The following is a 57,671-nucleotide window of genomic DNA, read 5'->3' as shown; positions in this document are numbered from 1 at the left end:
TCTCGCGGTGGGTGTCGCACGGCACAGCGCCGACGCGTGGGCGCTGGGCGACGTGCTCGCCTCCGGGGCGACCGTGGGAGCGCCGCCCGACGGCTTCAACCAGCAGGGACAGGACTGGGACCAGCCGCCGTGGCATCCCCGGCGCCTCGCCGAGGCGGAGTACGAGCCGTACCGCGACATGATCCGCACCGTCCTGCGACATGCGGGAGGTGTGCGCGTCGACCACATCCTCGGACTGTTCCGGCTCTGGTGGATTCCCGACGGGAGCAGTCCGGCTCACGGGACCTACGTGCACTACGACAGCGAAGCACTGATCGGCATCCTGGCGCTCGAGGCGCAACGCGCCGACGCGGTCGTCGTCGGCGAGGATCTCGGGGTCTTCGAGCCGTCGGTGCAGGACTCGCTCCGCGAGCGCGGAATCCTCGGCACCTCGATCCTCTGGTTCGAACAGGGACCCGACGCGGCGATCCCGCCCGAGGACTACCGCGAGCTGTGCCTGACCTCGGTGACGACGCACGACCTGCCGCCGACCGTGGGATATCTGGCGGGCGACCACATCACGCTGCGATCGCGGCTGGGCCTGCTCGCCTCCGGCGAGGACGCCGAGCGGGCCCGGGACGCGCGCGAACGCGACGCGGTACTCGAACTGGCCTACGAGCGCGGACTGCTCTCCCGGGACACCCCGCTGACAGATCCCAAGGTCGTCGACGCCCTGTACGCGGTGATCGCACGGACCCCGTCGGTGCTGCTGAGCGTCGCTCTGGTGGACGCGGTGGGGGAGCGGCGGATTCAGAACCAGCCGGGCACCGACAGCAGCCAGTATCCGAACTGGTGTGTCCCGCTGGCCAATACCGAGGGCGACGTCGTCCTCGTCGAGGATCTCGTCAGCAGCGTGCGGTTCCGCAGGCTGGTGTCGGTGCTCAACGAGTCGGGCGTGCCAGGTTCCTGACGGACACGATGGTCAGCACGAGCGCGACGAGGGCCAGCACGGCGACACCGATGTTGAAGGCGATCCCGGCGGGCCGGAGACCCCAGTACTGCGCGGTGATCCCCTGGCCGACGATCGGGATGGAGATCGCCACGTAGGCGACGACGAAGTAGGTCGAGGTGACCTCGGCCTTGCGTCCGGCCGGCGTCGCGGCGACCACCGACGCCAGGCCCTTGCTGAACGACATGCCCTGCCCCACACCGCAGATCACCGCACCGCCGAGCAGCGCCGGGGTCGACGCGGCGACCAGCCCCAGGATCGACAGGCCCGTTCCGAGGATGAGGAGGGCGCAGCCGGCGATCAGCGCCGGCTCGGTGGGCATCCGACCTATGACGATCTGGGTGAGCGCCGAGGACGCGAACAGCACGAACACCAGGAATCCGGTGAACGCGTGGTCGTCGATGCCGAGGATGTTCGTGACGAAGGAGGGCATCACGCCGGTGAACGTGCCCATCACCGCGAACCCGGCGAAGGCCGCGATCGACGCCCGGACGAACACGCCGCGGATGTCGGCGGGCACCGACAGTCTCTGCACGCTCAGCCGGGCGCCCGGGACGACGTCGACGGTCTCGGGGAGTCGCCAGATGCCGACGAAGACGAGGACCAGCAAGGCGAGATCGAGCACGAACGGGGTGTGCAGCGGGGACGGTGCGTACTCGGCGAGGAGGCCGGCGATCAGCGGACCCAGGCCCAGGCCGCCGATGTTGGCGGCGGTTGCCACCGCCGGCGCGCGTCCCCGCCAGGACGCCGGGGCGAGTTCGATGACCGCGGTGGTGGCGGCGCCGGCATAGATGCCGGCGGACAGCCCGGACAGCACGCGGCCCAGCAGCAACTGCCAGACGGGGCCCGCGGTCAGGAACACCACGGCGCTGACCGTCGACAGGATCGCACCGGCGATGAGCATCTTGCGCCGACCGATGACGTCGGACCAGCGTCCGAAACCGATCAGCGCGGCGATGACCCCGGCCGCGTACACGGCGAAGATCACGGTCGTGGTGGTGACGCCGAAGCCGAGTTCCTCGCCGTAGATCGCGTAGAGCGGCGTGGGCAGCGTGGTGCCCAGCATGATCACCGTGAAGGCGTAGACGGCCGCGGCGAACGATGCACCGGAAGGGGCGGAGGAGGAGGCGGGGACACTCGAACGGTCAGACATGGCAGCCGACACGCTACCGCCGCGGCCCTGGTCCAGCGCTGTGTGCTGAGTTACAGTAACTGGTGGTAACAGTTAACTTCCGCAGTGCAGCAAGTTGGGGGTGTGTCGGATGCAACCAGAACTCGACGTCGTGATCGTCGGTGCAGGCTTCGGCGGGATGGGCGCCGCGATCGAACTCAAGCGTCAGGGGTTGGACAACATCGCGATCCTCGAGCGCGAAGACGATCTGGGCGGCACGTGGCACGTGAACCACTACCCCGGACTGGCCGTCGACATCGCCTCGGTCACCTACTCCTATTCGTTCGAACCCAATCCGTACTGGTCCCGACTGTTCGCGCCGGGCGCCGAGCTCAAGCGCTACGCCCACCACGTCGCGGACAAATACGATCTCAAGCGGCACATGGAGTTCGGCACCCTCGTCGAGTCCGCGTCATGGGACCCCGAGGATCAGCTGTGGCGTGTCCGGACAGGTGACGGCGGTGAGCGGACCGCCCGCTACCTGGTGACCGCGACGGGATTCCTGTCACAGCCGCACGTCCCCGACTTCCCCGGGATCGAGAACTTCGCGGGCACCATCCTGCACACCGCCGCCTGGGACGACGGATTCGACTTCGCGGGCAAGAAGGTCGCCGTGATCGGCACCGGCGCCACCGCCGTCCAGCTCATCCCGGAGATCGCCGCCCGTGCCGACGCCCTGACCGTCTTCCAGCGCACCGCCATCTGGGTGGTCCCCAAGATCGACTTCGCGATCCCCGCGGTCGTGCAGCGGCTGTTCCGCCGGATCCCGCTCACCCAACGCGCTGCGCGACTGGTCAATTCGTCGCTGCTGGAACTGTTGATGGTGTTCGGCGTCCTGCACTACAAGCAGGTCAAGCCGGGCAACAAGCTGGCCGCCCGACTGGCCAAGGCCCACCTGCGCGCGCAGATCGACGACCCGGAGCTGCGGCGGAAGCTCACTCCGGACTACGACTTCGGATGCAAACGCCCGACCTTCTCCAACACCTACTTCGCCAGCTTCGCCAAGCCGAACGTGACGCTGGAGACCAGCGGCATCGCCGGCCTCGAAGCCGATGCCATCCTGGCCGCCGACGGCACACGCACCGAGATCGACACCCTCGTCCTCGCCACCGGGTTCAACCTCTGGGACGTCAACTTCCCGGCATTCGACATCATCGGCCGGGACGGGCGCAACCTCGGGAAGTTCTGGCGCGAGAACCGTTTCCAGGCCTACGAGGGCGTGACGGTCCCCAAGTTCCCGAACCTGCTGTCCCTCAACAGTCCGTACTCCTACAGCGGGTTGTCGTACTTCACGACCATCGAGGGCCAGATGAAGCACATCGCGCGACTGTTCGGTGAGCTCCGTCGCCGCGGGCAACGCACCTTCGAGGTCACCGAGGCGGCCAACGATGCCTTCCTCGACGAGGTGACCGACCGCCTGCAGTCGTCGGTGTTCTACAACGGGGACTGCGCGACGTCACGCAGTTACTACTTCAACCAGCACGGCGAGGCGACGCTCCTGCGGCCGGCATCGACGTTGCGCACCCTGCGCGAGATGAACTCGTTCCCGTTGCGCGACTACGAGTTCAGCTGAGCGAACCGGGGCGCGCCGGCGGGAGGGCTTGTCTCACAACAGCTCCCTGAGGAGCGAGCTTGCGAGCGTCACGAAGGGTTGAGCAACTCCGGTCCGTTGTTCGCGACCCGGTTGACCAGTGGGGCGACCTCGCGGATCGCGATGGCGTCGACCAGTGACCGGGCGGGTGGGGCGAACAGTTCGTCGGGCGCCCGGCCATCCGGATCGAGCCAGGCATCCCAGCTGTCGTACGGCATGATCAGCGGCATCCGGTCGTGGACGTCGCGCAGCTCGCCGACCGCATCGGTGGTGAGGATGGAGCAGCTGAGCAGCGGCGGGGCCGGTTCGGCCGTGTCGGCGTCGGTCTTGGGATGCCAGACCGACCACAGGCCCGCCATGAAGAGCCGGGTCCCGTCCTGCGGGGACATGAAGAACGGGATCTTGGTGGGTTTGCCCTTGCTGTCGACCGGACCCTTCTTCCACTCGTACCACCCGTCCATCGGTACGAGGCAGCGCCGCGACTTGACCGACGAACGGAACGAACTCTTCTCCGCCGCACTCTCGGCGCGGGCGTTGAACAGCAGCGGCCCCTTGCCGACCTCTTTGGCCCACGGCGGCACCAGTCCCCAGCGCATCGCCCGCACCCGCAACAACGGATCGTCGTCGGGATCGTCGGGCGAGTGGCGCTTGACGACGGTCATCACCGTCGTCGTCGGTGCCACGTTGTAGTTCACGCCGGGCGGGCGGGGAGTGGCATCGAGATCGGTGGAGTCCTCACCCGCCGGTTCGGGTACCTCGTTGACGGCCTCGATCTCCGCCGCGAGCTTCGCCGGGTCGGTGGTCACCGCATAGCGTCCGCACATGGTGTCCATGCTGCCCTAGTGGGGGCGACTAGGCGGCGGCGATGTCGGCGACCACGGCCTCGGTGACCGACACCAGATCCGCCGGGGCCAGTTCGATCTCGAGCCCGCGCTTGCCTGCGCTGCACAGCACGCGGTCGAACCCCGTGGCCGAGGAGTCGATCACCGTGGGCAGCAGGGTGCGCTGACCGACGGGCGAGACACCGCCGAGGACATAACCGGTGGTCCGGGTGACCGCCTTGGCCTCGGCCATCGTCGCCTTCGACGCACCGAGCGCGGCCGCCGCCGACTTGAGTGACAGCTTGCCGGGCACCGGGACCACCGCGACGGCCAGACCGGATCGCCCGCCGCCGGAGAGTTCGATGACCAAGGTCTTGAAGATCTGCTCGGGCCGCACGCCGAGGGTGTCGGCGAGTGCGGCGACGGCCTCCGCGCCGTAGGCCTCCGAACGCGGGTCGTGCGCGTACCGGTGTACGGAGTGGGCGATCCGAGCACGTTCGAGTGCGGCGATCGCCGGGGTGGATGCCATCGTCGGTTACCTCCTGGTGGTGAGCGGGGTCGCGGGGGTGGCGCGAGAGGCCTCCGCCGGGATCGGCCCGCCGCGATCGCAACGGCGACCCGGGAACAAACCGCCCGTCGCGCTCTGTTGGGACTGTTCGGACAGCGGACGTAGGGAAACGGACACGAAGGAGGTCGGGAGGCATATGAGCACAGCGGCCGTGATGGAGCTCCCGCAGCGCACCGAGCCGAGGTCACTCTCGGTGGGGGACGGGTCGGTAAGCTTGATCGACAACATCTCCGTGATGCCTCCCATCGAAGGGATCGTAGTGTCCGACACAGAAGCATCCGACACAGAGTCGTCCGGCCCGGGGTCGTCCGGCCCGGCACAGTCGGCGACCGGCCGGTCCGGTACCGCCAAGGCACCCCGCCGGGCCGATCCGAGCGAATCGCCGGAGCAGCTGACCGAGCGGTTCGAGCGCGACGCGCTGCCGCTGCTCGACCAGATGTACGGTGCCGCGCTGCGGATGACCCGCAATCCCGCCGACGCCGAGGATCTGGTCCAGGAGACCTACATCAAGGCGTTCACCGCGTTCGCGTCGTTCCGGGAGGGCACCAACCTCAAGGCCTGGCTCTACCGGATTCTCACCAACACCTACATCAACGGCTACCGCAAGAAGCAGCGTCAGCCCGCGCAGTACCCGACCGACGAGATCACCGACTGGCAGATCGCGGCGACCGCCGAGCACACCTCGCAGGGGCTGCGGTCGGCGGAGATCGAGGCGCTCGACGCCCTCCCCGACGACGAGATCAAGGCCGCGCTGCAGGAATTGCCGGAAGACTTCCGGATGGCCGTCTACTACGCCGATGTGGAAGGCCTGCCGTACAAGGAGATCGCCGAGATCATGGACACCCCGATCGGTACCGTCATGTCCCGACTGCACCGCGGTCGCCGTCAGCTGCGCGAGCTGCTGGCCGACGTCGCGCGTGAGCGCGGGTTCAATCGTTCCGCACGTGCGGCGGCGGATGCGGAGGTGGCGCGATGAGCGACGTCGATCCGGAGCTGACCCAGCTCGACTGCTCGGCCGTCATCGCCGATGTCTGGCTCCTGCTGGACAACGAGTGTGACCAGAACGCCCGGGAACGACTCCAGGGCCATCTCGACTCCTGCCCGTCGTGCCTGGCGCACTACGGCATCGAACAGCAGCTCAAGGCGCTCGTCAACCGGAAGTGCGGCGGCGACCAGGCGCCGCAGAGCCTGCGCGACCGTCTGCGCATCGAGATCCGCAAGACCGTGATCGTGCATGAGGTCTCCGAATCCGATCGCTGATCGCGTCGAGCTCGAGCACAACAACCACAACCCACGAAAAAGCCCGGGCGGCCTGTGAAGGCCGTACCCGGGCTTTTTGGCTTGCTCGCTCGCCGAGACCGCGTGGTGCGGTGATCAGGCGTTGGGGCGCTTGCCGTGGTTGGCAGCGTTCTTCTTACGAGCACGCTTCTTGCGTCCGCGCTTTCCCATGACGCATCTCCTTCATTGCGGGGCGGGCGCCGTGGGACCGGGCCCGCCGTGTACTGGTTCAGCTGTGCTGAGACAACCCTGGCATCGGCCGGGGAGGACATCCCTGGTGTCATCCGGGGAAGACATCCCTGGTGATCGGGACATCACAGTGTCTCAGGGATTCTCCCACGTACCAAAAACACCTCTGCTGACGCCCCCGGCACCGGGACCTCCGGGTACGACGCCGTGGGCTAATTTGGGTGCATGGCAGAAGACGTTGTGGCAGAGATCGTCGCGAGTGTCCTCGAGGTGCGCGTCGCCGCAGGGGAGCAGATCGAGGTCGGCGACACCCTGGTCCTGCTGGAGTCGATGAAGATGGAGATCCCCGTGCTGGCCGAGGAGCCGGGCACGCTCGCCGAGGTCAAGGTCGAGGTCGGCGACGTCATCCAGGCCGGCGATGTGATCGCCGTCTACGAGTAGTGAACCGGCCCCGGCCCGTCGTCGCCCCCGTGTCCTGAGATGTCCACCCTCTCCGACCTGCTCGCCGAACACACCACGCTGTCCGACTCGGCAGCCGCGCATCTGCAGCGCCTCGTCGCCGAATGGCAACTGCTTGCCGACCTCTCGTTCGCCGACCTCCTGTTGTCGGTGCGCACGGAGGCGGGCGCGGTCGTCACGGTCGCGCAATGCCGTCCCAACACGGCCTCGACGGTCTTCCCGACCGACGAGGTCGGCCGCGTCATCGACACCGAAGCCCATCCACAGGTGTTGCGCGCCTTCACCTCCGCCCGCATCCTGCGCGACGAGGACCCCACCTGGTTCGGCGCGACGGCCATGCGGCAGGAAGCGGTTCCGGTCGGCTTCGACGGCGAGGTGATCGCCGTGGCGACCCGAGCTGTCGACCTCACCCACCCGCGCCTGCCGTCGCCGCTCGAACTCGCCTATCAGGACTCGGCCGACGATCTGTGCCAGATGGTCGCCGACGGCACGTTTCCGCACGAGGAGGGGAATCCGCGCGGCTTGTCGACGCCCCGCGCCGGCGACGGCTTCGTTCGTCTCGACGGACAGGGCCTCGTCACCTACACCAGCCCGAACGCGCTGTCGGCCTTCCACCGGATGGGGTGGACCGCCGAACTCAATCACACCCGCTTGTCCGACGTCGTCAAGCAACTCATCACCGAACCGTTCGAGGCCGACGACGTCGCACTGATGCTCGACATCGCGGCCGGCGTCGCCGAGATCCCGACCGGCCCCTACCGCGACATCGGGATGCGCGTGGAGGCAGACGCCCGCCGCGCGACGGCCCTGATCCGCGCCGTGCCGCTCCGTCCGCGCGGCGAGACGACCGGAAGCGTCGTCCTGATCCGGGACGTCACCGAGGTCAAGCGACGCGACCGCGCACTCATCAGCAAAGACGCCACCATCCGCGAGATCCACCACCGGGTGAAGAACAACCTGCAGTCGGTCTCGGCGCTGTTGCGACTACAGGCGCGGCGCACGTCGAACTCCGATGCCCGCGAGGCGCTCAACGAGGCGGTGCGCCGAGTGGCCTCCATCGCGCTCGTCCACGAGTTGTTGTCGGGCAGCGTGGACGAGGAGGTCGACCTCGACGAGGTCGTCGATCGTCTGGTCCCGATCCTGGTCGATGTCGCGTCGGGGGAGGCGCGGGTGGCTGTGCGCCATCGCGATCGGCTCGGCGTGCTGACCGCCGAACTCGCGATGCCGCTGGTGATGGTCCTCACCGAACTCATCCAGAACGCGATCGAACACGGCTTCGACGGCGCGCCGCACGATGACGCCGAGATCGCGGTCGTCGCCGAACGGGATGTGCGCGGCCTTCGAATAGCGGTCCGCGACAACGGTTCCGGTCTCCCGGAGCATTTCGATCTGGCCACGTCCGACCATCTCGGCCTGCAGATCGTCAAGACCTTGGTGTCCATCGAACTGGGCGGTGAGCTCGACATCCGGTCCAATCCGGGTGGCCCGGGAACCGAAGTGGGTGTCTACATTCCGCTGCGCTCGTGAGCCGTGGTCGCGTACCGCATTGTCTGACCGCGGTTTCCGCCGGACGGTGGGGACGAGAGCACGAAAAAACCCGGCCGCGGCCGGGTTTCTTCGAGTCCGGGACGATGCCGGCCGTCGAGGCCTAGACGCTGCTCCGGGTACGCGTACGTGCGGTACGGCGCTTGAGTGCGCGTCGCTCGTCCTCGCTCATGCCGCCCCACACTCCGGCATCCTGGCCGGACTCGAGGGCCCACGACAGGCAGTCGGCGGTGACGGGGCACCGCGCGCAGACGAGCTTCGCGTCGGCGACCTGTGCGATGGCCGGGCCGCTGGTCCCCACGGGGAAGAACAGTTCCGGATCCTCGTCGCGACAGATGGCCTTGTGACGCCAGTCCATTCCACTACTCCTTCGGGCGCGTTCGCACCACTCGATCGTCTTGCTGGTGATTGTCGGCTGTAACTCTCAGTTCACGCGGCGCACCAAATGTTTCCGCGTTGTTGCTTGTGAATACTTTCACGAATCGGGCCGAAGTCAATGGGTTTGCTTCACACGTGGGCAACATCACGTCACCCGCCTAGCACTCCGGTCGCGGACTCCCGAAGGGGGGTCCGGGCACTTTGTCTCACGGCCTTGTTGTAGCCTACGCGTCTCGCGGCGGTACTGTCGACGACTTTCTGCAGGTCGCGACCCCGTCGCCGGTGAAAAACGCTCGTGACGTGGCCGGACGCCGAGGGTATTGTTCACCACATGCGCCGACGATGTTGATCCACACCGCCCCGGCGGCCCCACCGCAGGCTGACAGCCGCGGCGGTGGGCTCCGCCCTCCTCGAAGACCTCATCCCGCTCTACCCGCTGTACGCCGTCCTCTTCGCCGACCCCGGGATTCCGGGCGCCGGGCTCGGGCCCGCCGAGATCTCGGCGCTGTTCGTGATCTGGTCGGTGTCGTCGGTGATCGTCGAGGTCCCCACCGGTGTGCTGGCCGACCGCGTGTCCCGACGGAAGCTGCTGGTCGCCGGTCCGCTGATCACCGCGTCGGGTTTCGCGCTGTGGACGGTGGCGCCGTCGTTCGTTGCCTTCGCCGCCGGATTCGTCCTGTGGGCCCTCGGTGGAGCGTTGCGGTCCGGCACGACACAGGCGCTGGTCTACGACGAGCTGAACCGGCTGAGGCGCTCGCAGGACTACGCCCGACTGACCGGGCTCATGCGGGCGGCCGGGGCCATCGGAGTGATCGGCGGCACCGCGGCGGCCGCACCGTTGTTCGCGTGGGGCGGCTACGACGCCGCAGGCGCCGCCAGCGTCGTCGCCTGCGTGTTGTGTTCGGTGATGTCGGCGATGCTGCCCGAGGGTCGAGAGGCCGCCGCCGATCCACCGGAACCCGAGGACGCGGACCCCGACCTCGGTTGGCGGGAGATCGTCCGCCACGGCTGGGGCTCGGTGCGGACGCAGCCGGTCGCACGGCGCATGTTGCTGCTGGGTGTGGCGCTGACCTGGGTCGCGGCGCTCGACGAGTATCTCCCGTTGCTGATCGCGTCGTTCGTGGTCGACGCCGCCGCCGAGCCCGATCCGGCGGCGGTCGCGCTGCTGATGATCGTGGTGTCGGCCGGTGACATCGGCGGCGCGCTCGCGGCGGGGCGGTTCCGGTCGGTCGACGCGATCGGGCCGGCGGTGGGGGTGGGCGCGGTCGTGCTCATCGGGTCGGCGCTGTGGGGGCACCCGGTGGGCGCCGCGGGCGTCGCGACGGCGTTCGGGATCCTGGGGTGGGCGCGGGTCGTGGCCGACGCCGAACTGCAGGACCATCTGAGATCGGCATCGCGGGCCACCGTCACCTCGCTGGCCGGGATGGGCGAGGAGGTGGTCGCGATCCTGGCCTTCGCCGGCTGGGCGCTGGGGTCGACATGGCTGGGTCCGGCCGGGCTCTTCGCGGCGGCGGCGCTGCCCTACGTCGTGATGTCGGCGGTGCTGATCGGCGGTGCGATGACCGTGAGGGCGTCGCGGCGATGACGAAAACGTATGTCGCGGAACGCCCCGATGTAATCGCCGTCCATCTGTACGTCGATCGGGGCCTCCGCGCGGAAGCACACCTCGTCGACGTCGTCATCCCGAAAGAGGTGGCGTGCCTTGGGATCTGCCTGTGACAGGAGTCGCGTCGCCAGCGGGAGGTTACGGAACACACCGGTGGAGGTCGCCACGAACACCCCGAGGCCGGTGTGGAAACCGGTGCCGGGGTTGGTGCGGATCTCGCGCGGTCCGAGATAGGTCCACGGGCTGGTGTTGGACACGAAACCGTAACGCGCGCCGACGATCCGGTTCCGGCCCGGGATCTCGACGTCGAACGTGGCCGACGAACCGGACTGCTTCAGGAAGCTGGTGATCGTGGTCCACAGGTATCGGGCCGGCGTCGCGGTCTTGCCCGCGTGCCGCTTGTCCTCCATCGCGTGGATGACGACCGCGTCCATGCCCATGCCCGTGTTGAACAGGAACCAGCGGTCATCGGTGTGGCCGAGTCCGATCCGGCGACTGCGTCCCGCGTCGAGGAGGGTGATGATCTGCTGTGTCGCGAGCAACGGGTCGGGATCAATCCCCAGCGTGCGGGCGAAGACGTTGGCGCTACCGCCGGGGATCACGGCCAGGGCGGGCCGCCGCCGGTCGGGATCGCTGCTCGACGGCGGGTCGAGCAGTCCGTTGGCGGCCTCGTTCACCGATCCGTCGCCGCCGTGCACGATGACGGTGTCGAAGTCCTGGGCCGCGGCGCGCGCGGCGAGCTCGAACGCATGCCCGCGGTGCGTGGTGAGTTCGACGTCGAGGTGGAAATGCGCGCTCAGGGTGTGCGCCAGCGCGTCGCGGCCGGCCGGACTGGTCGCGGTGGCGAACGGGTTGACGATGAGCATGACACGCACGACACCCGAGGATATGGGGTCGTCGCCGCCCGCGCGTAATCGCGCGGATGTGTACGGCGCCATCGCTCCGGTACGCACACCCGCGGAGGTCCGCGCGGGGGGACCAAATATCCTGGGACGGTGAGCACCGAGAACGGCCGTCCGGAGTCCGATACCGATCCGTCGGTGACCCCGCGCCAGATCAAGATCGCCGGTGCGGTGACCACGCTGCAGGGGCTGGCCGGTGTTGCGGTCGCGGTGATCTTGGTCGTGCGCGGCCTGGCCGGGCACGAGGAGACCACCATCAGCGGTTACGGCACCGCGGCCTGGTTCGGCATCATCGGCGGGGGAGTGCTGGTCGGCGGTCTGGCGCTGCTCTCGGGGCGGCGGTGGGGACGTTCGATCGCCATGGTGGCGCAGATCCTGCTGCTGCCGGTGGCGTATTACCTGTTCACGAGCGGATGGCCGGTGTTCGGCGTGCCGCTGGCACTCGCGGCGCTCGCGGTCCTGGTGATGCTGTTCAGTCCGGCGTCCATGAGATGGCTCGCCGACGAACTCGAACCCGAGCGCTGACATCCTCCTCCGGCCGGTTCTCCTCCGTCCGGGTACGCCGCGCGGCCGAGGTGGACTCTCATCCGACGATCCACGCCCGGGCGGTCGTACAGTAGGGCGCATGACGCGCATCCTCGCGATTGCCAATCAGAAGGGTGGGGTCGCCAAGACCACCACGGTGGAGTCCCTCGGTGCCGCCCTCGCCGATCTCGACGTCTCCGTCCTCGTCGTCGATCTCGACCCGCAAGGGTGTCTCACCTTCTCGCTCGGGCACGATCCCGATCAGCTCACCTCCTCGGTCCACGACGTGTTGCTCGGTGACGAGGAGATCGCCGATGTCCTGCTCGACACCGAGGACAAGGTCACCCTGCTGCCGGCGACCATCGACCTGGCCGGCGCCGAGGCGCTGCTGTTGATGCGCCCCGGGCGGGAGTATGCCCTCAAGCGTGCACTCGCGGAGGTGAGCGAGGACTTCGACGTCGTGATCGTGGACTGCCCGCCGTCGCTCGGTGTCCTCACGCTGAACGGTCTCACCGCGGCCGACGAGGTGATCGTGCCGCTGCAATGTGAGACGCTCGCCCATCGCGGCGTCGGACAGTTGTTGCGCACGGTCCGGGAGGTCCAGCAGATCACCAACCCGAACCTCACGATGTTGGGTGCGGTGGCCACCCTCTTCGACGCCCGGACCACGCACAGCCGCGACGTTCTCGCCGACGTCGCCGATCGGTACGACCTGCCGGTGCTCGACCCGCCCATCCCGCGCACAGTGCGTTTCGCCGAGGCCTCCGCATCCGGGACGTCGGTCATGCGGGGGCGAAAGAACAAGGGCGCGACGGCATATCGCGCGCTCGCCGAGAATCTGTGGAAGCACTGGGAGGCGGGCGCCGAGGTCGGCACCTTCGAGGTCTGAGTCGGGTCTGAGGTCCGGGGGGCCGTGGGGGTCAGCCCGGACCGAAGGCCTCGATCCGGGGTCCGTGCTGTTCGACGACGATGTCGCCGAGGACACGCAGACTCACCACGGGCGCGGCCGGTTCGCTCCGGGCGAGCGGGATGGACCGGATCTCCCGGCCGGTCGCGACGTCGCGGACGCTGATCCCGGTGGTACTCGGCAGCAGGAGTTGTCCCGCCATCATCTGGCCGGGTCCCAATGTGCCGGGGACCTGGTAGATCGGATTCAGTGTCTGGGCATTCAGGACGACGGTCGCCTTCCCGGTCCAGTAGGTGACGATCCCGTCGGAGGAGATCGGGGCGCTGCCGGCGGGTGGCGTCGAGTCGCCTGCGACGGTGTTGGTCCCCGCCGCGTTCGCGTCGGTGTCGAACCGGCGGATCGCCGGCCCGCTCTCGGCGTCGAACGTGGGCGGTTCGGCCGGTGCGGCGCCACCGTCGTACACGGCGATCCCCGACGACGACATCGCGATGACCACGGGCGGCGGTCCGCTCACGTCGCCGGTGATGAGGGTCGACCCGTACTGTTCGACCTTCTCGTCGTCGCCGAGTACCGCGCCGAGGACCGTGAGCCGATACCCGGGGTCGTCGGCGCAGCGTTCGACGACGGCCACGCGGTCTCCCGACACCACCGACGAGAACAGCTCGCAGTCGACGCGATCGGGCGCGTCCTCCGGTCGGACCGGCGCCTCGACCCGGCCGTATTCGATTCCGCGAACGAGATTGGAACCCCAGGTCTCCATCCGGCGGGGGCCCTGCGCGACGACGTACCCCGAGTCGGTCGCGAGCCGGACCTCCGGGTCGGCGTCGCTGGTGCGGGCGCCCTTCCGGCTGCCGGTGCCCGCATCGAGAGCGGTCACCTCCGAGCAACCGCGGCTGTTGCGGTACACGGCCAGCGCCATATCGGCGCTCCCGGTCCAGGCGGTACCGACCGCACACAGGTCGAGATCGCGGCTGTACGACCAGAGTTCGCGACCGGTGGCCGGGTCGTGCCCGACGACCCGTCCGCCGTTCCCGGTGACGACGGCGGAGGTGCCGATCGCCGGGGCGCGGGTGGCGTCGGAGTCGGCCCGCCAGCGTGCGACGAAACTCGCGGGCACAGACTGTGCCGGCTGCACCGCGGCGGGTTCGGCCGCGGCCGGCACGCTCACGGTGTGGCGAACCGGGCTGAGGGCCCAGGCGGTGACGCACAGGGCCGCGACGACGACCACGATGGCCGCGGTGACCGCGAGATCGATCGGGCGGCGCCGTTCGGGCCTGACTCGTGCCACGCGGGTCAGCCGGTGGTCAGTCGGCGACAGCTGCTGTGGACTCCGGCGCGCCGGCGTCGGACGCGGCGGTCTGCTCGCCGGCGGGCTTGCGGTTGGCGCCACCGCGGCGACGACGACGGCGGCGCGGCTTCGCGGTGCCGTCGGCGGCAGGCGTTCCGGCGTCGGCGCCGGACTCGGTCGTCGTGGTCTCGGTTGTCGCGGACTCGGCAGCCGATTCGGTGGACGTCCCATTGGCGTCCGTTTGTCCGCCCCGGGTGCGACGGCGGGTGCGGGTCGAGCGCTTGCGCGGCTCGCGGTCCGCGCGCGTCTCCCGGGTCTCGTCGGGGTCGCGCGGCGGCTTGGCGGCGGCGATCCGGCCCGTCTTCGACTCGTCGATCGACAGGTCCGACCGGAGGTGTTCCGACGTCGAGTAGGTCTCCGGCGGATCGGGGATACCGAGGTTCAGCGCCTTGTCGATGAGCTCCCAGCGGTGCAGCTCGTCCCAGTCGACGAGGGTCACCGCGATACCCGTGCGCCCGGCGCGACCGGTACGGCCGATGCGGTGCACGTAGGTCTTGTCGTCTTCGGGGCACTGGTAGTTGATGACATGGGTGACGTCGTCGATGTCGATGCCGCGGGCGGCCACGTCGGTGGCGACCAGCACGTCGATGGTGCCGTCGCGGAACCGCTTGAGCGCCTTCTCGCGGGCGACCTGGCCGAGATCGCCGTGGACCGCGCCGACCTTGAAGCCGCGCTCGGCGAGGTCGTCGGCGACCTTCTGCGCGGTGCGCTTGGTGCGGGTGAAGATCATCGTGGCGCCGCGACCCTCGGCCTGCAGGATGCGGGCGACGAGCTCGGCCTTGTCCAGCGCGTGCGCCCGGTAGGCGTACTGCTTGGTGCGGTCGTGGACCGCGGAGTCGTTGGCGTTCTCGGCCCGGATGTGGGTCGGCCGGTTCAGGAACGTGCGGGCCAGGGTGACGATCGGACCGGGCATGGTCGCCGAGAACAGCATCGTCTGACGAGGCGCCGGCAATGCGGACATGATGCGCTCGATGTCGGGCAGGAAGCCGAGGTCGAGCATCTCGTCGGCCTCGTCGAGGACCAGGATCGACACCTTGCCGAGGACGAGGTGGCCCTGCTGGGCGAGGTCGAGGAGCCGGCCCGGGGTGCCGACCACGACGTCGACGCCGGACTGCAGTTCGGCGATCTGCGACTCGTAGGGACGGCCACCATAGATCGAGGTGACCTTCAGGGGGCGCTTCGTGCCATCGGCCAGGGTGACCTCGAGCGACGGCGCCGCCACCTGGAGATCGCCGGTCACCTGCACGCACAGCTCGCGCGTGGGCACGATGATCAGCGCGCGGGGCGTGGTGTCCAGCGGACGGACCCCGGACTCCTCGGCATGGGCGAGCCGGTGCAGCAGCGGGATGCCGAAACCGAAGGTCTTGCCCATGCCGGTGCGGGCCTGGCCGATGAGGTCGTGGCCTTCGAGCGCCAGCGGCAGGGTCAGTTCCTGGATCGCGAAGGTGTGGGTCTTGCCGTCTGCGGCAAGGGCCGAGACGATACGGTCGTCGACGCCGAGCTCGGCGAAGGTGGGGGCGGTGTGGGTGTCGTCGACGATGGTCGTCTGCACGGCGGAATCGCTCATGTGCGGTTGTGTGCCTTTCTGGGCCGGTCTGCGCGCGATGTGTTTCGGTGCGCGCACGGAGAAGGCTCGAAAGTGCACGCGCATATGTCGTAGTGGCACCGGGGATGTGACCGGGTATCGCGAGGAACTCGCAGTTCGGCGAGCAACGCCGTCGTCACATCCACACGCTCGCGCCGGCGAGCACGCGCTCCACGCGCAGCTCAGCGGGCAAGCGACGGGGGGTCCCGTCGGAGTGCACCGCCGTCGAGTGTACTTGGTGCCCCGCGGCGGCCCGCTACCATCACCTCATGGCGCCTGCATCCGACCCGTCCGAGTCGACCCCGTCACCTGCGACGTCCACCTCGGTGGCGTCGGCCGAGATGCGGGATTCGGCGATCGGGAAGCTGTTCGCCGTGCTGCTCGCCGGCGAGTTCGCCGCGTTCCACCGGCTCATCGAGGAGTCGGCGATGGCGCCGGATGTGCCCAGCCGCATCGCGATCGCCCGGATGGCGGCCTCCGAGGTCGGCCACTTCGACCGGCTCGCCGAGCGGGTGGAGGCGATGACCGGCCTCGGCGCCGCGGAAGCCGTCGAGCGCTACCGTTCGGTGTTCGATCAGTATCACCGCGCGACGACGCCGAAGACCTGGTACGAGGCGCTGGTCAAGGCGTATGTCGGCGACGGACTCGCGGCCGACTTCTACGCCGAGCTCTCCGACATGCTGCCGCCGGACTCGCAGGCCGTGATGGCCGAGGTGATGTCGGAAACCGCCAACTCCCAGTTCGCCCGTGACCAGGTCCGGGCGGCGGTCGAGGCCGACCCGTCGATCAAATCGGCCCTGGTGCTGTGGGGCCGCCGGCTACTCGGCGAGGCCATCACCCATGCGCAGTGGGTTCTCGCCGCCGAGGAAGAGGTCACCGATCTGCTCTTCGCCGGGGCCAGTTCGCTGACCGGCGTCGCCGGGTTCTTCGACGTCGTCGCCGGCAAACACGCCGAGCGGATGGCCGACCTCGGCCTCGCCTGACCCGGACCTGACCACGGCGGTCTCGGCCGACGGTGTTTCGCTCTGAGCGGAGTGGCTGTCCCGCCGTACCCCGGCTGCACTAGCCTTGTGCGGCAAGCGTTGACAGACACCGAGGAGGGCGGCACATGGCCGTGGAAGTGAAGATCGGCATCACCGACAGCCCGCGGGAGCTCACCATCGCGTCGACCCTGACCAGCGACAAGGCCTTCGCCGAGGTCGAGGCGGCACTGGGTGGCAAGCAGCAGCTGTTGTCCCTCGTGGACGACAAGGGCGCCCGCTACCTCATCCCGGTCACCAAGATCGCCTATGTCGAGGTGGGCGCGTCGGAGAACCGCCGCGTCGGATTCGGTTCCTGACCGGCCGCACAACCAGATCGACGAGAAGGGGCCTGTACGCCGGATGGCGTGCAGGCCCCTTCTCGTGCCGCAAGTGGTTCAGGCGGTGCCGTTGACAGTCGGCCCGCTCGGCTCGCTCCCGGCGCCGGTCGCATCCGGCTGCGCGTCGGCCACACTCGGCTCGACAACCGGCTGCGCGTCAGCCGACGCCGTCTGTCGCGGGAAGTGCGACAACCCGCCCCAGAGGAGAGCGACCGTGGTGTCCACGGCGGTCTGCTTGTCGACCGGGCGCTTGGCCTCGAGCCAGTAGCGGGCGTTGACCTGGCTGGCACCGACGAGCCCCGACGCGAGCATCCGCGAACGGTACGGATCTAGACCGGAATCGTGCATGACCAGGCCGTACACGGCGTCGACGCACGCCTCGGTCGCGCCCTCCACCCGGCGGATGACGGCGGGATCGGAGGCGTCGGAGGAGAAGATCAACCGGTAGCCCGAGTTGTCCTGATCGATGAAGTCGAAGAAGGCCTGGACCGCGGCACGGACGCGCTTGAGGTTGTCGGTGGTCGTCCGCAGGGCGGTGTTGACGTCGCTGACCAGCTTCTCGGCGTGGCTGTCCACGACCGCGATGTAGAGGTCGAGCTTCGACGGGAAGTGTTGATACAGAACGGGTTTGCTCACTCCCGCGTGCACCGCGATCTCATCCATGCCGGCCGCGTGGTAGCCGCGTTCGACGAAGATCTCACTGGCCGCGTCGAGCAACTGCATACGTCGTGCGCTGCGCGGCAGGCGAGTGCTGCGGCCGGGCACGGCGGACGCGTTGGTTGCGGTCGACATGCCCAAGAGAGTACTCGGCGGAGCTTCCTGCGCAGTATCGGTGGTCTGCTGTGAGAAAGTTGACCGGTGAGCCGCACAGAGGACGGTGGCCCCGGGTCCGAGCGTGGCCGGGTGCGTGCCAAGGATGTCGGCCCGAGATCGTCGGGACGCCCCAGACCGGACCAGCCGCTACGAGCGCGCTGGGACCCGACCGACGACAGCGGACGTCCCCGCGTCGACCGCGATGCCCAGCCGGAATACAAGAAGCAGTCGGCGCTCGGGCGGTTCGTCTCGACCTATGGGTGGCGTGCCTATGCGATCCCGGTGCTCACGATCCTGACGATCGCGCTGATCGTCGTCACCATCCGGGACGGCCGGACCGATGCGCTCGAGCCGGCGGCGGCCGCCAGCCCCGACTCCGCGGCGCGCAACACCGACATCAGCAAGGAGACCCGCCCGATCGGTGCCCCCACCGGCGACATCCAGGCGGCCGCGCTGCCCGCCGGGACGCTGCCCCAGGGCGGCCCGTTCACCGACCGGGCCCGCAAGACGTTCCGGGTCCTGCGCGGCGGCGGTCCGCCCGTCGGCACCGGCGGGCAGGTGTACACCTACACGGTGGAGGTGGAGAACGGCCTCAACCCGCAGGACTACGGCGGTGACCCGACCTTCGCGAAGATGGTGGACACGACGCTCGCCAACCCGCGCAGCTGGATCGGCGACGGCCGCGTGTCCTTCCGCCGTGTCGACCGCGGCGAACCCGACCTCCGCATCTCGCTCACCTCGACCGGCACCACCCGCGAGTTGTGCGGCTACCAGATCCGCCTGGAGACCTCGTGCTATTACCCGCCGCAGGCGCGGGTCACGCTGAACGAAGCCCGATGGGTGCGCGGTGCGCTGTCCTATCAGGGTGACGACGTCGCCTACCGGCAGTACCTCATCAACCACGAGGTCGGTCACGGCATCGGCTACGAGGCGCACGAGGCGTGCCGCGAGGACGGCGCGCTCGCGCCGATCATGATGCAGCAGTCCTTCGGCGTCGCGAACTCCGAGATCATGGCTCTCGACCCACAGATGAAGGCCAACCGGACCTTCGTGTGCCGTCCCAATCCCTGGCCGTTCCCCACCCGCTGACCGGGAATGCCGCCGCGGACTCATCCGTTGTGCCGGGGGTACGTAGTCAGCCCGAACAATGGAGGCGTTCGTGTCATCGCAAGGGTCGCCCACAGGGTCGCTGCCGCCGCTGGTGGAACCGGCCGCGGAACTGAGCAACGAAGAGGTGGCCCGCTACAGCCGTCACCTGATCATCCCGGACGTGGGGATGGACGGTCAGAAGCGTCTGAAGAACGCCAAGGTGCTGGTGATCGGCGCCGGCGGACTGGGTTCGCCGACACTGCTGTACCTCGCTGCGGCGGGCGTCGGGACGATCGGCATCGTCGAGTTCGACATCGTCGACGAATCCAACCTGCAGCGCCAGGTCATCCACGGCCAGTCCGACATCGGCCGGCCCAAGGCCGAGAGCGCGCGGGACTCCATCCTGGAGATCAACCCCTTCGTCACCGTCAACCTGCATGACCAGCGGCTCGAGCCCGAGGGTGCGATCGAACTGTTCTCGCAGTACGACCTCATCCTCGACGGCACCGACAACTTCGCGACCCGGTACCTGGTCAACGACGCCGCGGTCCTCGCGCACAAGCCCTACGTGTGGGGGTCGATCTACCGCTTCGAGGGTCAGGCCTCGGTCTTCTGGGAGGACGCCCCCGACGGCCGCGGTCTCAACTACCGCGACCTTTACCCGCAGGCACCGCCGCCCGGGATGGTGCCGTCCTGCGCCGAAGGCGGTGTACTCGGCATCCTCTGCGCCTCGATCGGATCGATCATGGGCACCGAGGCCATCAAGCTGATCTGTGGGATCGGCGAGCCCCTCCTCGGTCGTCTCATGGTGTACGACGCCCTCGACATGACCTACCGGACCATCAAGATCCGCAAGGATCCGGAGGGTGAGCGGATCGCCGGTCTCATCGACTACGACGACTTCTGCGGTGTCGTCTCCTCGGAGGCGTCCGACGCCGCCGCGGGGTCGACGCTGACCGCCGTCGAACTCAAGCAGAAGATCGACGCGGGCGAGAAGCTGGCGATCATCGACGTCCGGGAGCCCGTCGAATGGGACATCGTCCGCATCGACGGCGCGACCCTCATCCCGAAGGGCGACATCCTCTCCGGCGAGGGTCTCGCCAAGGTGCCGCAGGACCGGCCCACCGTGCTCTACTGCAAGACCGGCATCCGGTCCGCCGAGGCGCTCGCTGCGCTGAAGCGAGCCGGTTTCGCCGACGCCACGCACCTGCAGGGCGGCGTGACCGCGTGGGCGAACCAGGTCGACAAGACGTTGCCGGTCTACTGAGCCCGGTCATCGATCCGCACGTCGGTGCGGGTGGTTGCCGCGTGCCTTCCGGAAACGGACTACCGCGCTCGGTAATCTGGCCGACGTGAACACCGTCGAGCCGCCCGGACACGTGTTGAACACGTTCGGGCTCACCGCCCACCCGCCCATCGCGATGGGGGAATCGTGGGTCGGCGGGTGGCGTGTCGGCGAAGTCGTGCTCTCACTGGTTCCCGACCACGCGCGCGCCGCGTGGTCGGCGTCGGTGCGCGAATCCCTGTTCGTGGAGGGGATGCGCATCGCGCGTCCGTTCCGCGCCACCGACGGCCGGTATGTGGTGTCGGGCTGGCGGGCCGACACCTACATCGCCGGGACGCCCGAACCGCGGCACGACGAGGTCGTCCTGGTCGCCGACCGGCTGCACGAGGCGACCGCCTCGCTCGAACGGCCCCGGTTCCTGCTGCAGCCGCCTGCTCCGCCGCACACCGACGTCGACGTGTTCACCGCGGCCGATCGTGCCGCCTGGGAGGACGTCCCGCTGCGCTCGGCCCGGGCCGCCGGTATGGCCGAGCCGACCGCACCCGACGGTGTGCAGAGCGTCGACATGCTGAAAACCCTTGCGAAGCTTCGTAAGCCGGTGGACCTGCCGTCTCAGGTCGTGCACGGTGACCTCTTCGGCACGGTGCTGTTCGCCGGTGCCGCGGCCCCGGGGATCACCGACATCGTCCCGTATTGGCGGCCCGCCCCGTGGGCGGCGGCGGTCGCGGTGGTCGACGCCCTGGCGTGGGGTGGTGCCGACACCGAACTCATCCAGCGATGGTCGGATCAGCCCGAGTGGCCGCAGATGATGCTGCGGGCGACGATGTTCCGGTTGGCCGTCCACGCGCTGCACCCGCGGTCGACCTCGGGCGCACTGCCCGGGTTGCAGCGAGTCGTCGAACATGTACGTTTACTCGTATAACCGCAGCTCACAGCCCTGACTGACCGCTGACAGGGTTCTCACAACGCCCGTGTGACGGAGTGAGGACAACGTGACGATGCGGTCACCTCGCGGAAAATCCGCGCAACACGCCCCCTCCACACTTGGTCTCGAGTCGCACGACACCGGTGTCGGCGTCTTCCACGACAGCCACCACTGCACGCAGCCCTGTGCACGGCAGTGACACCACGTAGACCAGCAACCATCGGAGGCGGAGCCTTGGCATTCGCAGATCTCAGAGCACAACTGACACGGGACCACACGATCACCGACTGGGACCCGGAGGACCGGGTCGCCTGGGACAACGGCAATGCCGCGATCGCCAAGCGCAATCTGATCTGGTCGGTCATCTGTGAGCATGTCGGATTCTCGATCTGGTCCCTGTTCTCGGTGATGGCCCTGTTCATGGGCCCTGAGTACGGCATCAGCATGGACCAGAAGTTCGTCATCGCCGCCACCGCGACGCTGGTCGGTTCTTGCCTGCGTATCCCGTACACGCAGGCCACCGCCAAGTTCGGCGGCCGCAACTGGGCGATCTTCTCCGCCGTCGTGCTGCTCATCCCGACCGGGCTGACGATGATGCTGATGATGAACCCGGGCGAGTTCGGGTTCGGCTGGTTCCTCGCCGTCGCGGCCATCACCGGTTTCGGTGGCGGCAACTTCGCGTCGTCGATGACCAACATCAACGCGTTCTACCCGCAACGGCTGAAGGGCTGGGCGCTCGGACTCAACGCCGGCGGCGGCAACATCGGCGTGCCGGTCGTGCAGGTCATCGGTCTGCTGGTCATCTGGCTCGCCGCCGACCAACCCGAGATCGTGTGCGCCATCTACCTGGTCGCCCTGGCCGTCGCCGGTATCGGTGCCGCCCTCTACATGGACAACCTGGACCACCAGACGGCCAGCGGCCGGGCGATGCTCGACTGCCTCAAGTACCGCGACACGTGGCTGATCTGCCTGCTCTACATCGGTACGTTCGGTTCCTTCATCGGCTTCGGGTTCGCGTTCGGCCAGGTCCTCAACATCAGCTTCACCGAGGCCGGAGTCGCGAAGCCGGCGCTGGCAGCAGCGCAGATCGTCTGGATCGGTCCGCTGCTGGGGTCGGTCATCCGTCCTTACGGCGGAAAACTGGCCGATCGCGTCGGCGGCGGCAAGGTGACGCTGTACACCTTCATCGCGATGGTCTTCTCCGCGGCGATCCTCGTGGTCGCCGGCACGATCGCCGACAACAACGGCAAGACGATCACCGGCGCCACGTTGACGGCCTTCATCATCGGCTTCATCCTGCTGTTCCTGCTCTCTGGCCTGGCCAACGGGTCGGTCTACAAGATCATCCCGACCATCTGGGAGCACAAGGCGCAGGCGCAGAGCGGACTGAATTCGCTCGGGAAGACGAAGTGGTCGCGGAGCATGTCCGGCGCGCTCATCGGGATCGCCGGTGCCGCAGGCGGTCTCGGCGGTGTGGGTATCAACCTGGTGCTGCGCGCCAGCTACCAGTCCAACAAGTCGGCGACGATGGCCTTCTGGGTGTTCATGCTCTTCTACGTCCTGGCAGCGGTCGTGACCTGGTGGTTCTACGCCCGGCGCCCGATCGTCATCGCGGAGACCACCGATCTCGCGGTCACCGGTGCCCATGACGAAACGGCACCGACTGTCGACGGGACCGCATCGACCGGTGCTGCCGCCGAGGGCACCGACAAGCAGGCAACCAAGGAAGCGCTGGCCTGATCCTCACGGGACCGGCGAGGCAAGGGAGCAAAGAGCAGTGAACAGCGAAACCGCAACGCGCACAACCAAGACAGTTGTGGTGGTGGGCCATGGCATGGTCGGTCACCGCTTCGTCCAGGCGCTCCGCGAGCGTGACGCGACCGACCTGTGGCGTATCGAGATCGTCAGCGAGGAGATCGACCCGGCCTACGACCGGGTGGGGCTGTCCTCGTATGTCGGTGCCTGGCTTCGGGATTCTCTCGCACTCGAGGGGAACACGTACGCCGGGGACGATCGGGTCGTCACGCATCTGGGCGAGACCGTCACCGGCATCGATCGAGACGCCCGCCGGGTCGTCACCTCGAGCGGTCGCGAGATCGACTACGACGCAGTCGTTCTGGCCACCGGTTCCTACGCTTTCGTCCCGCCGGTTCCCGGCCACGACAACGACCGGTGCTTCGTCTACCGCACCCTCGACGACCTCGACGACATCCGGGCCGCGGCCGAGGCCGCCGGTCCGGGTGCGACGGGTGTGGTCGTCGGCGGCGGCCTGCTCGGACTCGAGGCCGCCAACGCACTCAAGCTCATGGGGATGACCCCGCACGTGGTGGAGTTTGCCCCGCGTCTGATGCCGATGCAGGTCGACGAGGGTGGCGGCGCGATCCTGAAGAACCTGGTGACCGAGCTCGGACTCGAGGTCCACACCGGGATCGGGACGTCGGAGATCGCCGACGCCGAGGACGGCGGCCTGCGGGTCACGCTGTCCGACGAGTCGACGATCGACGCCTCGCTCGTGGTGTTCTCCGCCGGCGTCCGACCGCGCGATCAGCTCGCTCGGGACGCGGGACTGGCCGTCGGCGAGCGCGGCGGCGTGCTCGTCGACGCCGGTTGTGGAACCGACGACGAGAACGTCTACGCCATCGGCGAGGTCGCCGCCGTCGAAGGCCGCTGCTACGGCCTCGTCGCCCCCGGTTACTCGACCGCCGAGGTGGTCGCCGACCGTCTGCTCGGCGGGACGTCGGAATTTCCCGGTGCCGACCTGTCCACGAAGCTGAAGCTCCTCGGCGTCGACGTGGCCAGCTTCGGGGATGCGTTCGGCACCACCGAGAACGCGCTGGAGATCACCTACCACGACGCGGTCGCCGGCCGGTACGCGAAGATCGTCGTCAGCGACGACGCGAAGACGCTGCTCGGCGGAATCCTGGTCGGCGACGCATCGGCCTACGCGATGCTCAAGCCGATGGTCGGCCGGGAGATCCCGGGCGACCCGGCGGCCCTCATCGCACCCGAGGGCGGCGCTGCGGTGGGTATGGACGCACTGCCCGACGACGCGGAGATCTGCTCGTGCAACGGCGTCTCGAAGGGTGCCATCTGCTCGGCGATCGCCGACGGCGCGTGCGACATCGCCGCGGTCAAGGGCTGCACCTCGGCCGGCACCACCTGCGGTGGCTGCCTGCCCAGCATCAAGCAACTGCTCGCCGCGTCCGGGGTCGAACTGAGCAAGTCGCTGTGCGACCACTTCACCCAGTCGCGCGCCGAGCTGTTCGAGATCGTCGCGGTGACCGGTATCCGCACGTTCTCCGAACTCGTCGACCGGTACGGCAGCGGGCAGGGTTGCGAGATCTGCAAGCCGACGGTCGCGTCGATCCTCGCGTCGACCTCCAGCGACCACATCCTCGAGGGCGAGCAGGCCGCGCTGCAGGACACCAACGACCACTTCCTGGCGAACATGCAGAAGAACGGCTCGTACTCGGTCGTGCCGCGGATGCCCGGTGGCGAGGTCACGCCCGAGCAGCTGATCGTGATCGGTGAGATCGCGCGCGACTTCGGGCTGTACACCAAGGTGACCGGTGGGCAGCGGATCGACCTGTTCGGTGCGCGCGTCGATCAGTTGCCCGAGATCTGGCGGCGCCTCGTCGACGCCGGGATGGAGTCGGGGCAGGCGTACGGCAAGAGCCTGCGGACGGTGAAGAGTTGCGTCGGTTCGACGTGGTGCCGGTACGGCGTGCAGGACTCGGTCGGCATGGCCGTGCTCCTGGAGAAGCGGTACCGCGGACTGCGCTCACCCCACAAGATCAAGTTCGGGGTCTCGGGATGTGCCCGCGAGTGCGCCGAGGCGAGGGGCAAGGACGTCGGCGTCATCGCCACCGAGCACGGCTGGAACCTCTACGTCGGCGGCAACGGCGGCCAGAGCCCGAAGCATGCGGTGCTGCTCGCCAGCGGAGTGGATGACGAGACCCTCGTCGCCTACATTGATCGGTACCTCATGTTCTACATCCGAACCGCCGATCGACTGCAGCGCACGGCGCCGTGGCTGGAGTCGCTCGAAGGTGGTCTCGACCATCTGAAGGACGTGGTGTGTGAGGACAGCCTGGGGCTCGCCGCCGAACTCGAGGAGGCGATGGCCCGCCACGTCGGCGGTTACCAGGACGAGTGGGCCGCGGTGCTCGCGGACGAGGACAAGCTGAAGCGGTTCGTCTCGTTCGTGAATGCGCCCGATGTCGTCGACCCGACGATCCGGTTCTCCGAGTACGAGCGCAAGGCGCCGGTGCTGCTCGACATGCCGGCGGTCCGTCCGGGTGCGACCGCTCCGTCGGGCCCCGATGGAGTGAGCGAGCGACCGGTGAGAGAAGGAGTGCCCACATGACCATCGCGCCAGGGGAGGCCGACACCATGTCCGCAGAGACGACACCCACCGGCGCCGCCACGGAGTGTGAGGGGAGCTGGGTGCGCGCTTGTTTGATCGACGACCTGATCGTCGGTCGCGGCGTCGCCGTGCTGGGTCCCGAGGGTGTGCAGGCCGCGCTGTTCCGTCTGCCCGCCGCCGAGTCCGATCGCGAGGCGGCGCCCGGGCGCTCCCGCCTGTACGCGATCGGCAACATCGATCCGTTCGGTCGCGCCGCGGTCCTCTCCCGGGGACTCACCGGCGACCGCGGGGGCGAACCCACCGTCGCCTCGCCGCTGGGTAAACAGGTCTTCGCGCTGCGCACCGGGATCTGCCTGGACGACGAGACGGTGTCGGTCCCCAGCTACGGTGTGCGGGTGGTCAACCGCATCGTCGAGGTGTTCTTCCCGGCGTGAACACCATGACCCCCGCCGGTGCAGACCCTGCCGGCGCAACCTCACCGGACCCCGACCCGTTGCCGCTCGCCGGTTTCACGATCGGGATCACCGCCGCGCGTCGCGCCGAGGAGTTCGCGGTACTGCTGGAACGACGCGGTGCCGAGGTGATGCAGGCCCCGACCATCCGCATCCTGCCGCTGGTCGACGACACCGAACTCGAGCGGGTGACCGAGGAACTCATCGCCCACCCGCCCGAGGTGATGGTCGCCACGACCGGTATCGGCTTCCGCGGGTGGGTCGAGGCCGCCGACGGGTGGGGTAACGCCGAGGCCGTCCTACGGGCGCTGTCCGATAGCCGGCTGATCGCACGCGGCCCGAAGGCCAAGGGCGCGATCCGGGCGGCGGGGCTGCGCGAGGAGTGGTCGCCGGAGAGCGAGTCCTCCTCGGAGGTCCTCGACCGGCTGCTGGAAGAGGGCGTCGACGGCGTCCGGATCGCGGTGCAGTTGCACGGTGCCACCAGCGAGTGGGAACCGCTGCCGGACTTCTGCACGGTGCTGCGCGCCGCCGGTGCCGAGGTGGTGGCGATCCCGGTGTACCGCTGGCATATGCACCCCGACGTGGCGCGCATCGACAAGATGATCGGCGCGGTGCTCCGCGGCGATCTCGACGCGATCACCTTCACCAGCGCTCCGGCGGCGGCGTCGATCCTGACCCGTGCCAAAGAACTCGGCAAGCTGCAGCAGTTCATCCACGCACTGCGGACCGCGGTACCGGTCATGTGCGTGGGCTCGGTGACCGCCAGTCCGCTGGAGGCGCTGCAGATCCCGACGATCTACCCGCGCCGGTTCCGTCTCGGCGCGCTCGCGCGCCTGATCACCGACGAACTGCCGCGGCGGAGCCACCTGCTGCGGGTCGCCGGGCACGACACCGCCATCCGCGGCCAGGCGGTCGTGGTCGACGGTGAGCTCCGGGAGATGTCGGCGACGAGTCTGCTCCTGCTCAAACTGTTGGCCCGCAACCCCGGTCGCGTGGTCTCGCGGCAGGAGTTGCTCGCCGGTCTGCCCGGCGACAGCTCCGACACCCATGCGGTCGAGGTCGCCGTCGCGCGACTCCGTGCCGCACTGGGGGATTCGAAGATGGTACAAACCGTCGTCAAGCGTGGTTACCGGCTCGCGGTCGACCTCGAGTACGACGCCGAAGACGAGTGAGAAGGAAGCGAGAACACATGCACGACAACCATGTACGGCTTCCGCACGGTGACCGGTTGCAGGGGTACAGCCCCGTCCTGGTCGCGCACGGGACCCGCAACCCGCACGGGGTCAACGTGATCGCAGAGATCGCCGAGGCCGTCAGCGCCCGCATCGGGCTCACCCGCACCGCATTCGTCGACGTCCTCGGACCGACGCCGAGCGAGGTCATCGCCGACCTGGAACGTCCGGCGGTGCTGGTGCCCGCGTTCCTCGCCTCGGGCTACCACGTCCGCAAGGACCTGCCCGAACACGTCGCGGCCGCCGGCCGGGCGGACACCGTCGTCACCCGGGCGCTGGGTCCCGATCCGGCCATCGCCTCGGTCGCCCGACTCCGGCTGGCCGAAGCGGGCTGGGAACCGGGCGACGCGGTCGTGCTCGCCGCCGCCGGGTCGTCGGACGAGAGTGCCTGCGGGCAGGTTCATCTGGCCGCCCGGCAGCTGGAATCGCTGATCGGCGGACGGGTCGAGGTCGGGTTCATCACGACCGCGACCCCCACTGTGCCCGAGGCGGTCGAGCGGGCCCGGCGCACGGGACGGCGGGTCGTGATCGCCAGCCACCTCCTCGCCCCGGGCCTGTTCCATCAGCGCCTGAGCACCTACGGCGCGGACGCGGTCGCCGCACCCCTGGGGCCGGACCCCAGGATCGTCGACCTGATCGTCACGCGGATGCGTGCGGCCATCAGTCCGTACCGACGTGTGCCGGTCCCGCGCCACGTCTGAGCTGCCCCGCAAACCCACCCTTTTTCGGCATATCCAGCACCCTCCAAGGGGTGGGTATGCCGAGAACAGGTGGGTTTGCGGGTCGGTCACGTGGCGGGGTCCCACCGGCACTCGCGCAGTCGGATTCGCCCGTCGGTGACCGGAACACCCTCCGCCCGCAGCCGTTCCAGCTGACGAGTCGCGAGATGCGGCGCCGGCCGGCCGCCGGCGGGCACCACACGGTGCCAGGGCAGGTCGGCCGAATCGGTCCGCATGATCCAGCCGACGATCCGCGGGCTCGACAACCCGGCCGCGGCGGCCAGGTCGCCGTAAGTGCTCACCTGGCCGGCCGGAATGGCCGACACGAGTGCGCGGACCTGTTCGACCTGCTCCTCGGTGATGGCTGCCATCGTCGCCTCGACAGATGTCGTCGCTACAGCAGCGATCGGACCAGCGCGGCCGCGAGCCCGGGCTCGAGGAACGGCACCATGTGGCCGCAGTCGGCATGGTGGACGGTGACCTCGTCGCTGCGCTCGCTCGCGCACGCATCGAGGAAGGCCGGCCGCACGAACGGGGGCTGGACCTGGTCGGCGACCACCACGTGGGTGGGCACACCTGGCGGCGGAAGCACTGCGGGCCTTGCCATCTCGCTCCACGACGCCGCTGCGGCGGGTGCGCTCACCCGCCAGCCGACCCGGCCGCGCGGCCGGGGGACGAGGTGTTCGGCGAGTTCGGCCTCCATGAGCTGGTCGGGAACGGAGGCCCAGCCCTCCGCACGTTTCGCGGCGCGGGCGGTGTCGGCATCCGCGTAGTCCCAGTTGTCGAGACTGTCGGTGGCCACGTCGAGCGCGAATTCGGGGTCGAGGCCCTGCGCGGGGTCGAGCAGCACCAGCCCCTTCACCGCATCCGGGCGGCGGTTGGCCAGGTGCAACGCCAGCGCGCCACCGAACGAGTGACCCACGACGACCACCGGATGCTCATCGGCGGGGATGTGTTCGTCGATCACCGCGGACAACGCCCGCACCTGGTGCTCGATGCTCCATGGCGGTCGCCACGGGGACCGGCCGTGACCGATCAGATCCGGCGCGACGAGGCGCACGCCGGGGAGGTGATCGGTCAGCGCTGCCCAGCGGCGGCCGTGCCCGGTGAGTCCGTGGATCGCGAGAACCGCAGGACCGCTGCCGAAGACATGCGTGTTGAGAGCTGTCACCCGTCCATCCTGCCGTACGCCGCGCGGCGGACTCTGACACAGGTCGCGGGGACACAGGTCGCGGGCACGGCCGACGAGGCCGTCGGTGGGCCGTGATTCGATGGGTGCATGAGTCGGAAACCGGGTGCCCAGACCCCGCGGAGCGCGCTGCGTGCGCGACTCGTCGCGGCCCCCGACCCGACGGACCGGACCCGGTACTGGCCACCGTCGGTGGCGCAGGTGATCGACCCGCCCACGAGTCGGCCGGCGGACGAGGAGCAGGCGTGGCGCCCGGTGCGGGTGCACGGCGGCCCCGGGAGCGGAAAGACCGCGCTGATCGTCGACGCCGCGGTCGCCCGCCTGCTCGACCCCGCCACCGATCCGGAGTCGGTCCTCGTCCTGGCGTCGAGCCGACGCGCCGCCGTCGCGCTCCGGGAGGAGATCACCCGGCGCGTCCTGTCCGCGGGCTCGAGCGGTCGCCGGGTGCTCGGCGGTGCGCTGCGCGAGCCACTGGTGCGGACCGTGCACTCCTACGCCTTCGCGATCCTCCGCTTACAGGCGCAGGCCCACAACAATCCGCCGCCGCGCCTCATCACGGGGTCCGAACAGGATGTCGTCCTGCGTGAACTGCTCGCCGGTGACATCGAGGACGGCGCCGGGTACTGGCCTGCCCACCTACGGCCCGCGCTGGGCACCGACGGGTTCGCCCAGGCGTTGCGCGACCTGATGATGCGCGCCGCCGAACGCGGGGTGGGTCCGGAAGAGCTTGCCGCGCTGGGGCGTACGCACAAACGACCGGAGTGGGCCGCGGCCGCCCGGGCCTACGCGCAGTACGAGCAGAACATGCTGCTGCGCGGGGCGGTCGGGCTCGAGACCCCGGGGGCCTCGGCGCCCGCGGTCGACGCGGCCGAATTGATCGGGTCGGCCCTGTCGGCCTTCGCCACCGATCCCGACCTGCTGAGCGGCGAGCGTCGTCGTATCCGGCATCTGCTGGTCGATGACGCGCAGCATCTCGACCCGCAGGCGGCGCAGCTCATCACGCTGGTCGGCACCGGAACCCTCTCGACGATCATCGCCGCCGACACCGACCAGTCCGTGTTCGGATTCCGGGGTGCGAGTCCGCGATTCGCGGACGGGCTGGCCGAACCGGGCAGCCCGCTCGACATCCTGCTGGAACACGATCACCGCGCCCGGCCCGAGCTGTCCCGCCTCGGGCGCGCGATCGCCGCCCGGCTGCCCGGCGCTCGCCCGCACCCGTATCCCGACCCGGTGACGGATTCGGCCGACGCCGACCCGGGCGCGGCCGATGGGGGAGGCGCGGCCGCGGTGCGCGTGTACGGGTCTGCCGCGAAAGAGGCCACCGCCATCGCCGACCTCCTGCGGCGTGCGCATCTGTTCGACGGGGTCCCGTGGTCGCAGATGGCGGTCGTCGTCCGGTCGGTGTCACTGGCCCTGCCGCCGCTCCGACGCGCCTTCCGGTCCGCGGGCGTACCCCTGACGACGCCCGCGAGCGACCTGCCCCTGCATCGGCAACGAGCCGTCATCGGACTGATGCTGGTGCTGCGCGCCGTCGCCGCGCGGGCGGCCGCGGGAGCAGATGCCGACCTGCCCGACACCACCGACCCGGAGACCACCGACCTGTTCACCAGCGAGCTCTTCAGCACCGAGGACACGCTCACGTTGCTGTCCGGTCCGATCGGGGCGGCCGACCCGGGCTCGATGCGCCGTCTCCGACGCGGTGTGCGGCGTCTCGACGATGCCGATGACCCAGCAGGACAACCGGATTCGCTCACGTCGCTGACCCGCGCCATCCTCGACCCCGAGGTCGGCGCGCGCTATCGCCGACGGCTCACCGAGACCGAGGCGGCGCCGCTGGCCCGCGTGCTGGACGTCGTCGGTGCGGCCCAGCGGGTCCATGACGCGCGCCGCGGGATCGAGGAGACCCTGTGGGCGGCGTGGCAGGCCACGGGACTCGAGCGGCGGTGGGCGGCGTCGGCGGTTCGCGGCGGTCCGGCCGGCGAGCAGGCCGACCGCGACCTCGACGCGGTCATGGCGATGTTCGAATCCGCCGCGGACTTCTCTGACACACTGCCCGCGGCCGGGCCCGCCGGATTCGTGCACTACCTCTCCCAGCTCCAGATCCCGCGTGACACCCGGACAGCCACCGCGACGACCGACTCGGTGACGGTGCTGTCCGCACACGCCGCGGTCGGACGCGAATGGGAGGTCGTCGCCGTCGCCGGCGTCCAGGACGGGCTGTGGCCGTCGTTGCGCAGCCGCGGCGGTGTTCTCCAGACCGGGCAACTCGTCGACATCCTCGACGGCATGGCCGCCGACGCCGTGGACACCGTTGCCCGCGGGGCGACGGCGCTCGCCGACGAGCGCCGGCTCTTCCTCGTCGCCTGCACCCGGGCGCGTGGCCGGTTGCTCGTGACCGCGGTCGAGGACGGCAGCGGGGACGCGTCGCCGTCGCGGTTCATCACCGAACTCGCGGACCTGGTGGGTGATGCCGACGATCCGGCCGAATCCGCCCGCGCCGAGATCCGACTCGATCCCGGCGTCGACCGGGTGCTCTCGTTGCCCTCGTTGGTCGCCACGCTGCGATCGGCGGTGATCGCCGGGGCCGACGAGCCCGACGCGCCTCGCACCGAGGCCGCGGCGCGCCTGCTGGCCGAGCTGGCCGATTCCGACATCCCGGGCGCGCATCCGCGCGACTGGTTCGGGCTCGCCGCGCCCAGCACCGACGAGCCGCTGTGGACGCCGGAGTCGGGGGCGCTGACGCTGTCCCCGTCGAATGTCGATGCACTGACCCGCTGTTCACTGCGCTGGGTGCTCGAACGCAATGGCGGCCGCGACGGCGACGGCACCCCGGCACTGACCGGCAGCCTCGTGCACACACTCGTGCAGGCAGTCGCCGGTCAACTCGACCCGGCCGAGGTGACCGCGGCGCTGCGCGGCATCTGGGAGCGGGTCGACACCGGGGCGGGTTGGTACTCAGCTCGCGAACTCGAACGCGCGGAGAGCATGCTCGGGCACTTCCGGGAGTGGCTGCGCATCTCACGCACCGAGCTCGAGGAGGTGGGTGTCGAACTGCCGGTCGACGCAACCATTCCCGCTGACCCCGGGTCGGAGTCCGACGAGCCCGCGGTCCGTCTCCGCGGGCGCGTCGACCGCCTCGAGACCGATGCCGACGGCCGGCCGGTCGTCGTCGACGTGAAGACCTCCAAGAACCCGATCACCAAGGCCGACGCCGACGAGCACGCCCAGATGGCGGCCTACCAGGTGGCGTTGGCGCACGGCGGGGTGCCGCAGTTCGGCGATGCCGCCCCGGGCGGTGCACGACTGGTCTACGTGTCGACCGCAAACCGCAATTCCGGTGCGGCCGAACGTATTCAGCCGCCGCTCACGCCGGAGTTGCTCGACGAGTGGATCGGGGTGGTGCGCCGCGCGGCGCGGGCGAGCATCGGACCGACGTACACCGCGACACCCAATCCCGGTTGTGTGCACTGCAACCTCACCACCAGTTGTCCCGCGCAGATCCCCGGAAAGGCGGTGACCGATGACTGACCTCCAGGACCGGACCGAGCGTCCGATCGTCGGGGCGAAGTCACTGGCGGCGGCGCTGGGCCTGCCCGATCCCACGCCCGAGCAGGTCGCGGTGATCGAAGCACCCATGGAACCGATGCTCGTCGTCGCCGGCGCCGGTGCCGGCAAGACCGAGACGATGGCCTCGCGTGTGGTGTGGCTGGTGGCCAACCAGCTCGTGGCCCCCGACGAGATCCTCGGCCTCACGTTCACACGCAAGGCCGCGAGCGAACTCGGTGCCCGTATCCGGCGCCGGCTCTCGATGCTCGCCGGGTCGCCGGCGCTGCGGAACTGGGATCCCGACGGCGCGTTGGGCGCCCGGCTGCGCGGTGCCGACCCCGAGGTCAGCACCTACCATGCCTACGCCGGCCGGCTGATCGCCGATTACGGGCTGCTCCTGCCGGTGGAACCGTCGTCGACCCTGCTCACCGAGACCGAGCTCTGGCAGCTGGCGTTCTCACTCGTGTCCGCCTGGCCGGGCGAACTGAACACCAAGAAGGTGCCGGCGAGTGTCACCGAGGCGGTCCTCAAGCTGTACGGCGAGATGTCGGAGCACCTCGTCGACATCGCCGACCTCGCCCAGGCGGGTTCCACGCTGTACGACCTCGTCGACACCCTTCCGAAAGGTCCCAAGCAGCGCGACAAACCGACTCAGGCGCTGCTGAAGGTCAAGGAGGTCATCGACGAGCGCCGCGAGCTGATCCCGATGGTGATCGCGCTGGGGGAGACGATGCGCTCACAGTCCGCGCTCGACTTCGGCAGCCAGATGTCGCTCGCCGCGCGGCTGGTGGTGTCCAATCCCGAAGTCGTGACGGCCGAACGGACCGCCTTCCGCGCGGTCCTGCTCGACGAGTACCAGGACACCGGTCACTCGCAACGGGTGCTGCTGTCGACGCTGTTCGGCGGGCACGGGCGCGCACCGGTCGCGGTCACCTCGGTCGGCGATCCCATCCAGTCCATCTACGGGTGGCGAGGTGCCTCGGCGGCCAACCTGCCGCGGTTCGCGCGTGACTTCCCGCGTCCCGACGGGACCCCGGCCCGGCGCCTGGAACTCCTCACCAGCTGGCGGAATGCGGCCCAGGGCCTGCGGCTGGCCAACCAGATCTCCGAAGAGCTCCGACGCCGCGGTATCCCGGTCAGCGTGCTCCGGCCTCGCCCCGACGCCCCGCACGGAACGGCGACGATCGCCCTGACCGAGACCGTCGTCGACGAACGGAACTGGATCGCCGACGCGATCGAGGAACGGTACCGGGGGGCGGAGGCCGCGGAGGTGGCACCTCCGACCACCGCGATCCTGGTGCGGCGCAACGAGGATTCGGCACTACTGGCCGCCGAGCTCGAGAGTCGGGGCATCCCCACCGAGGTGGTCGGCATCGGCGGGCTGCTGCATGTCCCGGAGATCGAGGACATCGTCGCGACCCTGCGCGTGATGGCCGACCCGATGGCCGGGACCGCGGTCATGCGCCTGCTCACCGGGGCACGCTGGCGGCTGGGCGCCAAGGACCTCGCCGCGCTGTGGCGGCGGGCCACCACCCTGGCGGCGGAGAGTTTCGCCGAGGCGGGCGGGGTGGTCACCAGCAGAGAGGCGCTCGACGCGGCCCTCGACGCCGTGCTGCCCACCGAGATCGTCGACCGGGCGGGCATCGCCGACGCCGTCGTCGACCCGGGCGAGCCGACCGACTACAGCCCGGAGGGCTACGCGCGCATCCGGGCCTTCGGCGCGCAGCTGGAGTCACTGCGCCGCCGCATCGGTCAGCCGCTGCCCGAACTCGTCGCCGACGTGGAGAACACGATCGGTGTCGGCGTCGAGGCGCAGATCCGTGCACGCCGCATGCGGGGCGCGATCACCGGTCGCGAACATCTCGACGCCTTCGCCGACTACGTCAGTCACTACGCCGATCGCCAGGGCGCGAACCTGCCCGGTCTGCTGGCTTTCCTCGATGCCGCCGAGACCATCGAGAAGGGCCTGGAACCGGGACGCATCGAGGTGGCCGAGCAGCGCGTGCAGATCCTCACCGTGCATGCGGCCAAGGGGCTCGAATGGGATGTCGTCGCGATCCCGCACCTGGCGAAGGGCATCTTCCCCAGCGCCAAGGCCGACACCACGTGGCTGGGCAGCGCGCGTGAACTACCGGCCGACCTGCGCGGCGATCTGGCCATCCCGGCCGAATCGGCCGACGGTGCGCCGGAAGGATTTCCGCTCCTGAAGATCGACACCGTCGCCGACCGCAAACAGCTCGAGGACGCCCTGACCGACCACAAGGCGGCGATCGGTGAACGGCGTCTCGAGGAGGATCGGCGGCTGCTGTACGTGGCCCTCACCCGTGCTCGGCACGACCTGCTGGTCTCGGCGCACCACTGGTCGGAGACCGGTGACAAACCGCGCGGCGGATCGGATTTCTTCGAAGAGCTGATGGTCGGCATCGACGAGGCCATCACCGACCCGAGCGTCGATTCGACCGGTCTGTCGGTCGCGGTGCGCACGCCGCCACCCGAACCGGACAGCCCGAACCCGTTGGCCGAGCGCGCGATCGCGGCGCCGTGGCCGCGCGATCCGCTCGGCGGACGCCGCGACTCGGTGCAGCGGGCGGCCGACCTGGTCACCGACGCCATCACCGCACGCGCAGCGCCCGCCCTGTTCGACGCCCCGGCCGGTGACGCCGGGTCCGCCACCGCTCCGCCGCCCGATCCGGCGGACGAGATCGGCGCATGGGAAGCGGAGGTGTCGGCCCTGCTCGCCGAGCACCACCAGGCCAATCAGGCGCTCGTCGAGGTGTCCCTGCCGACCCACCTGTCGGTCAGCCAGCTCGTCGAACTCGACGCCGACGAGGCCGAGTTCGCCCGTCGGCTGCGCCGCCCGACACCGTTCCGGCCCAACCCGATGGCGCGGCGCGGCACCGCCTTCCACGCGTGGGTGGAACGCTGGTTCGGGGCGACACGACTCCTCGACATCGACGAGTTGCCCGGCGCGGCAGACGCGACCGCGAGTCCGGACGCCGATCTCGAGGAGCTGCGGGAGGCGTTCCTGTCCTCGCCCTGGGCGAATCGCAGTCCCACCGAGGTGGAGGTGCCGTTCGAAACCGTCATCGGCGGGATCGTGGTGCGTGGCCGGATCGACGCGGCCTTCGCCGAGAAGGACGGTTCGTGGACGGTGGTGGACTGGAAGACCGGAGTCGTCCCCGAGCCCGCCCGCCGGGAGTCGCTGTTCATCCAGCTGGCCGCGTATCGCCTGGCGTGGGCGCAACTGGCCGGGGTGGAGACGACCAAGGTGCGGGCCGCGTTCCATTACGTGCGCGACGGGCACACCCTGGAGGCCGACGATCTGCCCGACGAGGCCACCCTCGCCGCCAAGCTCGCCCGATGAGGTCCGCGTCGAGAGGTTGGTCCCGCCAGATGAGTTGCGATGCGCCGAGGTGGGCTACATTGCAGCGTGTGAGCGAACTCGACGGGCGCGAGCGCGCCGGTGGCTAGCCGTCTGCGCCGACGTTTCGGCGGTACCGAGCTGGCCAACCGGCCCGACCATGCACTGGTCGGTGTCGTCCGTATCCCCGAACTGCAGCAGAGTCCGAGCCGGGCGATCGGCCGGCGCGTCTTCTGGGCAACCCTCGCGCTGCTGTTCACCTCGGTGGTCGTCTGGCTGGATCGCGCCGGTTATCGCGACGCCCAGGACAACGAGCTGTCGTACCTGGATGCGCTGTACTACTCGGCGGTGACCCTCTCCACGACCGGCTACGGCGACATCACGCCGATCACGCCGTTCGCCCGTTTCATCAACCTCGTCATCATCACGCCCTTGCGCGTGCTGTTCCTGATCGTGCTGATCGGTACCACCCTCGAGGTGCTCACCGAACGGTCGCGGCAGGCGCTCAAGATCCAGCGTTGGAGGAATACCGTGCGCAATCACACCGTGGTCATCGGTTATGGCACCAAGGGCCGCACCGCGGTTGACGCGATGCGGGGTGACGGCATCAAGCCCTCCGAGATCGTCGTCGTCGACGCCGACGCCACCGTGCTCGAGGCGGCCGCCTCCGACGGGCTGGTCACGGTGCGCGGCGACGCCACCAAGTCCGACGTCCTCCGCCTGGCCGGTGTCGCCCACGCGACGAGCATCGTAGTGGCCACCAGCCGCGACGACACCGCGGTCCTCGCCACGCTCACCGCCCGCGAACTCAATCCGCGGGCGAAGATCGTCGCGTCGATCCGGGAGTCGGAGAACACCCATCTGATGCGTCAGTCCGGCGCCAACTCGGTCGTGGTGTCGTCGGAGACCGCCGGCCGCCTGCTCGGGATCGCGACGATGACCCCGTCGGTGGTCGAGGTGATCGAGGATCTCCTCACCCCGGACGCCGGGTATGCCATCGCCGAACGGGAGGTCGACCCGACCGAGACCGGCGGATCGCCCAGCCACACCCGCGACATCGTCCTCGGCGTCGTACGGAACGGTGTGCTGCACCGCGTCGACGACAGCGCGGTCGAGCAGATCGAGGTCGGCGACCGTCTGCTGTACGTCCGCAAGAGCCCCAACGACGACTGACCGATCCGCTGCATCCGAGAAAGGATTGTGCGACAGTGCATTTCGAGCTGCCCGAACCGCCCCTGCTGTCGCGAGCGGTGTTCGACCGCGCGGACGCGATCCGCGACGACGCGCCACGGATGGCCGCCGGCTGGCCGACGGCGAAGGTGCTGCTGATCGACGCGGCCGGTCGCTACCCGGTGACCGATGCCGGTGAGCTGCACTGGGTCGCCGCCACCACCGTCGCCCAGGCGCCGCCCGCGGACGCGGTCATCCTCGGGTTCGACGCAGCGGACGGCGACGGGGGAGCCGACCTGTGGACACGGCGGGTGGACCACATCGACGGACCGACCGATGACGCCCGACGCGGTGCGACGCGTCTGTCCGCCGACGAGGCGGGCCTGCTCGCCACCGCGCTGGGAATCCTGAACTGGCACGAGACCGCCCGTCATTCTCCGGTCGACGGTTCGGTCACCCAGCCCGCGCGAGGCGGCTGGGTCCGGCGCAGCGTCGACTCCGGACGGGACGAGTTCCCGCGGACCGACCCGGCGATCATCACCGTCGTCCACGACGGCGCCGATCGGATCCTGCTCGGCCGGCAGGCGGTGTGGCCGGCCGGCTGGTATTCGACGCTGGCCGGTTTCGTCGAGCCGGGGGAGTCGCTCGAACAGTGTGTGCTGCGGGAGGTGCACGAGGAGGTCGGGATCGTGGTGCGCGAACCGCGCTACCTGGGAAGCCAGCCGTGGCCGTTCCCGCGATCGCTCATGCTGGGTTTCGCGGCGATCGGCGACCCGGCCGACGAACTGGCATTCCTCGACGGCGAGATCGGCGACGCGCAGTGGTTCCACCGCGACGAGGTCCGGGAGGCACTGGCCCGCGGCGACGGCTGGTCGCGCGCCGAGGCGCCGGGTTCCGACGACGCCGACCGCTTGCGTCTTCCCGGGTCGATCTCCATCGCGCGGTCGATGATCGAGGCCTGGGCGGCCGGTTAGCGCGGCCGCGTGCCCTGTTCCTGAGAATGGGAGATGCGACCCCCATCGCCCCCTGAGGAGTGCTCCTGAGGATGAAAGATGCGACCCCCATCGCCCCCTGAGGAGCGTCCGGAGCTTGCGGAGGGCGCGTCACGAAGGGTGCCAAATCGGGGCGAAGGGCTGGGCGAGATGCCCAGCGCGTCAGACGCCCAGCTTGGCCTTGACGTCGGCGATGGAGGGGTTGGTGGCGGTGGTGCCGTCGGCGTAGAGGACGGTGGGCACCACGTGATTGCCGCCGTTGACACTGCCCACGAACTCCGCGGCGTCGGGGTTCAGCTCGATGTCGATCTCCTGCCAGCTGATGCCGCTGCTCTTCAGGCCGGTCTTGAGGCGGGCACAGAATCCGCACCACGACGTCGTGTACATGGTCAGTTCGCCGGTGTCGGAGGTGCGGGCGCCGGCCTCGTCGTCGATCACGTTGCTCATGGGTCTCATAACACCATGTCCGGGCCGGCTGTTCCCGGTTGCGTCGTTCTCCCCTGCGGGCGGCGTCGGTGGTTGGTGACATAGTGGACGCCGTGCCTCACCCGACTTCTGCTGCGAACCCCGAGTCCTCGCCTCGTGCCTCGTCGCCGGTGAGTCGAGGCGCGGTCGAGGGGCTCGACCCCGAACAGAGTGCCGCGGTCCTGGCGCCGCGCGGACCGGTGTGTGTGCTGGCCGGGGCGGGTACGGGCAAGACGCGGACCATCACCCGACGGATCGCCCACCTCATCGACACCGGGCAGGTGAATCCCGGTCAGGTGCTCGCGGTCACGTTCACCGCACGGGCAGCCGGGGAGATGCGGACCCGGTTGCGCGGTCTGGGTGTCGGCGGCGGTTCGGGGGGCAGCGTCGCGGCCCAGACCTTTCACGCCGCTGCGATGCGCCAGTTGCGGTATTTCTGGCCGCGGGCGTTCGGCGACGCACGATGGGAACTCCTCGACAACAAGTTCCCGCTCATCTCGCGCGCGGCCCGGCGCTCCGGTCTCGACACCGCCACCGACACCCTGCGCGACCTGTCGTCGGAGATCGAGTGGGCCAAGGCCTCGCTGATCTCACCGGAGAACTATGTCGAGGCCGTCGGCCGGCTCGGCCGCGAGTCCCCGGCGCCGCCGGCGAAGGTCGCTGCCGTGTACGGGCATTACGAGGACGCCAAGGTCTCACCCGACGGCGACCGGTTGCTCGACTTCGACGACATGCTCATCTACATGACGCAGATCCTCACCGCCGAACCGGGAGCGGCGGACGAGTTCCGTTCGCGGTACCGGTGTTTCGTCGTCGACGAGTACCAGGACGTGACCCCGGTGCAGCAGGGTCTGCTCGACGCCTGGCTCGGCGAGCGCGACGATCTGACGGTCGTCGGTGACGCCAACCAGACGATCTACACCTTCACCGGCGCGTCCCCCAACCATCTGCTGGACTTCAGCCGCCGGTTCCCCGAGGCGACGGTCGTCCGCCTGGAGCGGGACTACCGGTCCACTCCGCAGGTCGTCGACCTCGCGAACCGGGTCATCGGTGCGGCCCGAGGACGGATCGCGGGCACCCGCCTCCGCCTCGTCGGACAACGACCCGCCGGCCCGGCACCGCAGTTCGCCGAGTACGACGACGAGCCCGCCGCGGCAACGTCTGTCGCCATCGAGATCAAACACCTCATCCGTGCCGGGGTCGCGCCCGCGGAGATCGCGATTCTGTATCGCGTCAACGCGCAGTCGGAGAACTACGAGCAGGCGCTGACCGAGGCGGGCATCCCGTACCAGGTCCGCGGCGGCGAGGCGTTCTTCGCGCGCACCGAGGTCCGGCAGGCGATGCGGCAACTCGCCACTGTCGCCGGTCGCGAGGTCAGGCCCGACGTGGAGATCCTCGACGTCGTGCGAGCAGTCCTCGGCGAACTCGGGCTCACCGAGGAAGAACCGTCGGGCACACAGGCGCGGAGCCGCTGGGAGTCGTTGAAAGCGCTGGTCCAGCTGACCGAGGACATGGTGGCCGAGAATTCCGAGCTGACGCTGCCGCAGCTGTCGGCCGAGCTCGCGGCCCGCGCCGAGGCGCGTCACCCACCGACCGTGCAGGGCGTGACGCTGTCCTCGCTGCACGCGGCCAAAGGACTCGAATGGGATGCGGTGTTCCTCGTGGGACTCACCGACGGGTCGCTGCCCATCAGTCAGGCGATCAAGGGCTCGTGGGAGGAGGTCGAGGAGGAACGCCGGCTGTTCTACGTCGGCGTCACCCGCGCCCGCGAGCACCTGCACCTGTCGTGGGCGCTGGCCCGCAACGAGGGAGGCCGCGCCCGCCGGCGGTCACGGTTCCTCGCCGACCTCGTTCCCGACGACTCGCCCGCCTCGCCGATCGCGAAGGAGCGCACACCCCGCCGCGGACCGACGTGCCGGGTCTGCGGTTCACGGCTGATGGATTCGACCGCGACACTGCTCGGCCGGTGCGCCGGATGCCCGTCGGACCTCGACGAGGGGCTGTTGGTCTCGCTCAAGGAGTGGCGTCGCGAGCGGGCCCTGGAGAAGAAGGTTCCGGCGTTCGTCGTCTTCTCCGACAAGACGCTCACCGCGATCGCCGAGCAGCGTCCCACCGATACCGCTGCGCTGGTGGCGATCTCGGGGATCGGGGCCAAGAAGGTCGACGAGTACGGCGAGGACATCCTCGACCTCGTCAAAACTGCAGGTCAAAAATAGGTTGTGCGTGTTTCGGCCCAGCGTCTAGTCTGATTCCCGTCAGTACGGGGATCGGCCGAGTGTGTCCGTCACGCGGCCCCAGCAGAATCACCGACGACCGACGACAAAGCGACAAGCCACGAGACCAGAAGGGAGCGGATCAGTGAACGGAATCATCGTGCGCCAGGCCGGCATCTGCCAGTCTGCGGCGAAACTGAGCGCGGCGAACGCGTATGCGACCACATCGCATGCGGCGACGCCGAACCAGCCCGCCATCGCGCGTACCGGTCGCACCCGCTCCTGGATGCCGGTCGCCCGAGCGTGCACGAGCTTTGCACGCCCGGTCGCCCTCCCTCCGGCGGCTCTGCACCTGGCAGCCGAAGCGCGCGTAGCGCGAATCGCACCGCCCGCAGCAGCAGCACCCGCGCCGCGTCGGTTCCCCGTTCTGTTCCGAAGTTCCCGGAGTTAGATCTCCGAGACAATCCGGGCCACGGGCGAATCGCAGAGGCGACACCCGTGGCCCTCTTTTTTTCTGTCATCCGAATCTCCGCCCCGCTAGGGGTCTCGGACACAGAGCCACATCGAGGACTCGGGTTCAACACCCCAAACGAGCAGATGTGGAGAATCCCAATGACTGTCGAATGCGTACTCGAGTCCTGTATGTCGGCGGACCGCGCAGCGACCGCCCGGCTCGACCTGCCCTGCCAGGTCGCCGACGCAGATCTGTGGTTCGCCGAAGACCCCCGTGACCTCGAGCGTGCAAAGGCGATGTGCGCCGAGTGCCCGCTGCGGACCCAGTGCCTGCAGGCCGCGCTCGATCGGTCCGAACCCTGGGGGGTCTGGGGCGGCGAGATCTTCGAACGAGGCGCCGTCATCGCACGCAAGCGTCCCCGCGGCCGCCCGCGCAAGAACGTTGCGTGACAACGACAACGAAAGAAACGACACCGACGCCGTGAGCAGATGCTCGCGGCGCCGGTGTCGTTTCTGCGTGTCGTGTCGGCGTGTGGTGTCTGCCGGGGCGGGGTCAGTCGCCCAGGCCGGGAACCCACTCCTCCATGATGGCGCGGTAGGGAGCGTGCGCCTCGAGTTGCGAGGCGATGCCGACGCAACCGCCGAGCACGCGGAAGACCATCACGAAACGCTTGGGCACGTTGAGGTTTCGTGACGTCTTGTACACCTCGCCCCGGACGTCGGTGGCCTTGCCCGCGGCCCGTTGCATCCACTTCCGCGTGAAGTGGAACGACTCGGAGAAGAGCGGATCGACGTACGGACGCAGGTAGGCCTCGAGGTCGGCACTCGTCACCTTGTTCGCGTGGGACGGACGGATGAACTCGGCCGAGATCATGAGTTCTTTGAGCTCGTCGTACTTCTGGTCGCGTGCCAGCCGGAGGATCGGGCCGGTCTCGGGCGGGAGACCGTCCGGATAGTGACCCACCGCACCGAAGTCGAGGACACCGAAACGTCCGTCGGTGGCCAGGAAGAAATTGCCCGGATGCGGGTCGCCGTGCAGGAGCCCGACCCGATACGGGGAGCTGACCTCGAACTCGGCCATCTTCGCAGCGGCATCGTCGCGGGTCTTCTGGTCACCGGTGGTGATGACCTTCGACAGAGGAACGCCGTCCACCCACTCCGAGACGACGACCTTGGGTGCGCTCGCGACGACCTTGGGGACGAGGAAATCGGGATGACCGTCGTAGGCCTTGGCGAAGGCGCGCTGGTTGTCGGCTTCACCGAGATAGTCGAGTTCGGCCTCGGTCCGGTCGATGAGTTCGTCCATCATCGCCTTGACATCGGTGCCGGGGGACAGGCGCTGCAGGAGTCCGGACATGCGGGACAGGGTCTTCAGGTCGGCCTTCAGGGCGTGATCGGCGCCGGGATACTGCACCTTGACCGCGACCTCGCGGCCGTCGGACCAGACCCCCTTGTGGACCTGTCCGATGGACGCAGAGGCAGCCGGCACATCGGAGAAGTCCTGGAAACGCTCGCGCCAGCGGGTACCGAGCTGCTGGTCGAGCACCTTGTGGACCTTGTCCGCCGGCATGGGCGGTGCGTCGGCCTGCAATTTGGTGAGGGCTTCGCGGAAGGGCTCGCCGAATTCGTCGGGGATGGCGGCTTCCATGATCGAGAGCGCCTGCCCGACCTTCATGGCGCCGCCCTTGAGTTCGCCGAGGACGGCGAAAAGCTGTTCGGCGGATTTCTCCAGGAGCTCTTGGTTGACCTCGTCTCGGTCCCTGCCGACCATGCGCTTGCCGAAACCGGCAGCGGCCCGACCGGCCATACCGATCGGAAGAGAAGCCAGTTTCGCGTTTCGGCGACCCTGTCCTTTGGTGATGTCGGTCATAGCATCCTTTCCGCGTCACACATTAGACGACCTGGCTCGTGAATCCGGTACGGGACGACAATCGCAGTCCGGGTGCGGCGACCACCGCTTGATGTTGAGTCGAGTCGGGTCGTCGCGCACCTCCAGCACGCGATCCAGCAGCTGCGGGACCGGCGGCGGATTCGAACTCGGCCGCTCGTCGTGCACGGCGGCCACCAGCCGTTCGATCTGGGAGTGCGCGATGGCGGTGGTCATCGCCAGGATGGTCGGACTCGCCTGTCCCGACGTTCGGATCAGTTGCACGGCCAATGCCGGCCACTCCGGGTCCGCGTCGGACCGGTGCCGGTCGGCGCACATCAGGCAGCTGGACAGACCGGGCAACACCAGCGGCCCGACTATGCCCACCCCGTCTCGCACCCGGACCAGCAGGTGGGGGATCCGGGCGCGGGTCAGCGCGAAGACGACCCGCGGGTCGTGGACGACGAAGTCGGTCAGGATCACCAGGTCGGTGTCGATGGCGTCGAGCGAGCCGTCGGGGAGTCGGCGCATGGTCCGCCGGGCAGATCTGCCCGTGCCACCCAACGAACTCGTCAGTTGCTCGCTGATCGGTCCCTGACCGTGGATCAGGATGCGGAATTCCGGCGTGCGGCGATCGACATCGACGACCGCGCGGCCGGCCGCCACCAGACTGCTCAGGACGAGGTCGAGGTCGTCGTCGTGCAGGCCCGCGCGGCGGGCGCGGCGGGCGAAGGTGTCCGTCGTGCACGTGTCCTCCAGCGACCGCAGCAGCGCGGCAACGGAATGCGCCGACACCGCGGCGTCGAACTCGAGGAGCAGGCTGTCGGCCGGATCGATCCCGACCCGGACCGAGTTCCCGGGCTGAACGAGAATCGGCGTACCCGGTAGCAGCCGTGGCACCGCGGTCGAACGATCCGCGCGGGTGGGAGGCGAGATGGCGCTGGAACTCGTCCGGGCTGGCGACATGCGGCAACTCTGCCAGCCGGACGCCTTCAGTGACGTTCGGTGAGCAGGTTATCCACAACACGGCCGGATCCACCGAGGGTGTGGATCTACGATCCGCCTTGCGCCGAGTCGTCACCGGGGTCGCCTCCGGATTCGGGTGTCTGGGGACCGGGGCGCTTGCGCTCATCGCCGCGCGCCTTCTCGTCGGCGATGGTCTTCTCGAGTTGTGCGATCGGGTCGTCGAGTTCGTCGCCGGCCAAGAGACGATCGATGAAACCGGCGGGATTGTCGAGGTCGTCGGAATCGGGCAGCAGATCCGGGTGAGCCCACACGCCGTCCCTGGTCGCGACGTCGGTCGCCTCCAGCGTGCGACGCCACAGCTCCGACGCCTCGCGGACCTTGCGGGGTCGGAGCTCGAGACCGACGAGGGTCGCGAACGTCTGCTCGGCCGGCCCGCCCGAGGCGCGCCGGCGGCGCATGGTCTCGGTGAGTGCGCCGGTGCTCGGGATCCGATCGCCGAGTGCTCGCGTCACGACCTGCTCCACCCAGCCCTCGATGAGGGCGAGCAGGGTCTCGAGGCGGCCGAGCGCTGCCTTCTGCTCAGGGGTCGTGGTCGGCTCGAACGACGTCGACGAGTTGATGAGCTCCTCGAGTTTCGAAGGGTCGGAGAGCAATTGGGTCGGGTCGATCCCGGCGGTGGCGTCGGTGATCCCGCTGAAGTCGATACTGATTCCGCGGGCGTATTCCTCGACGGTGGTCAGCAGTCGCTGACGCAACCAGCCGACGTGGGTGAACAGGCGCACATGTGCGGCCTCACGCGCGGCGAGGAAGACGATGATCTCCTGCGCCGGCTGCTCGAGACCTTCGGCGAACTTCGCGATCGCCTCGGGAAGCAGGACGGCGATGCCCTCGGGCGCCAGCGGCAGGCCGACGTCGGTCGACGTCAGCACTTCCTTGGCGAGCTGTCCGAGGCCCTGGCCGAGCTGCGTGCCGAACGCCATGCCGCTCATCTGGGTGAGCATCCCGATCATCGGGCCGGCGAACTGCGCGGCCTCGGCGGGGAGGTTGTCCTGCCAGGTCCGGGCCAGCTGTTCGGCGACCGGATCGCACAGACCCTTCCACGTGTCCATGGACTCCTCGAGCCACTGGACCGGGGTCCACGCCACGGTCTGGGTGACCCCGCTGGGGAAGTTCGTCGCGTCGTCGAGCCAGACGTCGGCGAGGCGGACGGCGTCGGCCGACGCGGTGTTCTCCTTCTCGAGGATGGGGGTGAACGAACCGATCTGCTGCCGAGCCAGATTGGTCGCCACCGAGTAGTTCACCGGGCCGTCCCCGCCGCCGGCCATTCCCGCCCCCATGCCGCTGAACATGTTGCCCAGTTGCGAGAACATCTGGCCGATCATGTTGGGGTCGAAGTTCGACGGGTCGAAGTCGCCGCCCGGCCCGCCCCCGAACCCCTGGCCGCCCCCGAATCCGAACGGATTGGACCCGCCGAACGGGTTGCCGCCGGGATTGTCGCCCGGCTTGTTCTTGTCACCGCTGTTCTTGGCGCGGTCGTCGTCGCCGTCATCGGACGACGAGAAGCCGAAGGGCAGATCACTCATGGGTTCCACCGTACCGCCCGGTGAGGCGCGCAAACGGCGACGACTGTTCGCCCTGCGCGTAGTCGGCTCATGCTGCCTCGGCGCGGCAGGCTCGTCGTCGCCGCGGGGCACTATCGTGTGCGGAATGAGTTCGAGCCCCCGCTTCCGGAGAATCGCCGCGGCCGCGGTCTCCACCGTGGTCCTGCTGGCGTTGCTGGTGGTGGGCACACAGGTGCAGGTGCCCTACGCCGCACTCGGACCCGGACCGACGCTGAACACGCTCGGCACGACGAAGGTGGAGGACGACGGCGCGGTCGTCGAGCGCAAGGTCGTGCAGATCGACGGGGCGGCAACCGATCCGACGACCGGGCACCTGAATCTCACCACCGTCTCAGTCCGGGATGGGCTCTCGCTCTTCGACGCGCTGGGCATGTGGTTGTCGGGCACCTACTCCCTCACTCCCCGTGATCAGGTCTATCCGCCCGACCGCACCACCGAACAGGTGCAGCAGGAGAACGCCCAGCAGATGACGGGTTCGGAGGAGAACGCGACGGTCGCCGCGCTCCGCTACCTGGACCGGCCGACGGCGCTGCGCGTCGCGAGCGTCGGACCCGACGGGCCCGCGGTCGGGGTGCTGCGCGCCGGTGACGAGGTCGTGGCGGCCGGGGGTGTGCCGGTGGAGACCGGCGAACAGCTCCGGAAGGTCGTCGGTGACAACCCGCCCGGAACCGTGCTCCCGCTCGAGATCATCCGTGCCGGCGCCCGGCAGACCGTGTCGGTCACGCTCGGCAAGCATCCCGCGAACCCCGACGACGGGTATCTCGGTGTCGTCCCGGAGGTCGTCAACGCCGATCCCCGGCTCGAGGTCACCTACACGGTGGGGGACATCGGCGGGCCGTCGGCCGGGATGATGCTGGCACTCGCGGTCATCGACCAGCTGAGTCCCGGCGAATTGACCTCCGGCAAGTTCATCGCCGGCACCGGCACCATCACCGACGAGGGTGCGGTCGGACCGATCGGCGGCATCACGCACAAGACCCGCGCCGCGCGCGACGCCGGCGCGACGGTGTTCCTCGTCCCGGCCCGCAACTGTGCCGAAGCGGTCTCCGAGCGACCGGACGGACTCGAGCTGGTCAAGGTCGACACCCTCGACGGCGCGGTCGACGCGCTGGGTGCGATCGGCGCGGGACGTCCCGCGCCGACCTGCTGACGCGGCACCGGCACCCGCGGGTCAGCTCCGCCCGGGTGTCTCCGGCTCATCGGGGGCGAAGGTGTCGTGCAGTGCTTCCCGCAGTTCGAGGGCCAGCTGCGGATGGGTGAGCAGCTCGGGTTTCTCGTCGGGGATCGGACGTAGCCGCATCAGGGCCAGGTCGGTGCCGTTGCGCAGTACCCCGACGACCAGGCGGGCGACCTCCTCGTCCGGGTGCTGCTCGCCGGTCTCGGTGACGACGTAGCGCGGCGTGAGGTCATCGTCGTCCTCGGGCTCGACGATGATGATCTCGATGGCCACCGCGGCGCCGGCGACCGCCGGGGGCCAGATCGCCGACGCCAGGAACTCGTCGAGGTCGGCGACATCCTCCTCCTCCACGGGCGTGAAGACCGGGCCGTCCGCGGAGATGACGTCGGGAAGACGTTCGGCGAGCAGGGCGGTGGGTGCCAGCGCGAACACCGACGGCGGCTGTCCCCAGCCGCGCGTGTCGACGTGTTCCATGATCTCGCTCAGGGCACTGCCGAGGTCGTCGGTGGAAAAGGCACGAGGGGTGTTCGAGTCGCCGGGCACGTGCTCATCTTGCCTCGCAGTGCCGCACGACGACGACCCCGCCGTGCCGCGAGGGAACCACCGACGTGTCGCGATCGTTGAGCGGGCGCCCCGAGTGAGTTGGTCACCCGGGTGGTGCCAGTACAGTGGGCACCACGCCCAGCAGGCAATCGTGTGCGGGTGGTGTCCGGGTTGAGAGCTTTGGAGAGTGGGTCTGGTGGGCGTCCGAGGGCCGGCGGGAATGCCGACACTGTCACGCAGGAGCAAGATCATCATCGGGCTCGGCGTGGCCGTCCTGGTGCTGCTGCTCGTCGGGCCACGCCTGGTCGGTCTCGCGACCGACTGGCTCTGGTTCTCCAACGTCGGGTATTCCGGCGTCTTCACCAAGGTGATCTGGACCCGTGTGATCCTCTTCGCGGTCACCACGATCGTCGTCGGGGCCATCATCTTCGGCGCGGTGTCCCTGGCGTACCGCAGCCGTCCGGTGTTCGTCCCGACCGCGGGACCGAACGATCCGCTCGCGCGCTACCGCACCGCCATCATGAGCAAGGTCCGCTGGTTCGCGATCGTCCCGGCGGTGATCATCGGCGCGCTGGCCGGCCTGGTCGCGCAAGGATCCTGGGCGACGGTGCAGATGTTCCTGCACGGGCAGTCGTTCGGGCGGACCGATCCCCAGTTCAACCTCGACATCGGGTTCTACGCCTTCGACCTGCCGTTCTACCGGTTCGTGTTGAACCTGTTGTTCGTCGTGGTCGTGGTCGCCTTCCTGGCGAACCTGGTCACCCACTACCTCTTCGGCGGAATCCGTCTGGGCCAGGGCGGCGGTACGGTCACCACCGCGGCACGAATCCAGCTGGCAGTTCTGGCCGGCACCTTCCTGCTGTTGAAGGCGGCCGCCTACTGGCTCGACAGATACTCCTTGTTGTCGAGTCAACGAAAAGCCGAGATCTTCCCCGGCGCGAGCTACACCGACATCAATGCGGTGCTGCCGTCGAAACTCATCCTGATGGCGATCGCGGTCATCTGTGCGGTCGCGTTCTTCGCCGGGATCGTGCTCCGCGACCTCCGGGTGCCGGCACTCGCCACCGTCCTGATGCTGTTCTCCGCGTTGCTCATCGGGGTCGGCTGGCCGCTCACGATGGAGCAGTTCTCGGTCAAGCCGAACGCGGCGCAGAAAGAAGCCGAATACATAGACCGCGCGATCACGTCGACGCGCGAGGCGTACGGGATCGGGCCGGACAAGGTCGTCACCCAGAACGACTGGACTTCCCGACCGGCCACACCGGCACTCGTGAACAGCGACGTGCCGACACTGTCGAACGTCCGCGTCCTGGACCCGAACGTCGTGTCGCCGACATTCATCCAGCAGCAGCAGCGGCAGAACTTCTACGGGTTCCCGACCCAACTTGCGGTCGACCGCTATCGCATCGACGGCGAGCTGCGCGACTTCGTGGTCGCGGTGCGCGAGCTGGACCCCAGTCGCTACCTCGAGAACCAGCAGAACTGGCTGAACAAGCACCTCGTCTACACCCACGGGGACGGGTTCGTTGCAGCGCCCGCCAACCGGGTGAACGAGTCGCGCGACGTCAACGACATCGACGGCGGCGGCGACCCGTTCTACTACGTCAGCGACACCTCGAACTACCAGTCCGAGGAGTACAAGCGCGACGCCCCGATCAAGGTGGCGCAGCCCCGCATCTACTTCGGTGAGCTGCTCGCGAAGATCGACCCTGACTACGCGATCGTCGGTTCCGACGACGGACAGGCGCGTGAGCACGACATCGGTGACGACAAGTACACCTATCAGGGGCCGGCCGGGGTGTCCCTGGGCAACTGGTTCAACCGGGTGCTCTACATGGCCAAATACGCGGAGCGCAACTTCCTGCTGTCGGGGGAGATCAACTCGGCGTCGAAGATCATCTACAACCGCGACCCCCGCGACCGCGTCGAACAGGTCGCGCCGTGGTTGACGGTGGATTCGAAGACGTACCCCGCGGTCATGGAGGACGGCTCGATCAAGTGGATCGTCGACGGTTACACCACTCTCGACAACTACCCGTATTCGCAGCCGACCTCGCTGCAGAGTGCGACCGCCGACGCCCAGGACCTCAATCCCGGGCAGACCGGCCGCACCCAGGTCAACAAGACCGTGTCCTACGTGCGCAACTCGGTGAAGGCGACCGTCGACGCCTACACCGGTGAGGTGGAGCTGTACCAGTTCGACACCGAGGACCCGGTGCTGAAGACGTGGATGGAGGTCTTCCCGGGAACGGTGAAGTCTCGCGCCGACTTCGACGCGCAGACGTCGCTGCGGGAGCACGTCCGCTACCCCGAGGACATCTTCAAGATCCAGCGGTCGCTGCTGACCCGCTACCACGTCGATTCGCCGCAGACGTTCTTCCAGGCGAGCGACTTCTGGTCGGTGCCCTCGGATCCGACCGATCCCGATGCCGATCAGCGCGGACTCGATCAGCCGCCGTACTACTTCGTGGCGTCCGACCCGGAGAGCGGACAGCCGACGTTCCAGTTGACCTCGGTTCTCACCCGACTCAACCGGCCGATCCTCGGTGCATACGTGACGGTGTCGTCGAACCCCGAGAACTACGGGCAGATGACGGTCAAGCAGCTGCCCGGGAACGCGCAACGGTCGGGTCCGAAACAGGCCTTCAACCCGATGAAGACGGACCGCAAGGTCGCCGATTCGCTGAAGCCCCTTGAGAACAATGCGACAGTGACGTTCGGCAACCTGCTCACTCTTCCGGTCGGAGACAACGGGATTCTGCACGTCGTCCCGGTCTATGCACAGGCGCAGGGCCAGGAAGCTTTCCCCCGCCTGTTCCGGGTGATCACCCGGTACGAACCAGCTGAACGAGTGGCAAGTATCGGTTACGCGCCGACTACTGCGGCCGCACTGCGGCAGGTCGGCATCACACCCGCTTTGGGAGTGATCCCCGACGACCAGGAGCCGACCGAGCCGGACCAGGCCGGGTCGCCCGACACAGGCACCCCGACTCCGAATGAGCCACCGCAGCAGGGTGATTCGCCGGAGCGCGATGCTGCCGCGAAGGCCATCGGAGATGCCATCACGGCCTTGCGCCAAGCTCAGCAGGGTGGGGATTTCGCCGCATACGGTCAGGCGCTCGACCAGTTGAGCCAGGCTGTTGCCCGGTACGAGTCACTGGCCGCGCCCAACTAGTCGAGGTTCGCCCTGTCACCGAGCGCTACGTGTGCGAGGTATCGCTAGCCGCGATATTTCCGCAGGTAGCGCTCGGTTTCGTTGGGGGTGTTGTCGGGGAGTACCGGACTGTGGTGGTGTCGATGACCCAGCGAGAAGAAGATCGACACCGCGGTGGCGAACGCGGCGACCATCAGCAGGCCGCAGACGATCGCGGTACCCACGTTGCCGACGGCCATGTGGACCAGCCAGAGTGCGGCCATGGCGAACCCGCCCAGTGCCAGGACGAAACCGACGAAGCTCATCGGATGATTGCCGTGGCTCTCGTGGTGGAAACGGTGAGTGTTCATGGTTCCTCCTCGGCGGTGGCCTCTCGTGTGCCGAGTGTACGCCCGATGTGATCGGCATCACATTCAAGGACCCACGCCGGCGGCCTCCGGCGACCTCGCGCCGACCTGCGGCTACGTGCCGGAAGTGACCGCCGTCACGGGCGTTTGCCCAGGTCGCGACAGGTTGGGGTATCGATTTGCATCGCTGACGAACCGCTGTGTAACGTTGTGTTCACCAACGCGGGGTGGAGCAGCTCGGTAGCTCGCTGGGCTCATAACCCAGAGGTCGCAGGTTCAAATCCTGTCCCCGCTACCAACGCCAAGAACCCCGCCCGGGACTCCCGGGCGGGGGTTCTTGCTATCTGCCGACACCTCGGTGGGCGAAGTCCTCTCGGCGACGACGATCCCTCGAGGGAGGCCGGCGCACTCACACCGGTCGACTCGCCGACCGGACTCGAGGTGCTTCGAGTCGAGGTCGGGTGATCCGATCTGCTGATCCCGGTCGACGGCGAGAAGGCCGCCGCCGATCACGTGCCCAGCCGCCCCGGGGTGCCGATCGACCGGTTTGGCGGGGACAGCCGCACGAAGTCTGCACGGGTATGCCGGTGACACGAGCTCCAGACCGCCTGTGACCAGGCGATTTGACGTCGAGTGGAGTGGTGCGTAACTTATGTCGAGTCAGCGCGCCACGGCGCCGCCTCGGAGGGCCTGGAAGGGTCTGGTTCGGGGAGTGGAGACCGGGTTTGTGGCTGACCGCCCCTGATTGTTTTGGTTGAGGCTTTGTGTCTTGCCGGGTGGTTGGGGTTGCCAGGTCCCTGAGGTTCGGAACTGTTACTGGGTTGCGGGCTGGGGTTGGGGTCTGGTAGGTTGGAAGAGTTGCCTCGGAGACGGGGTGGCTTGGTAGGTTGACATGCAAGTCTGCTGGTGAGAGTCCCTTTGTTGGGGTGGGTAGCTGGTGGGTGTGTGTTCTTTGAGAACTCGATAGTGTGATGATGAATTGTCTGATGCCATTTTTTGGCATCGTGCATCTTTTGTGGATGTAGATGTTTGTTTTGTGTGGCGCTCGGGCCCCGTCTGGGTGTCACATTTTGCTAGGTTTATTTTGGTCAGGTTTCGCTTTCCTGATTTTTGTTGAAACGCTGGCCCTTCTTGTGGGGGTTGGTTTTGTTTCGCTGTTTTTTCATGGAGAGTTTGATCCTGGCTCAGGACGAACGCTGGCGGCGTGCTTAACACATGCAAGTCGAACGGAAAGGCCCAGCTTGCTGGGTACTCGAGTGGCGAACGGGTGAGTAACACGTGGGTGATCTGCCCTGCACTCTGGGATAAGCCTGGGAAACTGGGTCTAATACCGGATATGACCAACTGTCGCATGGTGGTTGGTGGAAAGCTTTTGCGGTGTGGGATGGGCCCGCGGCCTATCAGCTTGTTGGTGGGGTAATGGCCTACCAAGGCGACGACGGGTAGCCGACCTGAGAGGGTGATCGGCCACACTGGGACTGAGACACGGCCCAGACTCCTACGGGAGGCAGCAGTGGGGAATATTGCACAATGGGCGCAAGCCTGATGCAGCGACGCCGCGTGAGGGATGACGGCCTTCGGGTTGTAAACCTCTTTCACCAGGGACGAAGCGTGAGTGACGGTACCTGGAGAAGAAGCACCGGCCAACTACGTGCCAGCAGCCGCGGTAATACGTAGGGTGCGAGCGTTGTCCGGAATTACTGGGCGTAAAGAGCTCGTAGGCGGTTTGTCGCGTCGTCTGTGAAATTCTGCAACTCAATTGTAGGCGTGCAGGCGATACGGGCAGACTTGAGTACTACAGGGGAGACTGGAATTCCTGGTGTAGCGGTGAAATGCGCAGATATCAGGAGGAACACCGGTGGCGAAGGCGGGTCTCTGGGTAGTAACTGACGCTGAGGAGCGAAAGCGTGGGTAGCGAACAGGATTAGATACCCTGGTAGTCCACGCCGTAAACGGTGGGTACTAGGTGTGGGTTCCTTTTCACGGGATCCGTGCCGTAGCTAACGCATTAAGTACCCCGCCTGGGGAGTACGGCCGCAAGGCTAAAACTCAAAGGAATTGACGGGGGCCCGCACAAGCGGCGGAGCATGTGGATTAATTCGATGCAACGCGAAGAACCTTACCTGGGTTTGACATACACCAGACGCGGCTAGAGATAGTCGTTCCCTTGTGGTTGGTGTACAGGTGGTGCATGGCTGTCGTCAGCTCGTGTCGTGAGATGTTGGGTTAAGTCCCGCAACGAGCGCAACCCTTGTCCTGTATTGCCAGCGGGTTATGCCGGGGACTTGCAGGAGACTGCCGGGGTCAACTCGGAGGAAGGTGGGGATGACGTCAAGTCATCATGCCCCTTATGTCCAGGGCTTCACACATGCTACAATGGCTGGTACAGAGGGCTGCGATACCGTGAGGTGGAGCGAATCCCTTAAAGCCAGTCTCAGTTCGGATTGGGGTCTGCAACTCGACCCCATGAAGTCGGAGTCGCTAGTAATCGCAGATCAGCAACGCTGCGGTGAATACGTTCCCGGGCCTTGTACACACCGCCCGTCACGTCATGAAAGTCGGTAACACCCGAAGCCGGTGGCCTAACCCCTTGTGGGAGGGAGCTGTCGAAGGTGGGATCGGCGATTGGGACGAAGTCGTAACAAGGTAGCCGTACCGGAAGGTGCGGCTGGATCACCTCCTTTCTAAGGAGCACACAACAACACATGTTTCGGCAGGCGTTTGTTCTGCGGCGTGTGTGTGTTCAAGGGTGAAACATCAGACACATCCATGCTCGGCGCTTTCTGGTGTCGGTGCGGGGTGACTGCCAGTGCTCGTGAGGGCCGGCGGGTTCATCGTCACGCTATCGGGGTTCTGAGGGAACACACCAGTGTTGTCTCTGACCTAGCTCATGATGCGGGTTCGGGTGGTGATCGTGACTGTGATGGTTGCGGGAGCACGGATTCGTGGGTGGGTGTGTGTTGTTTGAGAAGTGCATAGTGGATGCGAGCATCTTTATTTCAAACCAACTTTTGTTGGTCTGTGATTTAGCAGAAAATGATTTGTTTGTTGTGGTGATGTCTACATTCGGTCCTCGCGGCGTGGCCCCCTTTGTTGTGGGGTTGTGTGGTGGGGGTTGTTTGTAGGTGTTGTTGTAAGTGTGTAAGGGCGTTCGGTGGATGCCTTGGTACCAGGAGCCGATGAAGGACGTGGTAGGCCGCGATAGTCCTCGGGGAGTTGTCAAACGAGCTGTGATCCGAGGGTGTCCGAATGGGGAAACCCAGCACGAGTGATGTCGTGTTACCACCAGCTGAATGTATAGGCTGTGTGGGGGGAACGTGGGGAAGTGAAACATCTCAGTACCCATAGGAAGAGAAAACAATTGTGATTCCGTGAGTAGTGGCGAGCGAAAGCGGATGAGGCTAAACCATGCGCATGTGATACCGGGTAGGGGTTGTGTGTGTGGGGTTGTGGGGTTCGTCTTCTTCCATCTGCCTGTGGAAGCGTGAGTCAGAAAATCGTGTGTTAGGTGAAGTGGCCTGGAATGGTCTGCCGTAGTCGGTGAGAGTCCGGTAGCTGAAAACACATGGTCTTGCGTGACGGTGTCCCCAAGTAGCAGCGGGCTCGTGGAATCTGCTGTGAATCTGCCGGGACCACCCGGTAAGCCTGAATACTTCCTGGTGACCGATAGCGGACTAGTACCGTGAGGGAAAGGTGAAAAGTACCCCGGGAGGGGAGTGAAATAGTACCTGAAACCGGACGCTTACAATCCGTCAAAGCCTGTGCACCCTTGTGGTGGTGGGTGATGGCGTGCCTTTTGAAGAATGAGCCTGCGAGTTAGTGCTCGGTGGCGAGGTTAACCCGTGTGGGGTAGCCGTAGCGAAAGCGAGTCTGAATAGGGCGTTTGAGTCGCCGGGTCTAGACCCGAAGCGGAGTGATCTACCCATGGCCAGGGTGAAGCGTCGGTAAGACGTCGTGGAGGCCCGAACCCACTTCAGTTGAAAATGGAGGGGATGAGTTGTGGGTAGGGGTGAAAGGCCAATCAAACTCCGTGATAGCTGGTTCTCCCCGAAATGCATTTAGGTGCAGCGTCACATGTTTCTTACTGGAGGTAGAGCTACTGGATGGCCGATGGGCCCCACAGGGTTACTGACGTCAGCCAAACTCCGAATGCCGGTAAGTGAGAGTGTGGCAGTGAGACTGCGGGCGATAAGGTTCGTAGTCGAGAGGGAAACAGCCCAGATCGCCGGCTAAGGCCCCTAAGCGTGTACTAAGTGGAAAAGGATGTGGGGTCGCGAAGACAACCAGGAGGTTGGCTTAGAAGCAGCCACCCTTGAAAGAGTGCGTAATAGCTCACTGGTCAAGTGATCCTGCGCCGACAATGTAGCGGGGCTCAAGTACACCGCCGAAGCCGCGGCACTCACATTTTGCCCGTCGGAGCCTTACGGGGTTCCGGCCAGGTGTGTGGGTGGGTAGGGGAGCGTCCTGCATCCGTGGAAGCTACAGAGTGATCTAGTGGTGGAGGGTGTGGGAGTGAGAATGCAGGCATGAGTAGCGAAAGCAGAGTGAGAAACTCTGCCGCCGAATGACCAAGGGTTCCTGGGCCAGGCTAATCCGCCCAGGGTGAGTCGGGACCTAAGGCGAGGCCGACAGGCGTAGTCGATGGACAACGGGTTGATATTCCCGTACCCGTGTATCCGCGCCCATGCTGAATCAGTTGTACTAACCATCCTGATCCTCACGAGAGTGCCTTCGGGTGCCGAGTTGGGGTGATGCATGGGACCTTGGCTGGTAGTAGGCAAGCGATGGGGTGACGCAGGAAGGTAGTGGGGCCAGTCAGTGGTTGTACTGGTGTAAGCCTGTAGGGCGAGCGATAGGCAAATCCGTCGTTCATGAAGCCTGAGAGGTGATGCGTAGCCGTTGCGGTGAATTCCATGATCCTATGCTGCCGAGAAAAGCCTCTAGTGAGTTGGTACACGGCCCGTACCCCAAACCAACACAGGTGGTCAGGTAGAGAATACTAAGGCGATCGAGAGAACTGTGGTTAAGGAACTCGGCAAAATGCCCCCGTAACTTCGGGAGAAGGGGGACCCATCCTGGTGACGGTATTTACTGCCTGAGCTGGTGTGGGTCGCAGAGACCAGAGAGAAGCGACTGTTTACTAAAAACACAGGTCCGTGCGAAGTCGTAAGACGATGTATACGGACTGACGCCTGCCCGGTGCTGGAAGGTTAAGAGGACCGGTTAGTCACTTTGGTGGCGAAGCTGAGAATTTAAGCCCCAGTAAACGGCGGTGGTAACTATAACCATCCTAAGGTAGCGAAATTCCTTGTCGGGTAAGTTCCGACCTGCACGAATGGCGTAACGACTTCTCTGCTGTCTCAACCACAGACTCGGCGAAATTGCAGTACGAGTAAAGATGCTCGTTACGCGCGGCAGGACGAAAAGACCCCGGGACCTTCACTATAGCTTGGTATTGGTGTTCGGTTCGGTTTGTGTAGGATAGGTGGGAGACTGTGAAGTGGGCACGCCAGTGTTCATGGAGTCGTTGTTGAAATACCACTCTGATCGTATTGGACTTCTAACCTCGGACCCTGATCGGGTTCAGGGACAGTGCCTGGTGGGTAGTTTAACTGGGGCGGTTGCCTCCTAAAAGGTAACGGAGGCGCCCAAAGGTTCCCTCAGCCTGGTTGGCAATCAGGTGTTGAGTGTAAGTGCACAAGGGAGCTTGACTGTGAGACGTACATGTCGAGCAGGGACGAAAGTCGGGACTAGTGATCCGGCACCGGCAAGTGGAAGCGGTGTCGCTCAACGGATAAAAGGTACCCCGGGGATAACAGGCTGATCTTCCCCAAGAGTCCATATCGACGGGATGGTTTGGCACCTCGATGTCGGCTCGTCGCATCCTGGGGCTGGAGTAGGTCCCAAGGGTTGGGCTGTTCGCCCATTAAAGCGGCACGCGAGCTGGGTTTAGAACGTCGTGAGACAGTTCGGTCTCTATCCGCCGCGCGCGTAAGAAACTTGAGGAAACCTGTCCCTAGTACGAGAGGACCGGGACGGACGAACCTCTGGTGTGCCAGTTGTCCCGCCAGGGGCACTGCTGGTTAGCTACGTTCGGAAGGGATAACCGCTGAAAGCATCTAAGCGGGAAGCCTGTTCCAAGATGAGGTTTCTCACCCCCTTTTGCGGGGTTAAGGCCCCCTACAGACCATGGGGTTGATAGGCCAGAACTGTACGCACAGCAATGTGTTCAGGTGACTGGTACTAATCGGCCGAGGACTTACCAACAACACCCACAACATCACCAGATCATTCATTGGTTTCTGGTTGTGTTCGCATCCACTATGTACTTCTGAAACAACACACGAATAAATAATCAATCGTGTGTGGTTGTTTCACAAAGTTACGGCGGCTATAGCGGAGGGGAAACGCCCGGCCCCATTCCGAACCCGGAAGCTAAGCCCTCCAGCGCCGATGGTACTGCACCTTAATCAGTGTGGGAGAGTAGGACACCGCCGAACACAA

The 57,671-nt window shown here is 67.6% G+C and carries 44 protein-coding genes, 1 tRNA gene and 3 rRNA genes (1 of these 48 running past the window's edge); 31 read left to right on the top strand and 17 right to left on the bottom strand.

Translation table 11 applies throughout. The features are described from left to right. A protein-coding gene (gene malQ / locus AC3B5T_RS00240) for a 4-alpha-glucanotransferase (protein WP_488358734.1) crosses the window boundary here: on the top strand, positions 1 to 949 show its end. It extends 1,184 nt beyond the left edge of the window; 949 of the gene's 2,133 nt are visible here — the last part of the coding sequence; its start codon lies beyond the left edge, outside the window; the stop codon is at positions 947 to 949. Here the strand turns inward: malQ and AC3B5T_RS00235 are convergent. Further along, a complete protein-coding gene (locus AC3B5T_RS00235) occupies positions 921 to 2,141 on the bottom strand; it encodes an MFS transporter (RefSeq protein ID WP_488358063.1) in 1,221 nt (406 codons plus the stop codon). The two genes, malQ and AC3B5T_RS00235, sit on opposite strands and share 29 nt — an antisense overlap. A gap of 109 nt (positions 2,142 to 2,250) precedes the next feature. On the opposite strand from AC3B5T_RS00235, the gene AC3B5T_RS00230 reads away from it, so the two are divergent. Further along, complete coding sequence (locus AC3B5T_RS00230) at positions 2,251 to 3,732, top strand: flavin-containing monooxygenase (protein ID WP_488358061.1); 1,482 nt, start codon at positions 2,251 to 2,253, stop codon at positions 3,730 to 3,732. Between the two features lie 68 nt (positions 3,733 to 3,800). On the opposite strand, the gene AC3B5T_RS00225 is transcribed toward AC3B5T_RS00230, so the two are convergent. Further along, positions 3,801 to 4,574 (bottom strand): SOS response-associated peptidase, encoded by a 774-nt coding sequence (locus AC3B5T_RS00225; RefSeq protein ID WP_055475610.1) that lies wholly within the window; start codon positions 4,572 to 4,574, stop codon positions 3,801 to 3,803. Positions 4,575 to 4,602: 28 nt separating this feature from the next. Further along, a complete protein-coding gene (gene ybaK, locus AC3B5T_RS00220; protein WP_010843918.1) occupies positions 4,603 to 5,100 on the bottom strand; it encodes a Cys-tRNA(Pro) deacylase in 498 nt (165 codons plus the stop codon). A 175-nt stretch (positions 5,101 to 5,275) separates the two neighbouring features. Here ybaK and AC3B5T_RS00215 point away from each other — a divergent pair, with 175 nt between their 5' ends. Next, positions 5,276 to 6,115 carry a sigma-70 family RNA polymerase sigma factor gene (locus tag AC3B5T_RS00215; protein ID WP_055475557.1) on the top strand — a complete coding sequence of 280 codons (840 nt, stop codon included), beginning with the start codon at positions 5,276 to 5,278 and terminating at the stop codon, positions 6,113 to 6,115. After that, a complete protein-coding gene (rsrA, locus tag AC3B5T_RS00210; protein ID WP_055475556.1) occupies positions 6,112 to 6,399 on the top strand; it encodes a mycothiol system anti-sigma-R factor in 288 nt (95 codons plus the stop codon). The genes AC3B5T_RS00215 and rsrA overlap by 4 nt, the downstream gene beginning before the upstream one ends. A gap of 114 nt (positions 6,400 to 6,513) precedes the next feature. Here rsrA and AC3B5T_RS00205 read toward each other — a convergent pair whose 3' ends face one another. Beyond that, a complete protein-coding gene (locus tag AC3B5T_RS00205; protein WP_369758845.1) occupies positions 6,514 to 6,588 on the bottom strand; it encodes a 50S ribosomal protein bL37 in 75 nt (24 codons plus the stop codon). Positions 6,589 to 6,831: 243 nt separating this feature from the next. Here AC3B5T_RS00205 and AC3B5T_RS00200 point away from each other — a divergent pair, with 243 nt between their 5' ends. Both AC3B5T_RS00200 and AC3B5T_RS00195 read left to right on the top strand, forming a co-directional pair. Further along, positions 6,832 to 7,047 (top strand): biotin/lipoyl-binding carrier protein, encoded by a 216-nt coding sequence (locus AC3B5T_RS00200; RefSeq protein WP_055475555.1) that lies wholly within the window; start codon positions 6,832 to 6,834, stop codon positions 7,045 to 7,047. A 39-nt stretch (positions 7,048 to 7,086) separates the two neighbouring features. Beyond that, on the top strand, positions 7,087 to 8,592 hold the full coding sequence (locus AC3B5T_RS00195) for a sensor histidine kinase (RefSeq protein WP_055475554.1): 1,506 nt from the start codon (positions 7,087 to 7,089) through the stop codon (positions 8,590 to 8,592). A gap of 121 nt (positions 8,593 to 8,713) precedes the next feature. On the opposite strand, the gene AC3B5T_RS00190 is transcribed toward AC3B5T_RS00195, so the two are convergent. Continuing rightward, a complete protein-coding gene (locus AC3B5T_RS00190; RefSeq protein WP_004023450.1) occupies positions 8,714 to 8,968 on the bottom strand; it encodes a WhiB family transcriptional regulator in 255 nt (84 codons plus the stop codon). A gap of 414 nt (positions 8,969 to 9,382) precedes the next feature. Here AC3B5T_RS00190 and AC3B5T_RS00185 point away from each other — a divergent pair, with 414 nt between their 5' ends. Continuing rightward, positions 9,383 to 10,573: an MFS transporter gene (locus AC3B5T_RS00185; RefSeq protein WP_055475553.1), complete on the top strand. Its 1,191-nt coding sequence runs from the start codon at positions 9,383 to 9,385 to the stop codon at positions 10,571 to 10,573. Here AC3B5T_RS00185 and AC3B5T_RS00180 read toward each other — a convergent pair. Further along, on the bottom strand, positions 10,510 to 11,460 hold the full coding sequence (locus AC3B5T_RS00180; protein WP_197282767.1) for a diacylglycerol/lipid kinase family protein: 951 nt from the start codon (positions 11,458 to 11,460) through the stop codon (positions 10,510 to 10,512). The two genes, AC3B5T_RS00185 and AC3B5T_RS00180, sit on opposite strands and share 64 nt — an antisense overlap. A gap of 129 nt (positions 11,461 to 11,589) precedes the next feature. On the opposite strand from AC3B5T_RS00180, the gene AC3B5T_RS00175 reads away from it, so the two are divergent. After that, on the top strand, positions 11,590 to 12,021 hold the full coding sequence (locus AC3B5T_RS00175) for a hypothetical protein (RefSeq protein WP_055475551.1): 432 nt from the start codon (positions 11,590 to 11,592) through the stop codon (positions 12,019 to 12,021). Positions 12,022 to 12,121: 100 nt separating this feature from the next. Next, positions 12,122 to 12,910 (top strand): ParA family protein, encoded by a 789-nt coding sequence (locus AC3B5T_RS00170; RefSeq protein WP_055475550.1) that lies wholly within the window; start codon positions 12,122 to 12,124, stop codon positions 12,908 to 12,910. Positions 12,911 to 12,941: 31 nt separating this feature from the next. Here the strand turns inward: AC3B5T_RS00170 and AC3B5T_RS00165 are convergent, their stop codons facing one another. Continuing rightward, positions 12,942 to 14,216, bottom strand: coding sequence for an Rv3212 family protein (locus tag AC3B5T_RS00165; RefSeq protein ID WP_055475549.1), 1,275 nt, complete (start codon positions 14,214 to 14,216; stop codon positions 12,942 to 12,944). Between the two features lie 16 nt (positions 14,217 to 14,232). Continuing rightward, on the bottom strand, positions 14,233 to 15,843 hold the full coding sequence (locus AC3B5T_RS00160; RefSeq protein ID WP_055475609.1) for a DEAD/DEAH box helicase: 1,611 nt from the start codon (positions 15,841 to 15,843) through the stop codon (positions 14,233 to 14,235). 287 nt (positions 15,844 to 16,130) lie between these two features. On the opposite strand from AC3B5T_RS00160, the gene AC3B5T_RS00155 reads away from it, so the two are divergent. Further along, positions 16,131 to 16,844, top strand: coding sequence for a ferritin-like fold-containing protein (locus AC3B5T_RS00155; RefSeq protein WP_083207443.1), 714 nt, complete (start codon positions 16,131 to 16,133; stop codon positions 16,842 to 16,844). Positions 16,845 to 16,969: 125 nt separating this feature from the next. Continuing rightward, positions 16,970 to 17,200 (top strand): DUF3107 domain-containing protein, encoded by a 231-nt coding sequence (locus tag AC3B5T_RS00150; RefSeq protein ID WP_004023442.1) that lies wholly within the window; start codon positions 16,970 to 16,972, stop codon positions 17,198 to 17,200. 78 nt (positions 17,201 to 17,278) lie between these two features. On the opposite strand, the gene fasR is transcribed toward AC3B5T_RS00150, so the two are convergent. Then, positions 17,279 to 18,013: an HTH-type transcriptional activator FasR gene (fasR, locus tag AC3B5T_RS00145; RefSeq protein ID WP_055475548.1), complete on the bottom strand. Its 735-nt coding sequence runs from the start codon at positions 18,011 to 18,013 to the stop codon at positions 17,279 to 17,281. 66 nt (positions 18,014 to 18,079) lie between these two features. Between fasR and AC3B5T_RS00140 the strand changes: the two genes are divergently transcribed. The 8 genes from AC3B5T_RS00140 to AC3B5T_RS00105 all read left to right on the top strand — a co-directional run bounded on the left by AC3B5T_RS00140 (position 18,080) and on the right by AC3B5T_RS00105 (position 28,084). Continuing rightward, positions 18,080 to 19,123, top strand: coding sequence for a DUF3152 domain-containing protein (locus tag AC3B5T_RS00140; protein WP_055475547.1), 1,044 nt, complete (start codon positions 18,080 to 18,082; stop codon positions 19,121 to 19,123). 58 nt (positions 19,124 to 19,181) lie between these two features. Beyond that, a complete protein-coding gene (gene moeZ, locus AC3B5T_RS00135) occupies positions 19,182 to 20,390 on the top strand; it encodes an adenylyltransferase/sulfurtransferase MoeZ (RefSeq protein WP_055475546.1) in 1,209 nt (402 codons plus the stop codon). Between the two features lie 85 nt (positions 20,391 to 20,475). Further along, positions 20,476 to 21,330, top strand: a complete 855-nt coding sequence (locus AC3B5T_RS00130; RefSeq protein WP_055475607.1) for a TIGR02569 family protein — start codon at positions 20,476 to 20,478, stop codon at positions 21,328 to 21,330. Positions 21,331 to 21,567: 237 nt separating this feature from the next. Continuing rightward, on the top strand, positions 21,568 to 23,073 hold the full coding sequence (locus AC3B5T_RS00125; protein ID WP_055475545.1) for a nitrate/nitrite transporter: 1,506 nt from the start codon (positions 21,568 to 21,570) through the stop codon (positions 23,071 to 23,073). Positions 23,074 to 23,110: 37 nt separating this feature from the next. After that, on the top strand, positions 23,111 to 25,699 hold the full coding sequence (nirB, locus tag AC3B5T_RS00120; RefSeq protein ID WP_083229296.1) for a nitrite reductase large subunit NirB: 2,589 nt from the start codon (positions 23,111 to 23,113) through the stop codon (positions 25,697 to 25,699). Continuing rightward, a complete protein-coding gene (locus tag AC3B5T_RS00115) occupies positions 25,696 to 26,133 on the top strand; it encodes a nitrite reductase small subunit NirD (protein WP_055475543.1) in 438 nt (145 codons plus the stop codon). Before nirB ends, AC3B5T_RS00115 begins: the two co-directional genes overlap by 4 nt. A 5-nt stretch (positions 26,134 to 26,138) precedes the next feature. Continuing rightward, positions 26,139 to 27,323, top strand: coding sequence for a uroporphyrinogen-III synthase (locus tag AC3B5T_RS00110; RefSeq protein WP_055475606.1), 1,185 nt, complete (start codon positions 26,139 to 26,141; stop codon positions 27,321 to 27,323). 17 nt (positions 27,324 to 27,340) lie between these two features. Next, positions 27,341 to 28,084, top strand: coding sequence for a sirohydrochlorin chelatase (locus AC3B5T_RS00105; RefSeq protein ID WP_055475542.1), 744 nt, complete (start codon positions 27,341 to 27,343; stop codon positions 28,082 to 28,084). An 86-nt stretch (positions 28,085 to 28,170) separates the two neighbouring features. Here AC3B5T_RS00105 and AC3B5T_RS00100 read toward each other — a convergent pair whose 3' ends face one another. Next, positions 28,171 to 28,473 (bottom strand): MGMT family protein, encoded by a 303-nt coding sequence (locus AC3B5T_RS00100; protein ID WP_055475541.1) that lies wholly within the window; start codon positions 28,471 to 28,473, stop codon positions 28,171 to 28,173. A 23-nt stretch (positions 28,474 to 28,496) separates the two neighbouring features. Next, on the bottom strand, positions 28,497 to 29,273 hold the full coding sequence (locus AC3B5T_RS00095; protein ID WP_055475540.1) for an alpha/beta fold hydrolase: 777 nt from the start codon (positions 29,271 to 29,273) through the stop codon (positions 28,497 to 28,499). Between the two features lie 108 nt (positions 29,274 to 29,381). Here AC3B5T_RS00095 and AC3B5T_RS00090 point away from each other — a divergent pair, with 108 nt between their 5' ends. The 4 genes from AC3B5T_RS00090 to nudC all read left to right on the top strand — a co-directional run bounded on the left by AC3B5T_RS00090 (position 29,382) and on the right by nudC (position 38,342). Beyond that, on the top strand, positions 29,382 to 32,819 hold the full coding sequence (locus AC3B5T_RS00090) for an ATP-dependent helicase (protein WP_055475539.1): 3,438 nt from the start codon (positions 29,382 to 29,384) through the stop codon (positions 32,817 to 32,819). Then, on the top strand, positions 32,812 to 36,201 hold the full coding sequence (locus AC3B5T_RS00085) for an ATP-dependent helicase (protein ID WP_055475538.1): 3,390 nt from the start codon (positions 32,812 to 32,814) through the stop codon (positions 36,199 to 36,201). The genes AC3B5T_RS00090 and AC3B5T_RS00085 overlap by 8 nt, the downstream gene beginning before the upstream one ends. Before the next feature lie 99 nt (positions 36,202 to 36,300). After that, positions 36,301 to 37,371, top strand: coding sequence for a potassium channel family protein (locus AC3B5T_RS00080; protein WP_010843944.1), 1,071 nt, complete (start codon positions 36,301 to 36,303; stop codon positions 37,369 to 37,371). A 35-nt stretch (positions 37,372 to 37,406) separates the two neighbouring features. Further along, positions 37,407 to 38,342, top strand: coding sequence for an NAD(+) diphosphatase (gene nudC, locus AC3B5T_RS00075; protein ID WP_055475537.1), 936 nt, complete (start codon positions 37,407 to 37,409; stop codon positions 38,340 to 38,342). Between the two features lie 180 nt (positions 38,343 to 38,522). Here the strand turns inward: nudC and AC3B5T_RS00070 are convergent, their stop codons facing one another. Beyond that, a complete protein-coding gene (locus tag AC3B5T_RS00070) occupies positions 38,523 to 38,807 on the bottom strand; it encodes a mycoredoxin (RefSeq protein ID WP_010843946.1) in 285 nt (94 codons plus the stop codon). 83 nt (positions 38,808 to 38,890) lie between these two features. On the opposite strand from AC3B5T_RS00070, the gene AC3B5T_RS00065 reads away from it, so the two are divergent. Continuing rightward, positions 38,891 to 41,041, top strand: coding sequence for an ATP-dependent DNA helicase UvrD2 (locus AC3B5T_RS00065; protein ID WP_055475536.1), 2,151 nt, complete (start codon positions 38,891 to 38,893; stop codon positions 41,039 to 41,041). A gap of 609 nt (positions 41,042 to 41,650) precedes the next feature. Beyond that, a complete protein-coding gene (locus AC3B5T_RS00060) occupies positions 41,651 to 41,941 on the top strand; it encodes a WhiB family transcriptional regulator (RefSeq protein ID WP_044507075.1) in 291 nt (96 codons plus the stop codon). A 103-nt stretch (positions 41,942 to 42,044) separates the two neighbouring features. On the opposite strand, the gene AC3B5T_RS00055 is transcribed toward AC3B5T_RS00060, so the two are convergent. The 3 genes from AC3B5T_RS00055 to AC3B5T_RS00045 all read right to left on the bottom strand — a co-directional run bounded on the left by AC3B5T_RS00055 (position 42,045) and on the right by AC3B5T_RS00045 (position 45,907). After that, positions 42,045 to 43,361: an ABC1 kinase family protein gene (locus tag AC3B5T_RS00055; RefSeq protein ID WP_014927713.1), complete on the bottom strand. Its 1,317-nt coding sequence runs from the start codon at positions 43,359 to 43,361 to the stop codon at positions 42,045 to 42,047. Positions 43,362 to 43,376: 15 nt separating this feature from the next. After that, positions 43,377 to 44,324 carry a hypothetical protein gene (locus AC3B5T_RS00050; RefSeq protein WP_231632678.1) on the bottom strand — a complete coding sequence of 316 codons (948 nt, stop codon included), beginning with the start codon at positions 44,322 to 44,324 and terminating at the stop codon, positions 43,377 to 43,379. A gap of 86 nt (positions 44,325 to 44,410) precedes the next feature. Beyond that, positions 44,411 to 45,907, bottom strand: coding sequence for a zinc-dependent metalloprotease (locus AC3B5T_RS00045; RefSeq protein ID WP_010843952.1), 1,497 nt, complete (start codon positions 45,905 to 45,907; stop codon positions 44,411 to 44,413). A gap of 124 nt (positions 45,908 to 46,031) precedes the next feature. Between AC3B5T_RS00045 and AC3B5T_RS00040 the strand changes: the two genes are divergently transcribed. Continuing rightward, the gene (locus AC3B5T_RS00040) at positions 46,032 to 47,096 is read left to right on the top strand and encodes a YlbL family protein (RefSeq protein ID WP_044507073.1); all 1,065 of its coding nucleotides are present in this window, start codon (positions 46,032 to 46,034) and stop codon (positions 47,094 to 47,096) included. 21 nt (positions 47,097 to 47,117) lie between these two features. Here AC3B5T_RS00040 and AC3B5T_RS00035 read toward each other — a convergent pair whose 3' ends face one another. Further along, positions 47,118 to 47,666 (bottom strand): PPA1309 family protein, encoded by a 549-nt coding sequence (locus AC3B5T_RS00035; RefSeq protein WP_055475532.1) that lies wholly within the window; start codon positions 47,664 to 47,666, stop codon positions 47,118 to 47,120. Positions 47,667 to 47,886: 220 nt separating this feature from the next. On the opposite strand from AC3B5T_RS00035, the gene AC3B5T_RS00030 reads away from it, so the two are divergent. Then, positions 47,887 to 50,841, top strand: a complete 2,955-nt coding sequence (locus tag AC3B5T_RS00030; protein ID WP_231632677.1) for a UPF0182 family protein — start codon at positions 47,887 to 47,889, stop codon at positions 50,839 to 50,841. A gap of 44 nt (positions 50,842 to 50,885) precedes the next feature. Here the strand turns inward: AC3B5T_RS00030 and AC3B5T_RS00025 are convergent, their stop codons facing one another. Continuing rightward, positions 50,886 to 51,170 carry a hypothetical protein gene (locus AC3B5T_RS00025; protein ID WP_055475530.1) on the bottom strand — a complete coding sequence of 95 codons (285 nt, stop codon included), beginning with the start codon at positions 51,168 to 51,170 and terminating at the stop codon, positions 50,886 to 50,888. 218 nt (positions 51,171 to 51,388) lie between these two features. On the opposite strand from AC3B5T_RS00025, the gene AC3B5T_RS00020 reads away from it, so the two are divergent. The 4 genes from AC3B5T_RS00020 to rrf all read left to right on the top strand — a co-directional run bounded on the left by AC3B5T_RS00020 (position 51,389) and on the right by rrf (position 57,667). Continuing rightward, a tRNA-Met gene (locus tag AC3B5T_RS00020) sits at positions 51,389 to 51,465 on the top strand. Between the two features lie 863 nt (positions 51,466 to 52,328). Further along, positions 52,329 to 53,851 (top strand): 16S ribosomal RNA (locus AC3B5T_RS00015). A 447-nt stretch (positions 53,852 to 54,298) separates the two neighbouring features. Further along, positions 54,299 to 57,434: ribosomal RNA gene (locus tag AC3B5T_RS00010) — 23S ribosomal RNA — on the top strand. Positions 57,435 to 57,550: 116 nt separating this feature from the next. Further along, positions 57,551 to 57,667: ribosomal RNA gene (gene rrf, locus AC3B5T_RS00005) — 5S ribosomal RNA — on the top strand. Together the 16S, 23S and 5S rRNA genes form the textbook arrangement of a ribosomal RNA operon. Positions 57,668 to 57,671 lie beyond the last annotated feature (4 nt).

It is taken from the genome of Gordonia sp. G4, from assembly GCF_057770005.1.
Note: the sequence above shows the minus strand (reverse complement) of the source record. Positions and strands in the feature narration are given on the sequence as shown.

Coding starts and splice junctions, on each gene's coding strand:
- AC3B5T_RS00235 (WP_488358063.1), bottom strand. CDS start 2,141: ATGTCTGACCGTTCGAGTGTCCCCGCCTCCTCCTCCGCCCCTTCCGGT.
- AC3B5T_RS00230 (WP_488358061.1), top strand. CDS start 2,251: ATGCAACCAGAACTCGACGTCGTGATCGTCGGTGCAGGCTTCGGCGGG.
- AC3B5T_RS00225 (WP_055475610.1), bottom strand. CDS start 4,574: ATGTGCGGACGCTATGCGGTGACCACCGACCCGGCGAAGCTCGCGGCG.
- ybaK (WP_010843918.1), bottom strand. CDS start 5,100: ATGGCATCCACCCCGGCGATCGCCGCACTCGAACGTGCTCGGATCGCC.
- AC3B5T_RS00215 (WP_055475557.1), top strand. CDS start 5,276: ATGAGCACAGCGGCCGTGATGGAGCTCCCGCAGCGCACCGAGCCGAGG.
- rsrA (WP_055475556.1), top strand. CDS start 6,112: ATGAGCGACGTCGATCCGGAGCTGACCCAGCTCGACTGCTCGGCCGTC.
- AC3B5T_RS00200 (WP_055475555.1), top strand. CDS start 6,832: ATGGCAGAAGACGTTGTGGCAGAGATCGTCGCGAGTGTCCTCGAGGTG.
- AC3B5T_RS00195 (WP_055475554.1), top strand. CDS start 7,087: ATGTCCACCCTCTCCGACCTGCTCGCCGAACACACCACGCTGTCCGAC.
- AC3B5T_RS00190 (WP_004023450.1), bottom strand. CDS start 8,968: ATGGACTGGCGTCACAAGGCCATCTGTCGCGACGAGGATCCGGAACTG.
- AC3B5T_RS00180 (WP_197282767.1), bottom strand. CDS start 11,460: ATGCTCATCGTCAACCCGTTCGCCACCGCGACCAGTCCGGCCGGCCGC.
- AC3B5T_RS00170 (WP_055475550.1), top strand. CDS start 12,122: ATGACGCGCATCCTCGCGATTGCCAATCAGAAGGGTGGGGTCGCCAAG.
- AC3B5T_RS00160 (WP_055475609.1), bottom strand. CDS start 15,843: ATGAGCGATTCCGCCGTGCAGACGACCATCGTCGACGACACCCACACC.
- AC3B5T_RS00155 (WP_083207443.1), top strand. CDS start 16,131: ATGGCGCCTGCATCCGACCCGTCCGAGTCGACCCCGTCACCTGCGACG.
- AC3B5T_RS00150 (WP_004023442.1), top strand. CDS start 16,970: ATGGCCGTGGAAGTGAAGATCGGCATCACCGACAGCCCGCGGGAGCTC.
- fasR (WP_055475548.1), bottom strand. CDS start 18,013: ATGTCGACCGCAACCAACGCGTCCGCCGTGCCCGGCCGCAGCACTCGC.
- moeZ (WP_055475546.1), top strand. CDS start 19,182: ATGGAGGCGTTCGTGTCATCGCAAGGGTCGCCCACAGGGTCGCTGCCG.
- AC3B5T_RS00115 (WP_055475543.1), top strand. CDS start 25,696: ATGACCATCGCGCCAGGGGAGGCCGACACCATGTCCGCAGAGACGACA.
- AC3B5T_RS00110 (WP_055475606.1), top strand. CDS start 26,139: ATGACCCCCGCCGGTGCAGACCCTGCCGGCGCAACCTCACCGGACCCC.
- AC3B5T_RS00105 (WP_055475542.1), top strand. CDS start 27,341: ATGCACGACAACCATGTACGGCTTCCGCACGGTGACCGGTTGCAGGGG.
- AC3B5T_RS00100 (WP_055475541.1), bottom strand. CDS start 28,473: ATGGCAGCCATCACCGAGGAGCAGGTCGAACAGGTCCGCGCACTCGTG.
- AC3B5T_RS00090 (WP_055475539.1), top strand. CDS start 29,382: ATGAGTCGGAAACCGGGTGCCCAGACCCCGCGGAGCGCGCTGCGTGCG.
- AC3B5T_RS00085 (WP_055475538.1), top strand. CDS start 32,812: ATGACTGACCTCCAGGACCGGACCGAGCGTCCGATCGTCGGGGCGAAG.
- AC3B5T_RS00070 (WP_010843946.1), bottom strand. CDS start 38,807: ATGAGCAACGTGATCGACGACGAGGCCGGCGCCCGCACCTCCGACACC.
- AC3B5T_RS00060 (WP_044507075.1), top strand. CDS start 41,651: ATGACTGTCGAATGCGTACTCGAGTCCTGTATGTCGGCGGACCGCGCA.
- AC3B5T_RS00055 (WP_014927713.1), bottom strand. CDS start 43,361: ATGACCGACATCACCAAAGGACAGGGTCGCCGAAACGCGAAACTGGCT.
- AC3B5T_RS00050 (WP_231632678.1), bottom strand. CDS start 44,324: ATGTCGCCAGCCCGGACGAGTTCCAGCGCCATCTCGCCTCCCACCCGC.
- AC3B5T_RS00045 (WP_010843952.1), bottom strand. CDS start 45,907: ATGAGTGATCTGCCCTTCGGCTTCTCGTCGTCCGATGACGGCGACGAC.
- AC3B5T_RS00040 (WP_044507073.1), top strand. CDS start 46,032: ATGAGTTCGAGCCCCCGCTTCCGGAGAATCGCCGCGGCCGCGGTCTCC.
- AC3B5T_RS00030 (WP_231632677.1), top strand. CDS start 47,887: ATGCCGACACTGTCACGCAGGAGCAAGATCATCATCGGGCTCGGCGTG.
- AC3B5T_RS00025 (WP_055475530.1), bottom strand. CDS start 51,170: ATGAACACTCACCGTTTCCACCACGAGAGCCACGGCAATCATCCGATG.